Here is a 56,315-nt window from a genome sequence, read left to right as displayed (position 1 = left end):
TCTTCATTCGTCCGCGAACAATCGCGGTTGCGGCGACAGGAGTGCCAGCGACCAATGCCCACAGCGCTGGATCCTGGAAGTATGGCGTCATAGGACTCTCTTCGGACGACGGAGCCACCGGATGTCGTATGCCGGACTGCGGTGCACAGCATCACTCACCATCCCTGACATACGTGAACGGCCGCGCGCAGTCGCCTGCCAGAGAGCCATCAAAAGGCCGGCTAATGGCATCGTTCTCCCCGGGGGTGGCGATTTTCATAGGCCAATGCGCGGATTTCTTTTCTTGCCATAGCAGGTGACTACCCCGTTGGCAAGTGCGATGATCTTAGCATCACGTCAACGTCCGTCGTACAACGGTGATGTGAACTGTTATCCACCTGAAGGAGATTCAACAATGGCCCGCTTTGGGTCCATTGGGCGCCGTGGCCGGTCCCGCGGCAACCCGCTCGGCCACTTCCTGACGAACCGTTAGCAGGTCACCGGCTCCCGCGGCCGTAGCGATCGCAACGGGCGCGAGCGAAGAAGGAAGGGCCCAGGCGGGAAGCGGCAGGCATCGGAGGCAACGGAGGCGGCAGCGGACGTAAGGGCATCGCGGAACGGGGCATGCCGGCTGCCGGCGCAGCCCAACTCCCGGCCCGGCGCCCCCCGGTGACGTGGGCGGGAGGGACTGCACTCAGCGGTGCGGGGCGTCATGCACGTACGTGATCTCGCCGCCGCGCACCCGGACGACACGTACGGTCATGCCGCGGTCCGTCCCGCGCAGGTAATGGGCGGTGCAGTGGGTCCGGGCGCCCTCGACCGCCTGCAGGTCCTGCGCGCAGTCGACCGAGCGCGGCCCCTTGAGGATCACCGGCAGCGACAGATGACCCGAGATGGAGCGGGCCACCTCGTCACGCGGTACGGCATCGGTCACGCCGTGCACCTCGCTGGTCGCGTCCCGTTCCCCCAGCCACCGCTCACCGGCCGCGAAGCTGCCCGCCAGCAGAGCCGAACCGGCCAGCAGCAGCCCGGCCGCTCGCACATACCGCACGACTCTCCTTCCAGCGGGCATACGGACACCCGGCCGCACCCACGGCCGGGACACGCACCATTCTCACCACCCGGCCGAGCGCGGCAACACCGGGGCCCCACCGTGCGGCCACCCAGGCGGCGGTGCGTCAGGCCGACGGTACGGGCCCCTGCAGCTGCTCGCTGATCCAGTGCAGCGATTCGGGCATCCGCTGGAGGTAGGTGTGCGCGCTGTGCACACCGTCCGGTATTTCGAACAACGTCGAGTGGATCGACCCACCGGTGTAGTCCCTGATGAAGCGCTTCACATCGGGAACCGCGGCCTCCCTGCTGCCGAGTTCGAAGGCCAGATAGACCTCCGGCTCCCGGCGCGCCGCCAGCACGCGCGCCAGATGACGGGGGTCGTTGGCGCGCATCTCCGCCGGATACCCCTTCCACATCGGCGAATCAGGGGCGGTGTCCGGCCCGTTGACGATCGCCGCCTTGAACGTCCGCGGCTGCTTCAGCACGGCCTTCAGCGCCGCGAACCCCCCGGACGACGACCCCATGAAGGCCCAGCCGTCACGGCTTCCGTACGTACGGAAGTTGGCCCGCGCGAAGTCCGGCACGTCCTCGGTCAACCAGGTGCCCATCTTCGGCTGCCCCGGGATGTCGCTGCCGTCGTAGTACTTCCGCTCCGGGTTGAGCACCGGCATCACGACGATGAACGGGAGCGTCTTGCCCTCCCGCGACCACTCCGCGATCCGCTCCTCCAGTGCGAACGGCGCCCCCGCCCAGTAGTTGAAGGGATAGCCGTACGCACCCGGTAGGGCGATCAGCACCGGAAAGCCGCTCTTGGCGTACCGGGGCTGCTGGTACTGCGGTGGCACCCACGCCCAGATGTCACCGGTGAACCCGGACTTGCGGCCGTGCCACGTCGTCCTGACGACCTGGGTTCCGTCGTCCCCGGTCGTACGGAAGGGCGTGAAGACCGAGCGCGGCCCGCGCGGCGGCACCACCCGGGGCGCGCCGTTGATCGCGTCCGCGGCACGGGCCGGTAACCGTGGGACCCCCGACGCATCGACGGTGTCCACCCCACCGCCACAACCGGCCAGGATCGCCATGGCCACCACACTTGTCGCAGCGCTGAGGAACACGCGCTTCATCGGGACGATCTCCTCGGTCCTGGGCGCCGGCCGGGGACGGTCACATCGCCACCACGGCCCACGGCACCCGTCGAAAGACACCATTTTACGTTCGCCCCGCGAACCCCCGGCGCTTGCCCTGCCCCCAGATGACCTGCAGGTTCCCTTTCCCGCCTCCAGGGGACGGCCCGCCACGTCAAAGCCACCGCCCTGGTTTCCCCCGTTCGGTAAGGCCGCTCCGTGTTTACCGGACGGTCGGTTCTGGCATCGTGGAGAGCTGGATCGCACGGCCGCGACCGCCGTGCCGTACCGAGCAAGGGCGCGCCGCCGCGCCGTAGTTGGGATGACCGATGACCGCCTGGCCCGATCGCCCGCCCCTTCCCGGCGTAGTGGGACGGGCCGTTGAGCACCAGCAGCTGTCCGGACTGCTGGACACCGCTCCGCTGGTGACCCTCACCGGGCCCGCCGGGGTGGGCAAGAGCGTGCTGGCCCGCGCCGTCCTGGAGGAGCACACCGCCCGGCACGACGGCACCGTGGTACGGGTGGCCTGCTGGGACGGACCGGCCGACAGGGGCGTCACCGACGCCCTGTTGCGCGCGGCGGGCCTCCCTGACCCCGCCACCGCCCGCGAGGCCGCCCGCGCCCTCGCCCTCCGCACGGCACACCCCTGCGTCAGCAACAGGGGACGCGGACGGACCGATCGGCGGGCGGGGCGAGGGGAGCGGTCGCGGCGAACGGAGCAGGGCGAGCAGGCGGCGCAGGGGGAGCAAGGGGAACGGCCGGGGCGGACGGAGCAGGGCGAACAGGGGGAGCGGGAGGAGCGGCCAGGGCGGACGGATCGGGGGGAGCAGCCTGAACGGCCAGAGCGGTCGACGGCCCCAACTCCCGCTTCCCCGCCGGGAGATGCAACCCTCAAGGCGCTCACCGCACACTTCCGGCGGCACCGCTTGACCCTGCTGCTGGACGACTGCGACCCGGTGCTCGACGAGTGCGCACAACTCGTCCGCCGGCTGCTGCAGGCCGACCCAGGGCTGCGGATCATGGCGACCGCGCGCCGTCCGCTGGGGCTCCCCGAGGAGCGGGTCGCGGCGATCGCACCGCTGCCGGTGACGCTCGGCGAGGGCATCGCCGGGCCGGCCGTCGAGCTCCTGGCCACCCGTACCGGCCCCGCGGCGCCCGAGCTGCTGGTGACGGTATGCCAGGCGCTGGAGGGCTCACCCCTGGCGATCGCCCTGGCCGCGCACCAACTCGACCGGATGTCACTGCCACAACTCGCCGTCCAGGTAGGCGCCGACGGTGCGCTGTTCTACTCGGGGCCGGCGGCGACCGTACGGCACACCTCGCTCTACGCCGCGCACGCCGCCGGCTACGCCCTCTGCCCGCCCACCGACCGCCGGGTCTGGGCCCGGCTCTCGGTCCTCCCCGGTGATTTCGACCCGTGGCTCGCCGGCTGCGTCTGTACCAGCAGTGACGTTCCTGCAGCGGCCGTCGACGGCGCGCTGGAGCGGCTGCGCAGGGCCTCGGTGGTCGAATGCGTACGGGAGGCGGGCGGTGCGCATCCGGACACCGGGGTCGCACTGCCACCCCGTTACCGACTCCCGCGTGCCGCCCGCGACTTCGGGCGGGCACAGCTGCGCGAGGCGGGTGAGGAGGCCGCGGCCCGGCGCCGGTTCCGGCAGGCGTGCGCGGCCCTGGCAGCCGAGGCCCAGATCACCTGGCAGGGACCGAACCAGCAGGTCGCGGTACGTCTCGTCGAGGACGAACAGCACAACCTCGACGCGGCGCTGACCCGTCCCCCACAGGACGCCGAGGATGCGCTCGGCGCCTTGGAGATCGCGGTCTCCCTGTGGTTCCACTGGGCGGCCTGCGGCTACCGGCAAGAGGGGCGCGCCCATCTGGAACGGCTGCTGCTGCTCTCCCGCGACGATACCGCGCTACGGGCCCGGGCGCTGTGGCTGGCCGGCTATCTGGCGGCGCAGGAACATGCCACCGCCACTGCGGAGAGCCTGCTCGACCAGGCGTGGCGGTCGGCCGTGATGCACGCCGACTCCGACGGCCTGGCCCGGATCGCACACGCCCACGCCGTACTGGCCCTGTACCGCCAGGACACCGCGACGGCCGTGGCGTGTCTGGAGGAGGCCGCCCGGCACCACTCCCGGGACCCGTGGTTCGGCCCGGGCCCGGCACACAGCTGGGCACTGCTCGCGATCACCCTGGCACCGCACGACGCGGCGCGCGCCAAGACGGCGGCGTACCGTGCCTGGGAGGCCCGGCACTCCGACGGCGACTTCTGGCTCCACTCGACGATCCTCTACGCCCAGGCCCTGGCCGAACGGACCCACGGCGATCCAGCGGCAGCACTACGGGCCTGCCGCAAGGCCCTGATGGCCAAGAAACTCGTCGGCGACCCCCTGTTCATCACCGGCGCCCACCACATGCTCACCGGTCTGCGCCGCGCGGTACGCAGCGGCAGCGCACCACCCGACCCCACGACGGGCGAACAGTGGTGGCAACACCATCACCCCACGGGACGGGACGGAAACGCGGCCACGAACCGGGACCGCCGGGCCGGGGATTACGCGGGGTGAACCTGGTAAAGCGGTGGCGAAGCGTCCGTTACGAGGGGCCACGATGGTCACGATGAGTGAAACAGCGGTCGCTTTCGGGATGCGAGGGGGTGTGCCCGATCGCATCCTGAGGACATGAAGCGCGCCCCCGTGATCGTTCATCCCCCGTCTTCCGGCGGCCGCCGTGTGACGCTCTACGGTCAGGATCTGGGACGGGCGCTGCGCCCCGGTGACGTGGCCGCGATACTGCGCCGCGCGGGTTTCTGCACCACCAAGTTCGTCTGGGACGACACCGGAGTTTTTGAATGGCGTGACGGCGGCCCTGACGTCTGGCTGATGTCGTGAGGCCAGGACGAGCCTGACTGTTGACCCAGTGGCGGAGCCGCTCAGTCACTCAGTCACCAGTGACCCAGCGACTCAGTGACTCAGTGACTCAGTCGACCGTAGCGGCAACCCGCGTCTCCTCTGCCTCGCGGGCCGCAGCCGCCTTCTTCGCCCGAACCTTCATGAGCAGGAAGGAGCCGATGCCGAACAGCACGGCGGCCACCAGCCCCCATGTCGAGAACCGCTTGAGCCACGGCTCGGCGACCATGCCCACGGTGTAGATCAGCGCCGTCGTACCACCGGCCCAGATGATGCCGCCGAGCACATTGGCGATCAGGAACTTCCAGTACGGCATCTTCAGCACGCCGGCGAGCGGACCGGCGAAGATACGCAGCAGCGCGATGAAGCGACCGAAGAAGACCGCCCACATGCCCCACTTGTCGAACTTCGACTCCGCCATCGCGACATGGTCCGGGCCGAAGTGCTTGGGGAACTTACGGCCGGCCCACTGCAACAGGGGCTGGCCGCCCTTGCGGCCGATCAGATAGCCGATGGAGTCGCCGACGATCGCGCCGACAGAGGCGCAGGCGCCGAGCACGAACGGATTGATGTGGTCCTGGGTCGCGGCGAGGATCGCGGCACTGACCAGGACGATCTCGCCGGGCAGCGGAATTCCCAGGCTCTCCAGCCCGATGACCACCCCCACCAGGAGATAGACGCTCACGGCCGGTACGGTCTCGAGCCACTCCTGGATGTGCACCGCCGAATCCTCCGCTGTTTGAGGGCCCCCGTGGGCCGTGGCTCCGTGTCCCTGACACCGGTGCCGGTCGTTCCCCTGACGCGCCGCAGGGCGCCCGGGCAGCGTACTCGATCGCACCGTCCGAGGGCCGAATCCGCGTACGGTCAGCAACATCCGGCTCCCGGCGCACCGAGCTGCCCACGAAAGCAAGCCGGAGGAGGGCAAATCCCGCGAGGAAAGGAGAGGAAAGAAACGGAGGAAACAGGCACCCGCGAAGAACCAGGTACCCGCCAAGGACGCCAATGCGCCGGAGCGGGTACCCGTAAAGCGCGGAGCCGAATCAGCCATGCAGGCCGAATCAGCTGTGCGGTGCCGAATCAGCTACGCCGAGTCAGCTGTTCGGCCGCAAGGTCCACACGATGCTCATCTCGCCCGTGACCGCGCCGTCCTCGCGCGATATGACCACGTTGACGGGGAACTCCGGGCGCCCACCGGCGTCGAGCTCGGCGATCACCTCGGCCACCGGGCGGCCCAGCTCCGCGGTCGCGGTCACCGGCCCCATGGCGAGCTTCTTGTAGCCGATCTCCGCACGCACGGCCAGCGGCACCGCCCTGCCGAGCTGACTGCCGAACGCCGTCATCACGATGGCCCCGCTCGCGGACTCGGCGAGGGTGAACATCGCTCCGGCGTGCGGCCCGCCCACGTGGTTGTGGAAGTCGGACTGGTCGGGCATGCGGACCACGGCGCGCTCGGGGCTGGTCTCGGTGAACTCAAGGTTCAGCGTACGCACCATCGGCACGGAGGCCGCCATCATTTCGCCGATCGACGGCAGGGTCTCGGAGGACATACCAACGATGTTACCTATCGGTAGCTTAGTTGTGAAGGCCCCCGATCAAGCCCGCCCCCGCGCACCACCAAGAGCCCTCATCCACCGTTATTCCGCCCCCCTCCCACCCCTTCCCCCCCATATCGTTGACACCCATGCGGCCAGGACAACTGCACAACGCGAGGACGCGCCCCAGCTGGGCGGGACGTAACTATCTGCTCCTTACCGGAGCCACAGTGATCGCGAACCTCGGCAGCTCGGGCGCGCTGATCGCCACCGCCTTCGCGGTCCTCGCCGCCGGCGGCTCCGCCACCGACGTGGGACTGGTCGCCGCCGCCCGCACGATCCCCCTCGTCCTCTTCCTGCTGATCGGCGGCGCGGTCGCCGACCGACTCCCCCGTCACCACGTCATGGTCGCCGCGAACACCCTCAGCTGTATCTCGCAGGGCCTGTTCGCGTTGCTCGTCCTGACCGGACAGCCCCGCCTGTGGCAGATGGCCGTATTGGCCGCGCTCGGCGGCACCGGGCAGGCCTTCTTCGCCCCGGCCTCCGAGGGCATGCTGCTCGCCAGCGTCTCCGGGGAGCAGGCGGGCCGCGCGTTCGCGGTGTTCCGCATGGGCATGAGCGGCGCGAACATCGGCGGCGCGGCACTCGGAGGCGCGCTGGTCGCCGCGGTGGGCCCCGGCTGGGTGCTGGCCGTCGACTCCACCGCGTTCGCCCTGGCCGGGGCGCTACGCGCCTTCCTCGACGTCCGCGGCATCCCCGAACGGGCCGCGGGCGGCGGAATCCTCCACGATCTGCGGGACGGCTGGCGCGAGGTGGCCTCGCGCCCGTGGTTGTGGGCGGTGGTGGTGCAGTTCTCCATCGTCAACGCGGTGGTGTCGGCAGCCGAGGCGGTCTACGGACCACTGGTCGCCGAAGAACATCTGGGCGGCCCGGGCCCGTGGGGCCTGGCACTGGCCGCCTTCGGTGCGGGCACCGCGATCGGCGCCCTCCTCATGACCCGCATCAAACCGCGCCGCCTCCTACTGACCGGCGCACTGTGCGTCTTCCCACTCGCCCTCCCGTCCGCCGCACTCGCCATCCCGCTGCCGGCCCCCGGCCTCACCGCCCTCATGTTCGGCACCGGCATCGCGATCGAGGTCTTCTCGGTGACGTGGATGATGGCCCTGCACCAGGAGATCCCCGAGGAGAAATTCTCCCGGGTCTCTTCCTACGACTGGCTGGGTTCGGTCTCCATGATCCCTCTCGCCACCGCCCTCGCCGGTCCTGTCCAGAACCTCATGGGCCGCACCGCCGCCCTCTGGTCCTGCTCAGCCCTGATCGCCCTCCTCACCGCCGCCGTCCTCTGCGTCCCCGACATCCGCCACCTCACCCGCCGCAACACCCCACCCCTGACGCCCGCCCCATCCACCCCCTCCCCTCCCCCTCCCACGCCCGTCACTGAAAGTGATAAAATCACGGGAACTAACCACGCTCAGTAATCGTTGCCGGAGACAGAGGAGGCGCACACGGCCCAGCCCCAAGGCGAAAGGCACCGACGCAGAACCCACCCAACCCAGCCCAAGCCCCAGCCAGCCCCACCGAACAACCACCGAAGGCGAGGTGCAATCGAGGCACCAACCGAACCAGCTCAATGACGCCACGCAACAAGGCCACAGCGGCCCGAGGCCACAGCGGCCCCACTCACACCGAAGCCATGCCCCGCTCCCCCGCGGTAAGCGGACGCCGAAGGGCCGGCGGTAAGCGGACGCCGAAGGACCGCGGTTAGCCGACGCTGAAGGCGCCAGCCGGCGGGACCGGAGACGCCACCGCCTCGGCATCCCGTACGGGTAGCGCATCCCCGATCAGACGCCGAAGCGCTGCACCGTGCTCGACCCGCGCCGGGAAGGCGTCCGCGGCCGCGCGCCGGGCCAGCGGCGCAATCGGGAGCTCCGCATGCGAGGCGACCAGGACGACGTTGCCGAACCGGCGGCCCCGGAGCACTGAGGGCTCAGCGATGAGCGCCAGGTGCTCGAAGACCGTGGCGAAGTTGGCGAGTTGACCGCGGAGGAAGTCGAAGGGTGCACTGTCGGCGAGATTCGCGATGTAGCGGCCGTCTGTCCGCAGTACCTGGTCGGCGGCCCGTGCGTACTCGACCGAGGTGAGATGCGCCGGCACCCGCGAGCCGCCGAAGACATCGGCCACGATCACATCGGCGCTCGCTTCGGGAGCCTCCTCCAGCGCCGTACGAGCGTCCTGCGCTCGCACGGTGATACCGCCACCGACACTGCTGTCGTCGGGGAGCGGTAGGGCTTCGGTCACCAGGGCGAGCAGGCCTCGGTCGGCTTCGATCACGTTTTGGCGGGAGTGCGGACGGGTGGCGGCCAGGTAGCGGGGCAAGGTCATGGCCCCGCCTCCGAGGTGCAGCACATCGAGCGGCTCCCCGGGGGCGGCGAGCTCGTCCAGGACGTGGGCGAGGCGACGCACGTACTCGAATTCCAGGTGCGTGGGCGCGTCCAGGTCGACGTACGACTGCGGGGCGCCGTCCACGGTCAGCAGCCAGGCGCGCGGCCGGTCCACGTCCGGCAGCAACTTGGCGGTTCCGTGATCCACGGACCGTGTGACGGGTATCGGCTCGGGTGCTTCGTCCACCGTCCTATTGTGCCGGGCCGGCGGCTGGTGTTCGGCTGGTGCCTGGCGGGTGTGCCGCGGCAGTGGTTTGTGCCGGGCGGGAAGGTGGCTGGGCCGGCGGGCCGGTGGTTTGTTACGGGCCGCTCGTTCGTGACGGGCCGCTTGGTCCTGGTGCGATCCTCATGCTCGCTCTTGATCGCTTTGAGCTGGCCGTTGAGATGCCACAGTCTGACCTGGTTTGACTTGGATGACCGCTCCGGGCTCGGTGGTCGTGGCCGGGCTGGGTGGCCGAGGCCGGGCTCAGTGGCCGAGGCCGGGCTGGGTGGTCGTGGCTGGGCTGGGTGGTCGTGGCTGGGCTGAGGATTGGGCTCCGTGTTCGTGAGGGTGCCGCGCCCCGTACTCGTGGGGTTGTCGGGAGTACGGGGCGCGGCTTGGGGGTGGCGGGGGTCAGGGGGTGAGGGTGCGGACCGTGCCGGCGCCGATGGTGCGGCCGCCCTCGCGGATGGCGAAGCCGAGGCCGGGCTCCAAGGGGACGTCGCGGCCGAGTTCGACCGTGACCGTCACCGTCTCACCCGGGCGCGCGATGCCGCGCTCGCCGAGGTCGAGGTTGCCGACCACGTCCGCCGTGCGGATGTAGAACTGCGGGCGGTAGCCGGTGGAGATCGGCGTACGGCGGCCGCCTTCCTCGGTGGAGAGCACGTATACCTCGGCGCTGAAACGGCGCCGCGGTGTGACGCTGCCGGGGGCGGCGACCACGTGGCCGCGGCGTACCTGGTCGCGGTGCATCCCGCGGAGCAGCAGCGCGACGTTGTCCCCGGCCTCGGCGGATTCCATCGGCTTGCCGAAGGTCTCCAGGCCGGTGACCGTGGTCTCGGTGTCCGCGCCGAGCACGGCGACCCGGTCGCCGATTCGTACGCTGCCGCGCTCGATGGCTCCCGTGACGACCGTGCCGCGCCCGGTGATGGTGAGGACGTTCTCCACCGGCAGCAGGAACGGCGCGTCGACATAGCGTTCGGGCGTCGGCACGTAGGTGTCGACTGCGTCGAGCAGCGCCTCGATGGCCTGCGTCCAGCGTGGGTCGCCTTCGAGGGCGCGCAGGCCGGAGACGCGTACGACGGGTACGTGCTCGCCGTCGTAGCCGTGCGCGCTCAGCAGCTCGCGGGCCTCCAGCTCCACCAGGTCGGTGAGTTCCGGGTCGCCGGCGTCGGCCTTGTTGAGGGCGACGACGATGTGGCGCACACCGACCTGTTTGGCGAGGAGTACGTGCTCGGCGGTTTGCGGCATGATGCCGTCGACGGCGGAGACGACGAGGATGGCGCCGTCGAGTTGGGCCGCGCCGGTGACCATGTTTTTGATGAAGTCGGCGTGGCCGGGCATGTCGACGTGGGCGTAGTGGCGGGTGCCGGTCTCGTACTCGACGTGCGAGATGTTGATGGTGATGCCGCGGGCGGCCTCTTCCGGGGCGCGGTCGATCCGGTCGAACGGCACGAAGGTGCCGGTGCCGCGGTCGCTGAGGACCTTGGTGATGGCCGCGGTGAGGGTGGTCTTGCCGTGGTCGACGTGGCCCATGGTGCCGATGTTCAGGTGCGGCTTGGTGCGCACGTATGCCGTCTTCGGCATGGTTTTCTTCCTCGCAAGGATGCGGTGAGAACGGCGACTTGGCGCCGTGGGGACCCCTGGGCCGGGCCGACCCTCCCCCTGCGGGGTCCGCCGGACGATCCGGAGAGGGTCAGCTTCGTGCGCCGTCGAAGGCGGCAGCGGTGGCCAGGGCGGTTGCTGCGGCGATGGCCTTGGTGGGCATCGGTGCAGCGGCCCGGGTGGGTGCTGCGGCGAGGAAGTGGGCGGCAGCCTTCAGCGCGTCCGCGACTGCGGACGTGCGCGACAGGAAGGCGTACCGGGACATGCGTCATATGGTGCCGGGCGGTTGCCGTGACGTCGAACGATTTATCAGCTGTCGGTCGGTTACGCTCCCGGGATGTTCGCCCCTGCCGCCTCTGGCCATGGTTTTGCCGCTTGCTGTGCACGGGTGGTGTGTTCTCCGTGGTTGCGGCTGGCGTTGTTGTTCGTCCTGTTGGCCGGTGGTGCGGTGGCGATGCTGCGCTGGGAGCCGCAGCACCTTTTGTCGGGTGGCTGGCCGGCGCAGTTGTCCGGGGCGACCGCGATGGTGGTGTTCGTGGTGGCGTACGGCCTGTGCACCACGGTTTTTGTTCCGCGTCCGGTCCTGAATCTTGCTGCGGGAGCACTGTTCGGCAGTGTGGCGGGGCTGGCTGCGGCGCTCGCCGGTACGGTGCTGGGGGCCGGGCTGGCGTTCGGACTGGGCCGACTGCTGGGCCAGAGGGCCTTGCGGCCGTTGCTGCGGGCGCGCTGGCTGACGGCGGCCGACCGGCAGTTGAGTGAGCACGGCTTCCGCTCGATGCTGGCGGTCCGGCTGTTCCCCGGGCTGCCGTTCTCTGCGGCCAACTACTGTGCTGCGGTTTCTCGTATGGGCTGGTGCCCTTTTCTTCTCGCCACGGCACTCGGCAGCCTTCCGAATACGGCGGCCTACGCCGTGGCCGGTGCCCGGGCGGCGACCCCGTCGTCGCCTGTGTTCCTGTTGGCGACGGCTTTTCTCGCACTCAGTGCATTGGGGGCGCTGATGGTGGCATGGCGCAAGCGGGAGGCGTTGCGCGGGCGCTGAGGGGAGTGGGGTGAGCACCGTTTGCCTGTTCGCGAGTACCCGGTCGCGAGTGCCCGGTCGCGAGTGGCGGTCAGCGGTGGTCTGTTGAGGGGCTGGTGAGGGGCTGGTGAGGGCGGGGGCGGGGAGTTATGGGGGGTGGTGGGAGTGGCGTGGGGGTGCTGTGGGGGGTGGAGTGGTGGTGGGACAAGTGCCGGCCCGGGCGGGCGGCGGGGGCCGGCGGTATCGCGGGGTTGGGGTCGTCGTACGGGAAACAACGTCGGAGGGCGGGGAACCAGTCGGTCCGGTCGTGGCCGGTGGTGGCGCCTGTACCTGTAGGGGAAATGGGCCGGTGACGATAACTGGTCGTAACGGGTCGTAACAGGTCAGGAACTCAGGTGGTATTGGGTCCAGGGCTGTGGCGCTTGCGCGGGGTCCTCGTGGGTGGGGGCGAGGGAGCCCCAAGGGGCGAGGGCGTTGTCCCATTCGGTGGAGAGGGCGGCGGTGACGTCGGGGACGGATTCCGCCGATGGCATCGTGCCGGTTTGCCAGGCCGTGGCCATGGGGTGCGCGTGGGGTGTGGCGTTCCAGGCGGCCGTTTGCTGGGCGGGGATGGTGTATTCGCCTTCGTGGACGTCACCGGGGCCGCGTCGGTGGCGGCCCGCGTGGGTTTCCGTCGGGCCCGGATAGAACCGCCCCTGGGCGGACAGCTGTTGGGCACGGGTAACCAGGCGGGTGAGGTCGAGGCCGAATTCGGCGGCGAGTTCGCGGAGGTCGACGCCGGTCTGCCAGCTGCCGATGAGGACCGCGTCCATGGCCGGGGACCAATTCTGGTCGGATGGCCCCGACGCGCTGCCGGTACCGGTGCCCGCTTCGCGAATGGGGCCGGTGGTGCGGGGCGTGGCGGTGGGGTTGTGGTGGGAGTATTCGGCAGAGTTGTCTGGGGCCGGTGGGTTCTCTTCCGGTTCGCGGGGTGGCGCGGTGGGGACGGCCGCGGCGAGCAGTTCCTCGGCGACGGCCCGGGCGTCGTCCTTGCCCACCGTTCGCCGGGCGATGCGCACTTCCCGCTCGTTCAGTCCGAAAAGTCCGGCCACAGCGCCGGTGCTGCCCACTGTGACCGCGAATGCCGCCAGAACTCGTGACCGGTCGGCCTGGGCCTCGTCAAGTCGGGCCTGTGCCTCCCGCACGCGTTCGTCGCCCAGGCAAAACGCCTCTGCCAGCACGGCGTTGCGGTCCCACAACTCTCTAGGATCCATACCCGTTCAACGCATCTTGGGCAGAGGTGTCCCGACCTGCCGTAGCAAAGCACCCCAAAGCACCCATCGAACCACCAGATGAAAATCACCCCGCAGCGGTCGGGGCGGGGAGCTCGCGAAAGCACCGGATGGCGTAATGCCTGGCCACGCGGTTGAGTTCGCGGGCAGCGTGGATTGTCAGTGGTTTGGTCTAGTGTCGTGATCAGTGAGATTTTCATCGCGGGCGGCGCGACCGAATGGTGCGTTGTTCCCCGCAAGGCGTTGCTCTGTGCAGTGCGTTGCTCTTTGCAGGGCGTTGCTCTGTGTAGTGCGTTGCTCGCGGTGATCATATTCAGGGGGAGACATGAGGAGTCGTTGTTCGCTGAGGTCCTCGAAGAGGCGCTCGAAGGCTGTGCGAGCCGTTGATGCGCGGCCGGGTGCGCTGACCGTCGAGATGCGGCCGGGTGCGCTGAAAGGCGATCGTCGCTGGAAGGTGGTTGAGCGGTTTCGGCAGCTGGGGGCGCGCATTCTGCATCTCGACGCGTGGACCGGGGCTGTTGATCGCGTGGTGAAGCTCCGTGAGCGTGGCCAGGCGGACCGGGGGTCGCTGGACGTGGCCATACGCTTCTTCGGGTTCAACTAGTCGGTCGCCGTTCAGGCGACGTCTTCCTCCGACGCGGACGGTAAGGAGCAGACGCTTCGGGGGCTCAGGGAGCCGGAGGGGCGGCGGCTGGGCCAGTGGGGCGTTCCGCGGCGTGTGGCAGAGGTTCGTCGAGGTGGGGCAGCCCGATCGGGTTGGGGAAGGGCAGCACGTCCGCGGCGAGGACGCGGCGGGCGACGGCGTCCAGGGCGTGCAGCAGCGCTTCGGTCTCCGCTTCGGGCAACGCGTGCAGCATGCGGCCGGCCAGCCGATCGGTGGCATTCTCGATGCGTTCGCGTTCTTGCAGGCCGTGTTCGGTGGCGTGGCCGTCTGTGTCGACGAGGCCTCGGGAGCGAAGGCGGTCCGAGGCGGCCGCCCATTCCTCCTCGCTCCAGCCTCGGTCCTCCTGGATGGTGTCCTTGGGGACGCGGCCGGAGGCAGCGGCCAGGACGAGGGCTTCGCAGCCGTCGAGTTCCTCGTCGGCGAGTACGGCGAGGTGGGCGTCGCCGCGGAACTCGCGCAGGGTGGTGACCAGTTGCCAGAGCCGCTCGACGGGGTCGGCGTGGTCGCAGAGTGCGCGGTTGGCGGCGAAGAGGGGGCGCGCGGTGGCCGGTGCCTCGTCGACGAGTGTCTGGAGCGGGGGCAGGAGGTCTGTGGTGCGATGTTCCAGCTCGGGGTCGATCCTGCGCAGGGCCTGGGCGGCGCGGCTGCCGCGTTCGTCGAGGATGTGCGCCGGACCGGCCACGCTCCAGGCGGCGGGCAGCGCCCGGGCCACCATTCCGGGCGCGAAGACACCCAGTACGGCCGTGGCGGCAGCGGGTTCCACGGCACCCAGTGGAGCGGTACGGGAGGCGAAATAGCCCATCCAGAAGCCCTTGAGGCCGAGGTCCTTGCCCAGGGCGCGGCAGTTCTCGTCGAAATAGCAGACCGCGTGCAGGGGCTCGGTCACCAGCCAAAGCGATCGCGCATGCAGCTCCATGCCCCGCACGGTACCGCCGCGGAGGATCCGGCGCAGCGTGTGGGCGCGCATTGTGGGGCATGCGCTGTGGGGGCGTGCATAAAGGGGCGGCGTGCCAGGTGGGGGCGTGTCATGTGCGGCGTTGGGTGCCCCCGGGCGGGTCGGGGCATGTCGCCGCAGATCTCGGCTGCCCGTCGCCACGCGTTGGCCGCCCGACGGGTCCTCTCCAGGTCCGTAGGACGTCGGGGAGGGCAGCGGGGATTCTCGGTGCAGGAGGTGTGCCCTGCCGAATGTCTGCGGCTGCTCGGGGAGGACGAGCCCTGGTCCCTGGAGCCGGGACGACAATGCGGGGCGGGGCTGCGCTTCTCGCGCTGATGCGGGCCGAGAAGCAGGGCGTCCGTCGATTTGAGCTGGAGCCCCGAAGAGCTGGGAGCTGGAGGAGGTATGCGGAGAGGAGGTACGTGGAGGAGGGGGTGCGCGGAGGAGGGGTGGAGTGGGGCCCGGCGGGCGATGTGGGGCCCGGCGGGCGATCCGGCTCGTGGGGGGCTTTGGAGGGAACGTTGAACTGTGGTCGGCGGTGGTGGGCCTGGTGTCAGGGGGTGGGGTGGCCGGTTGCGCCGAAGCCGGATTGCCAGGTCCATAGGTGGGTGCAGTTGGGGCATTGCAGGTGGAGCACGCTGCCCTTGTTGGAGAGGAGGTAGCGCCAGTGGGTCGTGCAGGTGCGGCCGTCGAGGCAGGTTCCGCAGTCCTGGTGGTCCTCGCAGCGGGGGCACGGGATCCAGGCGCGGCGGCCGATGTCGGCGGTGGGGTCGAGCGGCAGCATGCTCAGCCCTGCTCGGAGGGCGGCAGCACGTTGGCGGCGACCAGCATGGCGTAGGTGGCCTGCTGGTCGGCGTCCAGGTCCGAGTAGAGGAGCCGGTGGGCGGCCGCCTCGTCCTCCATCACCGTGAGGGGGTCCCAGGTGTCGCCCAGCGCCGCGACGACTTCGGCCCTCCGCCGGGCTTCGTGGGCGGTGAGGTCGAACTCGAAGATCTCGGGCGGCTCGGCTATGTGGTCGTCCGGGGTGTTGCGGTCGTTCATGGTGCGCGTCCATACCACTTGCGGATGATTTGGACGTGTCTATCAAGTGGGGCGGCGCTGAGGAAGCGTCAGGGGGAGGGGTGGGGGCTTATGGGGTGGTTTGGGGGGCTTATTTTGGCCATGCGCGCGGGTGGTCGGTGGGTGTGGGGAGGAGTTCCGGTTGGGTGGGTAGGCGGGCGTGGGGGTCCCGTTTGGGGCGTCGATGAGATGGCACGGGAGTTACGTGGCGTCCGGGACGGGGGCTGTTCGGGGCTGATGGGTGCCGTTCGGCCGTCGATGGGGGCGGGTGTGGGGCGGTCTCATGGGGCGGCTGGCAGGGGTGCGGGGCGGCGTCGTACGGCGACGGCTGCGGCGTCGTCGCCCAGCTTGCCGCGGGTGTGCGCCAGTAGATCCGCTCGCAGGTGCCGTAGAAGCTGGTGCGGGCTGCAGCCGCTCCAGGCACCGGCGCGCTCGACGAGGGGGTAGAAGGCGCCCTGGGCGTCCCGGGCCTCTGTCACGCCGTCCGTGTAGAGGAGCAGGAGATCGCCCGGCTCGAACGGGAACGTCTCGACCTCGTAGGCGGGGGCGCCCGGCAAGCCGCCCAGGCCGATGGGCAGCGCCGGCCGCTCGGGGTGGAGGGTGAGGGCCGCCCCGTCGCGTAGAAGCAAGGCGGGGGGATGGCCGCAGGTGATGGTGTGGAGTACGGGCGCGCGGTCGGGGATGTCCAGCAGTGCGACGGTGGCGAACGTCTCTTCGGGCTCGGGGAGGTCCCGGCCCAGGTCGGGACCGGGAGCGTCGGCGGGCGCGAAGTCGGGGATGGGGCTGGCGGAGAGCTCCGGCGTCGGCGTGGAGGCGGACGGCGTGGCAGAGGCGGGATGAGGGGCAGCGGTGGGGGTCTGGGGCGGGGCGGCGACGGGACTCGGGGCAGGGGCCGGGGCGGGGGTGGAGGTCGGCGCGGGGGTGGAGGTCGGGGTAGGTGTCGGATCAGGGGTCGGGGTCGGGCCAGAGGCGGGGCCCGGGGCAGGGGTCGGAGTCGGGCCAAGGGCGTGGACGGGGCTCGGGGCAGGGGCGGGGCTCGAGGCAGGGGTCGGTGTCGGAGCGGGGGCAGGGGTGGTGCCTGGTGTTGGAGCGGGGGCAGGGGTGGCGCCTGGTGTGGGGGCCTGCCGGGGGCGGGGTGAGTCGGCCGTCTGCGCCGGCCCTTGCGGGCCAGCCGCACGTCCCACCCCTCGGAGGCTGGCCGTCATCCGTTCCGCCCCGCGGGGATCTGCCGCGCGTTGTGGTCCCTTGGGATCGGCTAGCCGTTCCGACCCTTGGGGACCAGCCGCGCGTTGCGGCCCCTCGGTTTCGGCTACCCGTTCCGCCCCTTCGGGGCCAGCCGCCCGTTGTGCCTCCTCGCGATCGGCTCCCCGTTCCGCCCCTTGGGGACCAGCCGCACGTTGCGCCCCCTCGGGATCGGCTCCCCGTTCCGCTCCCTGGGGACCAGCCGCCCGTTGCGCCTCCTCGGGATCGGCTGCCCGTTCCGCCCCTTCGGGACCGGCCGCCCGTTGTGTGCCTGCCGGATCGGATGCCGGTTCCGTTCCTTGGGGGCTGGCCGTTCGTTGGGTCCGTTCGGGATCGGCTACCTGTTTCGCCCCTCGCGGGGCGGCGGCCGGTCGTTCTGCTCCCTGGGGGCCGGCTGTGGGGGTCGTGGACCACTGGCTGCTGTCCCAGCGGACGGCTCCGTCCAGGTGGCGGGCGAGGTTGGGCAGGGTGGCCTGGCGGTGGGCGGCTGCGCGGAAGGCGCCGAGCAGGAGGGCGGCGTGGCCGTATGCGGGCAGGCCCTTGCCGCGGACGTCGCCGATGATCAGCCGGGTGCTGGAGAGGGTGCGGGCCGCGGCGAAGAGGTCGCCGCCCATTTCCGCCTCCTCCTCGGCCGGCAGGTACAGCGACGCGATCTCCAGAGGGCCACTGCGTCCGGGCAGCGGGCGCAGCAGCACCTGCTGGGCCACCGCGGCGACCGAACGGCTCTTGATCAGGCGGCGCTCATTGCGGTCCCGGATGACGGCGAAGAGGACGACCAGCGCGGAGACCACCACCAGCGCGGCGATCTGCGCCTCGAGGTTCTCCGTGGAGAGGACGTGGCGCGCCACGCCGATGAACACCTGGGCGGCGACCGCGAGCGCCCCGATCGCAGCCGTCAGCCAGGGGCCGGCGAATGCCGCGGTGATTGCGGGGGCCGCGACCAGGAGGGGCCCGAGGTGGATGTGCGGGGGCGAGAGAAGGTCGATCGTGCAGACGGCCGCGATGAGGCCGATCGGGAGCAGCACCAGCAGATGACGCAGTTCCCGTCGTCCCCGGAGGAGCGTCAGCCGTCTAGAGGGCATGCCTCATGTTTGCACTGATGCGAGAGGAATGTTCGGGTCTATCCCATATGCGTGATGACGTTCCTCTGAGGGTTCCCCTGGGGGTTCCTCGGGGGGCCTCAGGGGGCCCTCGGGAGCCTCTGGGAGCCTCTGGGGTGGATCGGATCGCCTGGACGGAAACCGGAGAGCTAAGAGCCAAGAGCCAAGGTCGGAGGTCGGAGGTTGTAGGTCGGAGATCGGAGTTGCAGAGGGGGGCGGAGGCGGCTCAGGAAGCGCTGTTGGGCGCTTCGTGGCGGAGGGCCTTGAGGAGGAGGTCGAGGGCGGGTTCGACGGCGGAGCCGGCCATGAGGGGGAGGTGGTCGCGTACGCGGTGCAGGCTGGGAACCTCGTCGGCGGGCAGGGTGCCGTATGCGGCGTGCCAGGCCCGTTCGTCCGCCGCACGCTGGGCGGGGGCCAGCAGCAGTACGCCGGCGTCCAGCGCGGCGTGGCCGAGGACGGTGTCGACGAGGGCGTGGTAGTGCCGGACCGCGCTCGCCTCGTCGAAGCCGGCCTGGAGCAGCAGGCCGATGCCGGTGTCGACGGCCCTTTGCTCATGTGGCCGGCCGGTGACGCGGAGGGTGCTGAAGACGGCGATCTGCGGATGGCGCAGTGCGGAGCGGTAGGCACGCAGGCCGAAGTCGCGCAGGTCGGCGGCCCAGTCGCCGCTGGGCGTGAAGCCCGTCATGGATTCGCCGATGAGCCGGTCGGCCAGGGCGAGCAGCAGGTCCTCGGTGTTGCGGAAGTAGCGGTAGACGGCGGAGGGATCGGCGCCGAGTGCGGCGCCCAGTTTGCGTACCGTGAACGCCTGCGCACCGTGGGCGTCGATCAGCCGGCATGCGGTGTCGACGATGAGGTCGGCCGACAGCACCACGCCTGAGCTGGTCGGCCGGCGCCGTTTGCGCTCGGTCGGGACCCGGTCGGTGGGGGCCCGGTCGGCCGAGACCCGGTCGGTCGAGACCCGGTCGGTCGGCGCGCGGTCGGTCGGCGCGCGGTCGGTCTGCCCTCGATCGCGGACGCGGTCACTGTCTGGCACGCCGAACCTCTTTCTGTGCTCCGCCGGGACGCGCTGTTTCCCTCGGGATCTGCCGCCGGGGCTCGGCCCGGCCCGCCACCCTCCGCCACCCCCGCGACCCCCACCATCGCCCGATGCCTGCCCTATCGGCACATTCTCAACCCCTATGCCGGCGAGCGCCTTTTCTGATCCAGCCCCGCAGTTGGGGCCGCAGCACGGGGCCCAATGCGGGGCCGCCCTGCCTCGCCCTGGCCGGCCAGGGCCCAGTTGATCACCAGCTCTCGAACAGGTTACGTCAACACCGTTGACACAAGCTGGCGGGGGCTGTTTCATCGGCGGACATCAGCGCCCTCGCGGCCCGCTACCGGCGACCCGTACCGGCAGAGCCGCCTCCTTGCCACCCCGAGTCGCCCCATACCTCCTTGGGGTGCAGCCCCTCCCCTCCCCGGACGCGCCCCGCCTCCCCCAACCCCTCGCCCCCACGCCCCGCCTCTCTCCCCCGCCTCGTCCCTCCCCCTCCAAGGAGTCGATGCCATGTCCTCCGCACTGCCACAGGAACCCGAGAGCCGCGTGGGTATGCGCCGCGCGCTGGGGGTGAAGGACGGGGTGGCGATCGCCGCGTCCAGTACCGCGGCCACCACCAGCATCGGCATCGGGATGGGCTCGTTGGCCGCGTACGCGGGGCGGCAGACGCCCGCGCTGTTGCTGCTGGCGTGTCTGCCCATCCTCGGCATCGCGCTCTCGTACGCCCGGCTCAACCGCACCGAGCCGAACTGCGGCAGCGGCTACACCTGGGTCGGCCGGACGATCGGGCCCTGGCCCGGGTTCATCACCGGGTGGGTGGTGCTGGTCGGCAATGTGGTCTTCATGGCGTACACGGGCGCGGTGACCGGGTCGGTGGTGCTGCAGTTCCTCAACAAGGCGGGCCTGCACAGCGTGTGGGGACTGCGGCTGGATCCCGGCTCGACCGGCATCAGCACCGCCGTGGGACTCGTCGCGCTGGTCGCCGTCACGGTGACCGCCATCACGGGCGTACGTGCCGCGACCCGGCTGCAGTGGTGGCTGCTGGTCTTCGAGTACGCGGTGCTGCTGGTCTTCTGCGGCTACGCCCTGGTCGTCGGGGACCAGCCGTTCTCGCTGTCCTGGCTGAACCCGTTCGACATCGGCTCACCCCAGGCACTGGCGCAGGGGATGGTGCTCGCGGTGTTCATCTACTGGGGCTGGGACGCGGCGTTCAGCGTCAACGAGGAGACCCGTAACGCGTCCGACGCGGCCCGTGGCGGGCTGATCGCCCTGGTGGTGATGGCGGGCCTGTTCCTCGTCGGCGCGGTCGCCTTCCAACGGGTGATGAGCACCGGCGAACTCGTCCACAACGGACCACAGGCGCTCACCTTCCTCGGCGGCAAACTGGCCCCGGAGCCCTGGGCCTCACTGCCGTTGGCGGCGCTGATGTGTTCCGCCTTCGCCTCGCTGCAGTCGAGCGTGATCCCCACCGCCCGCGGTGCGCTGGCGATGGCGCGCGACCGGACGCTCGGCCCGGTGTGGCAGCGGTTGCACCCGCGCTACGGCTCCCCGGCCGTCGGCACGCTGGTCATCATGGCGATCGCCGCGCTGATCGCCGTCCTCGCCGTCGGCATTCCCCAGCTCAACGACATGATCCTCACCGCGGTGAACTCGATCGGTCTCACGGTGGCCCTCTACTACGGGCTCACCGCGCTCGCCTGTGCGGTGCGCTTCCGCGACAGCCTGCGCCAGGGTGCGGTCCGCGCGCTGCGGGACGTGGTCGTGCCCGCGGCGAGCGCGCTGGTGCTGTTCGGGCTCGGCGGCTACCTCGTCTGGGACTACGCCACGATGAGCGACCACTTCGCGATGAGCCCGGACAACGGCTGGTTCATGCTGGCCCTGCCGGCCGTCTTCATCCTGCTGGGGCTGGCGGCCGCGGCCTGGGCCAAGTGGGTACGGCATGCACCGTACTTCCTTACCGGGCAGGGGACGGACGCGGATGCGCTCACCTTGCCGATGGACGGGGACGGAGGCGGGACCATCACCATGGCCTCGTCGCCTCCCCCCTTGCCCGCACCTTCGGACGGCTGACGACCGAAGCGACAACAACGATCAGCAACCAGCACAACCCACACCACCACCAACACCCTTGGAGCACCCGCAAGATGGCCCCCCGCACTCCTGCCCCCTCCCCTGCCACCAGCGCATCCCCCTCCCCCGCCTCCTCCACCACCAGTGCTTCCCCCTCCCCCGCCGATCTCGTCTTCCTCTCCGGCCCCGTGCACACCGTTGACGCCGCGCGCAGTCGGGCCGGGGCGGTGGCCGTGCGCGGGGAGCGGATCGTCGCCGTCGGGCACGACGCGGACGTACGGGAGTTGATCGGGCCGGGCACGGAGGTCGTCGACCTCCGCGGCAAGCTGCTGATCCCCGGGTTCCAGGACGCGCACGTGCATCCGGTGGGCGGCGGAATGGAGTTGGCGCAGTGCGATCTGAGCGCCGCGGAGACCGCGGACGCGTACCGGGAGCTGATCGGGTCGTACGCGGCCGCGCATCCTCAGGCGCCGTGGATCACCGGCGGTGGCTGGTCCCTGGAGGCTTTCCCGGGCGGGATGCCCACCCGCCAGTTCCTGGACGCCCTCGTACCGGACCGGCCGGTGTTCCTCGTCAACCGCGATCACCACGGTGGCTGGGCCAACTCCCGTGCCCTGGAACGCGCCGGGGTCACCGCCGGTACGCCGGACCCGTCCGACGGGCGGATCGAGCGGGAGGCCGACGGCCATCCGTCCGGCATGCTGCAGGAGGGGGCGATGCGGCTGGTGGCCGACCTGGTCCCGGAGCCGACGGTCGCCGAGCGGACCGCCGGACTGCTGAGGGCGCAGCGTCTGCTGCACAGTTACGGCGTGACCGCCTGGCAGGACGCGATGCTGGGCCGCGCCCCGGGCATCGCCGACGCCGTCCCCGCGTATGTGGCCGCCCGGAGCGAGGGCCGGCTGACCGCGCGGGTGACCGGGGCGCTGTGGTGGGACCGGGCCCGGGGCGCGGAGCAGATTCCGGAACTCATCGCCAAGCGGGATGAGTTGACGGGCGGGCGGTTGCGGGCGACGAGCGTGAAGATCATGCAGGACGGGATCGCGGAGAACCACACCGCGGCCCTGCTCGGCCCCTACCTCACCGCGTGCGGCTGTGCCTCCGACAACAGCGGGATCTCGTTCATCGACCCGGAGGAGCTGCGGACGTACGTCACGCTGCTGGATGCCGAAGGGTTCCAGGTGCACTTCCATGCCCTGGGCGACCGGGCCGTGCGGGAGGCGCTCGACGCGGTCGAGGCGGCCCGGCGGACGAACGGGTGGCGCGACACCCGGCCGCATCTCGCGCATCTCCAGGTCGTCCACCCCGATGACGTGCCACGTTTCCGCCGGCTCGGGGCGACGGCGAACATCCAGGCACTGTGGGCGGCGCACGAGCCGCAGATGGACGAGCTGACGATTCCGTTCCTGGGGACCCAACGGGCTTCCTGGCAGTACCCGTTCGGTGATCTGCTGCGGTCGGGGGCCACGCTCGCGGCGGGCAGCGACTGGCCGGTCAGCTCGCCCGATCCGCTGGCCGCGCTGCATGTCGCGGTCAACCGCCGCGTCCCGGAGGCGTCGCCCTCGGTGCCGGTCTTCCTGCCGGAGCAGCGGCTCGACCTGGGGTCGGCGCTGGCGGCCTACACGGCCGGCAGTGCCTACGCCAACCACCTCGACGGGACCGGCAGCATCCAGCCGGGCAAGCTGGCCGACCTGGTCGTTCTGGACCGGGACCCGTTCGACGGACCGCCGGAGGAGATCGCCGCGACCCGGGTGCTGCAGACGTTCGTCGGGGGGCAGCGGGTGTACGCGGCCGACGACGCCTGAGGCAACGGGGGTCTCCTCTCCTCCTCAGCCTCCGACGACGCCGAGGCAACGGGCGTCTCCTCTCCTCCCCCGCCTCGCACTTGGGTGTTCCTCCACACCCGCGCCGCTTTCCCGGTCGTGGTTTCGGAGGACGTGCGGATAGGTCCGGACGGTCGGCCTCCGGTCTACTGAGGGAGGTCTGCGGACGGGGGAGAGATGGGCAGGGGTGCGGGGCCGGCACGGTCCGGCGTGGCGCGGGCGGGGACGGCGTGAAGGCCCCGCGGGCCGGGTCGGCGTGGGCCGGGGTGCGGGCGGTGGTGGGGATCGCCGGGGTGGGCCTGCCGGTGCTCTCGTTCCTGGCGCGGTTGCCTGCCGCGCTGTGTCCGATCGGGACGCTGTTGCTGCTCACCGAGGTGGCCGGGATCGGCCGGGCCGGAGTCGTGGCGGGGATGCTGTGGCTCGGGCAGGCGGTGGGCGGGGCGCCGGTCGGGCGGCTGGCCGACCGGCGGGGGCACCGGCCGGTGATCCTGGTGGCCTCGCTCGTCAACGCGGGCGTGATCGTGGCGCTGGTGGGGGCCGTGCTCGCCGGGCTGCCGGCGGCGGTGCAGGCCGCGCTGGCGGGGCTGACCGGGGCGACGATGCCGCAGGTGGGGCCGCTGTCCCGGACGCGGTGGAGCGTGCTGACCGCGTCCCGTGCGGCGGGTCCCGGACGGCGGGAGCCCTCCTTGACCCCTCAGGAGCTCGCCTCGGCTCCGGCCGAGGGCCTTGATGGCCATGAGCTCGCCTCCGTCCGTCCGGCAGGCCCTGACGGGAAGGAGTTGACCGGGCGTGCGCTGTCCCTGGATACGACGATCGACGAGATCAGCTTCATGGTGGGGCCGGCGCTGGCGGCCACCGTTGTGGTCCTGTGCCACCCCGCGGCCGGCCTCCTGTTGGCAGCCGTGCTCGGTGCCGTGTGCGGGGTGCTGTTCGCGGTGCATCCGACGGCGCCGGGACCGGTGCGGACCGGACGGGTGGCGGCCGCCGGGGCCCCGCTGGTGTCGCCGGGGCTGATCGTGCTGTGGGTGATGGCGTTGGGGCAGGGGGTGATCTGGGGTGGCGCGAACGCCGGTGTCAGCGCGCTGAGCAAGGAGCTGGGCGATGCGGGGATGGCCGGGTTCGTGTGGGGCGGGATGGCGGTGACCAGTGCGCTGGCCGGGTTGGTGACGACGGCGTTGCCGGTGAAGCGGGATCTGACGGTCCGGCTGCGGTGGGCGATCGTGGCGCAGACGCTGCTGGTGTTGCCGCTGCCGGCGGTGGACGGGTTCGTCGGGGCGTCGCTGGTGATCGCGGGGATCGGGGTGGCGGTGGCGCCGCATCTGATCGCGGTGTTCGGGCTCGGGGAGCGCATCGCGCCGGCCGCGCGGATGGGCGAGGCGATGGGCCTGTTGGGGGCCGGGCTGATCATCGGGCAGTGCGTGGCGGCGGTGGTGGCCGGTCCGCTGGCCGAGGCGTACGGGTACCGGGCCGCGTTCGGGCTGAGCTGCGGGGTGGGGCCGGTGGCGTGTGTGGTGGCCCTGCTGTTCGTACGGGGGCGGCGGTTCGGTCCGTTGCCCGACGGGGCCGTGGGCGTTCCGCGGGCCCCGGTGGAGGCGGAGCGGGAGTCGCGCGGCCGGTCCTGGTAGTGACTGCCGCGCGGCGGCCGCCCTCAACTCACCGCCGATGGAAGCAGATTGACAGCAGCCGGCCCACCCGCCCCCGCCGTGCGTTCCCTTGACGCCTCCGCCTCTCAGGCTTTAACTCACACCGGAAGTTAAGCCTTGAGGCCGTTCAGGACCTGAACATGGTCGGCCCTCGGACTCCTCAGAGAGAGGCGTATCCGTCATGCGCATACTCCGCGTCGCGACCGTCTCCGCCCTCGTCGCCGCGCTCGCCGCGGCGGCCTCGGGCTGCGGTGGCGGGACGAGCCCGGTCGGCGGGGGCAGTAACGATTCCCCCAGGACGTTGACGTACTGGGCGTCCAATCAGGGGCCGAACGTCGAGGCGGACAAGAAGATCCTGGGCCCTGAGTTGAAGAAGTTCGAGCAGCGGACGGGGATCAAGGTGAAGCTGGAGGTCATTCCCTGGCCCGATCTGCTGAACCGGGTGCTGGCGGCCACCACCTCGGGCCAGGGCCCGGACGTGCTCAACATCGGCAACACCTGGTCGGCTTCGTTGCAGGCCACCGGCGCGCTGTTGCCGTGGGACAAGGGGAACTTCGCGGCGATCGGCGGGCGGGACCGGTTCGCGGCGCCGGCGTTGGCCGCGACGGGGGCGGCGGGCAAGGACCCGGCCGCGGTGCCGCTGTATTCGCTGACGTACGCGCTCTACTACAACAAGCGGATGTTCAAGGAGGCCGGGATCGGCAAACCGCCGGCGACCTGGGGCGAGTTGGTCGCGGCGGGCAAGAAGGTGTCGAAGGGCGGCAGGTGGGGGCTGGGGGCCGAGGGCGGGCAGCTGGCCAACAACGTCCATCAGGCGTTCGTGCTCGGCAAGCAGCGCGGTGCCAACTTCTTCGACGCGGCCGGCAAGCCGGCGTTCACCTCGGACGGGGTGGTCGCGGCGGTCGAGCAGTACGTCGATTTCATGGCCAAGGACAAGATCATCGCGCCGGGGAACGCCGAGTACGGCCAGAACCAGTCGTTGCGGGACTTCGCGGCCGGCCGGACCGCGATGGTGCTGTGGCAGGCCGCGGCGACGACGTTCGCGGCGGACGGGATGAAGCCGTCGGACTGGGGCGTCGCGCCGGTGCCGGTGCCGTCCGGCCGCCCGGGAGCCGGCCGGCGGACCAACTCGATGCTCGCCGGCATCAACGTCGCGGTCTTCAAGAACACCCACAACCTCGACGGCGCCCGGAAGTTCGTGAAGTTCCTGACGGGCGACGCCGAGCAGCGGCTGCTGAACAGGACGTACGGTTCGATACCGCCGGTCAAGGCCGCCCAGCGGGATCCGGCGTTCGGCCGGAAGGACACCAGGGTGCTGCGGGAGACGCTCACCAGGAGTGCCGCGCCGCTGCCGCAGATCCCCGATGAGGCGCAGTTCGAGACGTCGGTGGGCACCGCGATCAAGGACCTGTTCGCCGATGCGGCGGCCGGGCATCCGGTGACCAGGGCGTCGGTGCGGGCCCGGCTGGCCGAGGCCGAGCAGCAGATGGCGAAGTGAGCGGGTCCGTCGTGGTGCGTTTCGCCCGGCTGCGCCGTGCCGGCCTGCCGTATGTGCTGTTGCTGCCGGCGCTGGTCGTGGAGGTGCTGGTGCATCTCGTGCCGATGGTGATCGGCGTCGTGATGAGTTTCCGGGAGCTGACCCAGTTCTTCCTCGGCAACTGGGCTGCGGCGCCCTGGAAGGGGCTGGGCAACTACCGGGTGGTCGTGGACGTGGACGCTCCGGTGGGTGCCGCGTTGCTGCACTCGTTCTGGGTGACGTGTGTGTTCAGTGTGCTGGTGGTCGGGCTGTGCTGGCTGCTCGGTACCGCGGCGGCGGTCTTCCTGCAGGAGGGTTTCCGCGGCCGGGGTCTGCTGCGGGCGGTGTTCCTCGTCCCGTACGCGCTGCCGGTCTATGCCGCGGTGATCACCTGGGCGTTCATGTTCCAGCGGGACGGCGGGCTGGTCGATCATGTGCTGCACGACCAGTTGCACCTCACCGGCGGCCGGCCGTTCTGGCTGCTGGGCGACCACAGCTTCGTGGCGCTGCTGGTGGTGGCTGTGTGGAAGACCTGGCCGTTCGCGTTCCTGGTGGTGATGGCCGCGTTGCAGAGCATCCCGAAGGAGCTGTACGAGGCGGCGGCGCTGGACGGGGCGGGGATGCTGCGGCAGCTGTGGCGGATCACGCTGCCGTCGCTGCGGCCGGTCAACCAGGTGCTGGTGCTGGTGCTGTTCCTGTGGACGTTCAACGACTTCAACACGCCGTACGTGCTGTTCGGGAAGGCCGCGCCGAAGGCCGCCGATCTGCTGTCGGTCCACATCTACCAGTCGTCGTTCGCCACCTGGAACTTCGGCACCGGTGCGGCGATGTCCGTGCTGTTGCTGCTGTTCCTGCTGGTGGTGACGGCCGGCTACCTGCTGGTGACGTCCCGCGGAAGGAGGCACGCCGATGGCTGACACCGCTGCCCGGGCATCCCGCCCGGCCGTCCGTGCGCCGCGCCCGCCGGTCGGCAAACGCCCCCGGGCCCGGCGCCGGGCCTCGCCCACCGCGCCGCCCCGGTCGTTCCGCTGGGCGCGCCGGATCTTCCTGACCGCGCTGACCGGCTTCGCGCTGCTGCCGGTGTACGTCATGCTGAGCAGTTCGCTGAAGCCGCTGCGGGACGTCTCGGGCGGGTTCCGGTGGCTGCCGGGCGAGCTGACCGTCCGGCCGTACCTCGACATCTGGCGGACCGTGCCGCTGGCGCACTACTTCGTGAATTCGCTGATCGTGGCGGGATCGGCGACGGTCTGTTCGGTGCTGATCGCGGTGTTCGCGGCGTACGCGGTCAGCCGGTACCGGTTCCGCGGCCGGCGGGTGTTCACGGTGACGGTACTGTCCACGCAGATGTTTCCGGGCGTCCTCTTCCTGCTGCCGTTGTTCCTGCTCTACGTCAACATCGGGAACGCCACCGGTGTGGCGCTCTACGGTTCCCGGGGCGGTCTGGTCCTGACGTATCTGACGTTCTCGCTGCCATTCTCGATCTGGATGCTGACCGGGTACTTCGCGTCGGTGCCGCGGGAGCTGGACGAGGCGGCGTACGTGGACGGCTGCGGGGCACTGGGGGCGCTGCTCCGGGTGGTGGTGCCGGCCGCGCTGCCGGGGATCGTGGCGGTCGCGGTGTACGCGTTCATGACGGCGTGGGGCGAGGTGCTGTTCGCCTCGGTGATGACGAATGACACCACCCGCACGCTGTCCGTCGGGCTGCAGGGTTACGCCTCGCAGAACGACGTGTACTGGAACCAGGTCATGGCCGCGTCGCTGGTGGTCAGCGTGCCGGTGGTGGCCGGTTTCCTGCTGTTGCAGCGCTTTCTGGTCGCCGGGCTGACCGCCGGGGCCGTCAAATGACGCGTGCCGGGAGGTGATCGAGGGCGGTCGACGGCCGGCGCCGGGCGGCCCGGCGGGGTGCGCCGCTCGCCGGGTACTTCGCCTGGTCCCTGAGGGCCACCTTCGAGTGGGACCACGGCTACGGCGAGCGGTTCGGCCTGTTCCACGTCGGCCACGCGATCAGGCCCGCACCCTGGAGGACGGCGGACGGCACTACGGGGGGCTGATCCGCCGGCACCGTCCTACTCGATGACCAGCTCGACCGGGATGTTGCCGCGGGTGGCCTTGGAGTAGGGGCAGAACTCGTGGGTGGCCTCGACCAGCCGGCGGCCGGTCTCGCCCGCCAGGGTGTCCGGCAGCTCCACCCGCATGACGACGCCGAGGCCGAAGCCCTCGCCGTCCTTGCCGAGGGAGACCTCGGCGGTGACCGACACGTCCTTGGTGTCGAGCTTCATGCGGCGGGCGACGTTGCTCATCGCGCTGGCGAAGCAGGCCGCGTAGCCGGCGGCGAAGAGCTGCTCCGGGTTGGTGCCGGCGCCGTTGCCGCCGAGCTCGGGCGGCAGGGCCAGGGCGAGGTCGATCGTGCCGTCGGAGCTGACGGCCCGGCCCTCGCGGCCGTTGGCGGTGGCGGCGGCGGTGTACAGCGCGTCCATGAGGTGTCCCTTCACCTGCGGGGCGGCCGCTTCCCGGCCGCCCGACGGGTCCCACTGTCGCAGAGATTTACATTGCACGCAACTAGATTGTGCACAACTTAAACGCCTGCCCGGCTAACCTGGAGCCATGACCACGCTTCCGCCGGACGCCGAACTGCTCCGCCTCGACCACCAGGTCTGCTTCTCCCTGCACGCCGCCTCCCGGGCGTTCGGCGGCGTCTACCGGGACGCCCTGAAGGACCTGGGCCTCACCTACCCCCAGTACCTGGTCATGCTGGTCCTGTGGGAGCACGGCGCACAGCCGGTCAAGGCCATCGGCGAGCGGCTCCGGCTGGACTCCGGCACCCTCTCCCCGCTGCTCAAGCGCCTGGAGACGGCCGGTCTGGTGCACCGCGAGCGCAGCACCGAGGACGAGCGGTCGGTCACCGTCCACCTGACCCCGGCGGGCGACGGGCTGCGCGAGGCGGCCCTGCCGGTCCCCCGCCGGATCCTGGCCGCCACCGGCCTGACCCTCGAGGAACTGCGCACGCTGCGGGGCCTGTTGGGGCGGGTGACCGGCGCCCTCGACGCGTCCTGAGACCTCCGCGCGCCCCGGCCGGCCGGACGGCGCGGCCGGCCTTCCGACGCCCCCATCACCCCATTGAGTTACCAGGGTTGGGGGCTCAACAGGACGAAGGCGTATAAAGAGTGGCCAAACCGCCGGGCCACCGGCGAGACCCGTCCATGACGCGGTGGGCGGCACGCCAACAAGCGGAGGAACGCCTCGTGAATGCGGCAGAAGTTGTCCACGCCCCGCCGGTCCAGGAATGCCCCGCCCAGCGATTTCCGGTCACGGCGTGACGGCCCGCCGGCAGCCGTTCTCCGCGGCGGTGACGGGGCTGGGCATGGTGACCGCGGCGGGCGCCACCGCGAAGGCCACCTGGCACGCGATCACCCAGGACACCCGGCCCGGTGGGGTGCATCCGCACCCCGAACTCGCCGATCTGCCCTGTGACTTCATGTACACCTCCGACCTGGACACCACCGAGCAGCTCGGCGTGGCGGCCCAGCGGCTGATGGACCGCTTCTCGCAGCTCGCGGTGATCGCGGCCCGCGAGGCGATCGCGGACGCCCGCCTGGACCCGGAGACCTGGGACGGCTCCCGGGTCGCGGTGGTCATCGGCTCCGCACACGGCGGGCTGCCCTTCTACGACCAGCAGAGCGCGGCGATGGCCGAGCGCGGCGCCCGCCGGGTCTCCCCCAAGCTCGCCCCGCTGACCGTCGTCAACGGCGCCGCCAGCAGCGTCTGCATGGACCTCGGGGTGCGCGGCCCCAGCCTGGGCGTGGCGACGGCCTGCTCCTCCGGGACCGTCGCCCTGGGCACCGCCCACCAGCTGCTGCGCACCGGGGCCTGCGACATCGCCATCGCCGGCGGCGCCGAGTCGCCGATCTCCCGGCTGCTGATCGCCAGCGCCTGCCGGATGAAGGCGGTCTCCACCCGGCGGGAGGACCCGGCCGCGGCCTGCCGGCCGTTCGACGCCACCCGGGACGGTTTCGTGGTCGGTGAGGGCGCCGGTCTGCTCGTACTGGAGCGGCCCGAGCACGCGGCGGCCCGCCGGGCGCCGGTCCGGGCGCACGTCAGCGGTTACGGGGCCTCCAGCGACGCCTATGCCGCGGTCGCCCCGGACCCCGAGGGCAACGGCATCGAGCAGGCGCTGCGCACCGCGATGGCGGACGCCGGGGTGCGGCCCGGCGACGTCGGACACGTCAATGCGCACGGCACGTCGACGGTGGTCAACGACCTGATCGAGGCCACCATGCTGCGGCGGGTGATCGGGGACCATCCGCTGGTCACGTCCACGAAGGCGATGACCGGCCACACGCTGGGCGCGGCCGGCGGCATCGAGACCGCACTCACCGTGCTCGCGCTGGAGGAGCAGCTGGTGCCGCCGACCGCAAACCTCGACGTGCCCGATCCGCAGCTGCCGCTGGAGATCGTTCGGCAGCAGCCGCGGCGGGCGTCCTTCGACTGTGCGGTCAAGACGTCGCTCGGCTTCGGCGGGCACAACGCCGCCCTCGTGCTGACCCGCTAGGCGGCGGCGTGCACGAGGAGACGGTCCGGTCACTGTCGGTGCACGGGGTCGGCTTCGCCTACCGGCGGCTGCGCGCCGCGGCGCCGGTCACCGAGCCGGTCGTGGTGCTGGGCGGTGCGCTGCAGGGCATGTTCGGCTGGCCGCAGATGGAGGACCGGCTGGGCCCGGTGGCGGACGTGGTGACCGCCGATCTGCCCGGGATGGGGGCCGCCGATCCGCTGCCGCCGGGGCCGGCCCACGGTCTGCTGTGCGCCGCCCTGGAGCGGATCATCGACGACCTGGACGTGCCGCGGATCAACCTCTTCGGCTTCTCCTACGGCGCGGGCCTCGCGCACGGGTGCGCCCGGCGGGTGCCCGGGCGGATCGCGCGGCTGGCCCTCGGCGGTGTGCCCGCGCACCTGACCGGCGGGCAGCTGGCGCTGTGGCGGCGGGCCGCCGACCACCTCGCGCGCGGTGACGCCGGCACCTTCGCAACGATGGTCACCGAGGCCCTGATGTGCCTCGACGAGGACCGGTACGTCACCCGGCGGGCGCCGGCGCGGCGGTACGTCCGGCGGACGCTGCTGCACGCGGCGCGGCACTCGCCCCATGCGGCGGAGGCGCTGGGTCGGGCGCTCACCGACCGCCCGGACTTCTCCGGTGTGCCGGCCGGGGTGCGCACACTGGTCTTCAGCGGTGAGCACGACACGGTGACGTCGGCGGAGCGGCAGCGGGCCTTCGCCGCGCGGATTCCCGGCAGCCGCTTCCTGACCGTCCCCGACACGGATCACTGGGTGGTGCTCGAACGGGCCGAGGACGTCGCGGAGTTGGTGGCCCGGTTCGTAACCGACAAACCGCTGGAGTACGCCCCCGCGCTGGCCCCGGTGCCCCGCCCGGTGCCGCCACCGGCCCGTGGCGCCGCTTTCCAGGAGCTTCCTTCCGTTGCGGTGGGATAGGCCCGGCTGACCGAGACGCCGGGATTCCATCCGAGATTCACCCCGGGTTTGTCCCCGGCGACAGGGGAAAGCGCCCCCCGCGGACTTCGCAGGGGGCGCTTTTCCTTTCCGCGCGGGGTCTGCGGGCCGGACCGCGGGGTGTGAGCGGGGTAACTCCGGCGGGGGTCCCGAGCGGGGCGCGGGGGCGGTTCCGGGTGATGCCGGGCACGCGACGTACGTCACGTACGGCCATTCCTAGTCGAGGGCCGCGGGGAAGTGACGCCTGCGATTCGGGGGAAATCAGGAATTTATATCGGACATCTCTCCTCAAGTCACGAAGAGAGGTAGTACAACACCTCTTTGCCACCCTCCAGGGCGGGCGCTAACCATGTTCCGGGTAGCACCGAGAACGTCTGCGAACTCTGCCGGAGCGGCGAGCGCGGAAACGACCCTCGGTCCTCACGCGCCAACCGAAGGCCGCCTCCCCCGCCACCAAGCCCTGGAAGAGGTCACATCCGCATGTCCCGCTTCGCCCTGCCCCGCGCCGCCCGCAACGTCCGCATCACCCGCGCCCACAAGGCTTCCGCGGCGCTGGTGGCCACCGCGAGCTGCGCCGCCGCGCTGGCGTTCACCGCCGCGCCGAGCGATGCCGCGACGCCGTCCGCGCACGCACCGGCCGCGGTCAAGCCGGTCAGCGCCGACGGCATGCCGCTGACCGCCAAGGACCGTGCCGACGACGGCAAGAAGGACCGGGTCGTGGCGTCGTCCGTCGCCGACGGGCTGAAGGTCACCGCCGTCGAGAAGCAGGGCCGCACGGCCAAGGCCGCCGCCGGCCGTTCCGTCGAGCGCAAGGCGCTGACCCAGGCGCCGAAGGCCGCCCCCAAGGCCAAGCCGAAGGCCGCTCCCAAGCGCTACGCGAACAACCTCGACGGCTGGATCCGCCAGTCGCTCGACATCATGCACGCCAAGGGCATACCGGGCTCCTACGAGGGCCTGCACCGCAACATCATGCGCGAGTCCAGCGGCAACCCCAACGCCGTCAACGACTGGGACATCAACGCCATCAACGGCATCCCGTCCAAGGGCCTGCTCCAGGTGATCCAGCCCACCTTCGACCGCTACCACGTCTCCGGCACGGCCAACAACCTGGTCGACCCGGTGGCCAACATCACCGCCGCCGCCAACTACGCGGCACACCGCTACGGCTCGATCGACAACGTCAACTCGGCCTACTGAGCCGCCAGTAGCACCTCCACGTCCAGTGGCCCTGCCCGCATCGCGCGGGTGGGGCCACTGCCGTTTTCCGGCCTGCGGGCGGGCCGTCAGTAGCGGCCGTGCCGGGCCGGGCCACCGCCGAAGAGCGCGTCGAGCACGTCGCCGGCGAAGCGAAGTCCCGCCTCTTCCCTGGGAGAGAGGTGGTGGTGGTCGTCGACGGGCGCCGCGGCCGCGGACCCCGCGGCAAGGACGCCGGTCACGAGAAGACCGGTGACAACAACGGCAATACGACGGAGCATGAGCACTTCCCTACGGTGAGTGACGACTGTGTGGGTGTCACTGTCAGGGAGCCGGGACCGCGCCGTCATGCGACAGTCCGGGGCGCTGCTGCGAACGGACCAGCAGCACCGCCGTATTGCCGTAGCGGCGGCGTCCCCAACGGCCGAGCCCGCGCCGTACCGCGGGGCGCCCCGGCCGGAAATGCACAGCGGTCTGCCGCACGTGAATTGGCGCACAAATGCCGCCCTTTTGGGCTCAGCAACAGTGCCCCGCACCACATTTATCGAATCCCGCTGGCCCACAACGGGCAGCCGGGCGGATGAATCGGCCGCGGCCGGTGCATGAAACGGTGCGGCCGGGCGGTAATTGCGGTGTGAGCCAGGCAACTTAAGCACCCCGATAACGCGGGCTTTCCGGCCGCTTCCAGGTGACCCGCGGCACGCGATGTACGTCACTTACGACCATGCCTAGTCGATGGGAACCGCCGCTTTTCCAGGTCAACGCGGTGGGAAACGCTCATTACTTCAGGGAGCGGGGTTTTCTCACGAAGATGGGTAGTACAGAGCACCATTGCCTCGATTCCGGACCGTCGCTAAACATGGATTCCGACGCGCCGAGAGCGAGTCGCGGTGAACGCCCCGAGGGCGAACGCGGCAAAGACCTCCGGTCCGCAACGCGCCGCCAAAGGCCGCTCCCCGATCCCGTACCTGGAAGAGGTCCCTCTGCATGCCCAGCTTCACCCTGCCCCGCGCTGTCCGTATGACCCGCATCACCCGCACCCACAAGGTCGCCGTGGCCGTTCTGGCCGCCGCGGGTGCCACCTCGGGTCTGGCGCTCACCTCCGCCCCGGACACCGCACAGGCTGCGTCTGAGCACGCTCCGGCCGCGGTCAAGCCCGTCAGCGCCAACGGCCTGCCGGCCAAGAAGGCCGACGACGCCAGGACCGGCCGCCCGGTGACCGCCTCGGTCGCCGACCACATCAAGGTGACCGCGGTCGCCAAGCAGCACACCGCCCAGCAGGCCGCCAACCGCTCCGCCGAGCGCAAGGCCGTGAAGAACTACCCGAACAACCTCGACGGCTGGATCCGCGAGGCGCTCGACATCATGCACGCCAAGGGCATCCCGGGCAGCTACGAGGGCCTGCACCGCAACATCATGCGCGAGTCCAGCGGCAACCCCAACGCCGTCAACGACTGGGACATCAACGCCATCAACGGCATCCCGTCCAAGGGCCTCCTGCAGGTGATCCAGCCCACCTTCGACCGCTACCACGTCTCCGGCACGGCCAACAAGCTGACCGACCCGGTGGCCAACATCACCGCCGCCGCCAACTACGCGGCCGACCGCTACGGCTCGATCGACAACGTCAACTCGGCCTACTGAGCCGACGGCGCGGAGCCGTCGCCGGCGATGCTGCCGGCTTCACCGGACCACCAGGTCACGGGAGAGACGGATCACAAACGCGGGCCCGACCGGCCCGCCATGAGGAGCAGCTTGCGAAGCGGCGGAATGGCGCGTTCGCCGCTGCGCGCGGAGCGGGCCCCGGCACAGCCGGGGCCCGCTCTGTCGGTTGGCGGGGACCGGCCCGGACGACCGGGGGTGACCGTCCCTGCCCGCCGGACGGGTGAGATGCGGGGCCGGTCGGCGGACCGACGGCCTGTTGGGTCATAGAGTCAGGCAGCTCTGCGTATAAGTCTCTTATCGGCAGAATTCTGCTCAAATCCTGCCGTACCTGACTCAACCGAAGGCCTCGGAGGCATGCGATGCCCTTGCGCAGATCCGGTCCGGCCCGCCGTAAAGTCGCCACGGCCGGAACGCTCGTTTCTCTCCTCTCCGTGCTCGCTCTGCCCCTCGCACTGCCCGGATCGGCCACGGCGACCGACGCGGCGAAGAGACCCGCCCACCCCGATGCGGACTGGATGGGATCCACCATCGCGCTCCACGAGGGCGTCGACCGGGCCGGCGGCATCGAGCCGCGGGCGTCGTACGGCAGGAGGGGGGTGGCCGGGGTCGACGTCTCCAGCCACAACCACAAGGTCGGCTGGTGGTCACTGCGCAGGTCGGGGGTGCGCTTCGCGTACGTCAAGGCCACCGAGGGGACCAACTACACCAACCCGTACTTCACCCAGCAGTACCGGGGCTCGTACCACGCCGGAATGATCCACGGCGCCTACCACTTCGCGCTGCCCGACCACTCCAGCGGTGCCACCCAGGCGCGCTTCTTCGCCAACCACGGCGGCGACTGGTCCCGGGACGGCAGGACGCTGCCCGGCGCGCTCGACATGGAGTACAACCCCTACGGCGCGACCTGCTACGGCAAGAGCGCCAAGGGGATGATCAGCTGGATCCACGACTTCGTGCGCACCTACCGGGAGGAGGCCGGGCGCGACCCGGTCATCTACACGTCCACGAACTGGTGGAAGCGGTGCACCGGAAACTCCGGGAAGTTCGGCCGGAGCAATCCGCTGTGGATCCCGCGCTACGGCTCGTCCGTCGGCGCGCTGCCGGGCGGCTGGCGGTACCACAGCATCTGGCAGCACACCTCCCACGGGCACCCGGTCGGCGACCGCAACCGCTTCAACGGCAGCTACAGCCGGCTGAAGGTCCTCGCGTACGGCGAGGACGACGACGACTGACCGGCGGCCCCTCCCCCGCTCTGCTTCCGGCCGGTCCCCGGCGCCCCGTGATCGGGCGCCGGGGACCGGCCGTTCGCCGTCCGGCGCCCTGCCGGGCACACACACAGCACACCGCCGCACCGGCACCGGGTGTCGACCACTCAATTCGAACAACGGGCAATTCCCGCGGCACTACAACCTTTCCGTGCCGCTCCGGGTCCAACACTGCGAAATGACCACGCGACGCACCCACCCGACGGGGGTATTCCCATGAAGCGTTCACGTGCCATCGCAGGATCCGCCGTACTCGCCGTGGCAGGACTCGCCACGATGGCCACGGCGACCACCGCAACCGCCGCACCGACCGCCGCCGCGTACAACGGGGCCTGTGGCAGCGGCTACCGTGTGGTGAATTCCGTACCGGTCACCGGAAAGGGGACCGTGTACCTGACGTACAGCGCGAAGACCGGAAAGAACTGTGTCGTGACCGTGCGGAACAGCCCCGGAAAGCCGGTGTACGTCTACACGTATCTCACGGCCACCGACGGCAGTTCCGAGTGGGTTTACGACAGCGGGCAATACACCACCTACGCCGGTCCGGTGTACCTCCCGGCAAAGGGCCGGTGCGTGGACTGGGGCGGCGCGATCGAGACGGTGAGCGTCAGCGTTTCGGGCTCCAACTGCGGCCGGATGGCGCCCGGCGTGGTCACCCACCGCTGACCGCGCGGCGGCCGACGGCGGTCCCGGCAGCCCATCCGGGGACCGCCGTCAGCCCATGCCCAGCGCCCGCAGCGCCGAGCGCGCCGCGTTGTGGCCGCACATCCCGTGGGCGCCGGCGCCCGGCGGGGTCGACGCCGAGCAGAGGTACACCCCCGGCACACCCGTCGCGTACGGGTCCAGCGCGATCCGCGGACGCATCGTCAAGGTCAGCGGGGTGTTGGCGCCGCCGATGATGTCGCCGCCCACGAAGTTGGCGTTGCCGCGCTCCAGATCGGCGGTCGAGGTGGCGGTGAGGCCGACGATCCGCTCGCGGGTACCGGGGGCGAACCGCTCGAACTGCGCCAGCATCGCGGCGGTGGCGTCACCGCGGTAGCCGTGCGGCACATGGGCGTACGCGGAGACCGGGTGGACGTCGCCGGCGGAGCGGCCGGGGTCGGCGAGGTACTGCTGGGAGACCAGGAGGAACGGGTGCTCGGGCATCCGCCCGCGGTGGACCTGCCGCTCGGCGTCCGCGATCTGCGCGAAGCTGCCGCCGAGGTGGACGGTGCCGGCCCGGCGGCAGGCGTCGGCGCGCCAGGGCACCCCGCCCTCGACCGCCAGGTCGAGCTTGAAGGCGCCGGGGCCGTGCCGGTAGCGGGTGTAGGCGCGGCGGACCCGGGGCGGCAGCCGGTCGCCGATCACGGAGGCCGCGGCGGCCGGTGCCAGGTCGAGCAACACCGTTGCGGCAGGCGGGAGTTGGTCGAGCGAGCGGATGGTCACGCCGGTCTCGATCCGGCCGCCGGCGGCGGTGAGGAGTCCGGCCAGCGCGCGGGCGATGGCGGCGGAGCCGCCCTTCGCGACCGGCCAGCCGAACCGGTGACCGGCCGCGATGATCATGAGTCCGACGGATGCGGCGGCGGGCCCGTTCAGCGGTCCGAAGAGATGCGCCGCCACCCCGCCGTAGAGGCCGCGCGCCTCCTCCGTACGGAAACGGCCGGCGAGCGCGGTGGCGGGCTGCAGGGCCCGCAGCCCGAAGCGGGCGAGCCGGACCGGATGCCGGGGCACCCGCAGGAGGGGCTTCATGACGGCGTCGGTGAGCACCTCGGCGTCGGCGGCCGGCTGGCCGAACAGCCGCCGCCACGCCGGCCCGTCGGCGCCGAGCCCGTCCGCCGTCCGCGCCAGGGACCGGTACAGCGCGCCCGCGCCGCCGGAGTCGACCGGATGGGCAAGGTCGATCTCCGGCCGGCACCACTCCAGCCCGTGCGCAGCGACGTCCAGCGTGCGCAGGTAGGGCGACCCGGCCCCCATCACATGCGTCGAGGAGCAGTGGTCGAACAGCAGGCCGGGGGCGAACAGCTCACCGCTGCGGACGCCGCCGCCGATCTCGTCGGCGGCCTCGAAGACCGTCACCTTCAGGCCGGCCCGGGCCAGCGTGACCGCCGCGGCCAGCCCGTTCGGTCCGGCGCCCACCACGACCGCCGTGTCTCGTTCCCGTCCCACCCGTTTCGTCATGCCGTCAGCATGCCAAGGCGTACGCGGAACCGGCGTGCGGGGGTGCGGAGTTCACGCCGGTCGGGTGGCGGCCGCGGCCTCGGCGGCGGCCGCGATGTTGCGGGCCATGCCGCCGAACACCACGGCGTGGAAGGGCGCGACGCACCACCAGTACGCATGGCCGGTCAGCCCGTGCGGATGGAACAGCGCCCGCTGGGCGTAGCGGGTGCGGCCCTCGGCGTCGCGGGCGACCGTCATCTCCAGCCAGGCGAGGCCGGGCAGCCGCATCTCGGCGCGCAGCCGCAGCAGCCGCCCCGGCTCGGCCGCCTCGACGCGCCAGAAGTCGAGCGAGTCGCCGACCCGGAGGCGGCCGGCGTCCCGTCTGCCGCGGCGCAGCCCCACTCCGCCGGCCAGCCGGTCCAGCCAGCCGCGCACCGCCCAGGCGAGCGGGAAGGAGTACCAGCCGTGTTCCCCGCCGATACCCTCCACGACCTGCCAGAGCGTCTCCGGCGGGGCGTTGACGGTGATCTCCCGCCGGTCGGTGTAGAGGCTGCCGCCGGCCCAGTCGGGGTCGGTGGGCAGCGGGTCGCTGGGCGCGCCCGGTACGGCGGCGCCGGACCAGCGGGTGGCGACCTGGGCGTCCCGCACCCGGCGCAGCGCCAGGTCCACCGCGTCGTCGAAGGGCAGCGGGTGGCCCGGCGGGTCCGGGTCGGGGACGTAGCGGGCGATGTCGTGTTCGTGGCAGACGACCTCGTGGCGCAGCGACTCGGCCAGGGGCCGGGCGATGCCCGGCGGGACGGGGGTGACCAGGCCGATCCAGAGGCTCGACAGGCCGGGGGTGAGCACGGGGACGGGCAGGATGAGCCGTTCCGGCAGCCCGGCGGCCCGCGCGTAGCGCTGCATCATGTCGCGGTAGGTGAGGACGTCCGGGCCACCGATGTCGAAGGTGCGGCTGACGTCGGCGGGGAGCCGGGCACAACCGACCAGGTACCGCAGCACGTCACGGACGGCGATGGGCTGGATGCGGGTCCGCACCCAGCTCGGCGTGATCATGAGCGGCAGCCGTTCGGTGAGGTAGCGCAGCATCTCGAAGGAGGCGGAACCCGAGCCGATGATGACCGCGGCGCGCAGCACGGCGGTGGGCACGCCGGAGGCCAGCAGGATGTCGGCGACCTCGGCCCGGGAGCGCAGGTGGGGTGAGAGGTCCCGCTCGGGGATGCCGCGCGGGGTGAGCCCGCCGAGGTAGACGATGCGGTGCACACCGGCGGCGCGGGCCTCCTCGGCGAAGATCCGCGCGGCCCGCCGGTCGGTCTCCTCGAACCGCCGGCCGCTGCCGAGGGCGTGCACGAGGTAGTACGCGACGTCGACGCCGGCCAGCGCGCGGCGCATCGAGCCGGCGTCGGTGACGTCGCCGCGGACGATCTCCACCGCCCCGGCCCAGGGGTGGTCGCGCAGCTTCTCGGGTGTCCTGGCCAGCGCCCGGACGGCGTATCCGGCGGCGAGCAGCTCGGGCACCAGGCGGCCACCGAGATAGCCGGTGGCGCCGGTGACCAGGGCATCGCCCATGGCTGGCCTCCCCACGTACTCGGCTGTCCCGCCGCGGGTCGTCTCGCCGTTGCGCGCTTTGCGGCGCCCCGTACGTACCAGTCTTTTCCGCCGCGGGGCTTGCTCTCGGTTGCGCTTTGCGGCGCCCCCGCACGTACCTGTCCTTCCCGCCACGAGGCTTGCTCGCCGTTGCGCTGTGCGGCGGCCCCGCACGTACCTGTCCTTCCCGCCGCGCGGCTTGCTCGCCGTTGCGCTTTGCGGCGCCCCGCACGTACCAGTCTGTCCCACCGCGGGGCATCCCGCCGTTTCGCGCTTTGCGGCGCCCCCGTATGTGGCTGTCTGCGGCGCCGTGGGGCGTCTCGCCGTTGCGCTTTGCGGCGCCGCGCACGTACCTGGCTTTCCCGCCGCGGGGCTCGCTCGCCGTTGCGCCTGCGGCGGGCTGGGTTGTGGTGGGTGCGGTGACGGACCTCCGGAGCCTTGTTCATGGACTGCTGTCGCTTTACGTCCATGAACAAGGCCCCTCCGGCCCGTCCCCTCCCGCGTGTGGGAGGGAATACGGTCGGTGGGGGCGGGCGTTGGGGATGCAAGGGGTCCTGGGGACCCGTAGGGGACGCTCGAACAGATCCCGTAAGGGTCGCGAGCGCCCCCTACGGGTCCTCAACTCGGCGCGCGGGGAGGGGTATTCCCACGCGTTCCCACGACACGAAGCAACGAAGCAACAAGACGCGCCTGTACGACGACGCACGCCCCCACCCAGCTTCCTCCCCCCACTCACGGGAGGGGCTGGACCGGAGGACGAAGTCTGGAGGGCCGGCACCGCACCCGAAACACAAACGCCCGCCGCCAGGCGTAACGGCGAGCGAGCCCCGCGGCGGGAAAGTCAGGTACGTGCGGGGGCGCCGCAAAGCGCAACGGCGAGCGACAACCACGGCGCCGCAGACAGCTACGTGCGGGGCGCCGCAAAGCGCGCAACGACGAGACGCCCCGCGGCGGGACAGCCAGCTACGTACGGGGGCGCCGCAAAGCGCAACGGCGAGCGACAACCACGGCGCCGCAGCCGAGTACGTGGGCGGCCACCCTCACCCGCAGGGGCCGGTGCTCTCCCGGGCCTCAAGGTGGGGTAGTTCGCCCTGGACGGTGCGCGGTGGGCCGCCGTCGAGGACCGTGAGGAGTTCGTGGGCGGCGAGCCGGCCGAAGCCGGGGGTGTCGCGGACCAGTGCGGTCAGGCGGGGGTGGGTGACCCGGCAGAGCGCCGAGTCGTCCCAGGCCACGATCGACAGCGCGGCGGGGACGGGGATGCCGCGCTCGGCGGCCACCGAGGCGCCGGCCACCGCCATCACGTCGTTGTCGTAGATGATCGCCGTGGGCGGCCGGGCGTCGTCGAGGATGCGGCGGGTGGCCTCGGCCCCTTCCGCGTCGGAGTAGTCGGTGGTCACCGAGCGGACCTGCCGCTCGGTGAGGCCGCGGAGCGCCGCCTCGGTGCGCAGCGAGCGGATCCGGCGGGCGGTGTGGGCGAGGTCGGGCAGGCCCGCGACGTGCACGATCCGGCGGTGGCCGAGGCCGTGGAGGTGGTCCAGGACGCGGGCCATGGCCCTGGCGTCGTCGGCCCAGACGGTGGGGAGCGGCGGTGGCGGCGCGGCGTCCGGCTCCTGATCCGTCGGTGCGGGGCCGGGCGGGCCGCCGATGGCGACGGCGGGCAGGCCGAGCGTGGCGAGGAGTTCCGGGCGGGGGTCGTCGGTGCGGGGGTCGACGACGAGGACGCCGTCCACCCGGCGTTCGGCCCACCAGCGGCGGTAGAGGGCGCACTCGGTGTCGAGGTCCTCGACGACCTGGAAGAGCAGGGCGATCTTCCGGGCCGAGAGCACTTCCTGGATGCCGGAGACGAGCTGCAGGAAGAAGGATTCGACGCCCAGGGTGCGGGCAGGGCGGGCGAGGACGAGTCCGAGGGCGCCGGCGCGTTCGCCGGAGAGGGCGCGGGCGGCGCTGTTGGCCTGCCAGCCGAGTTCCTCGGCGACCCGGCGGACCCGGGCGCGGGTGTCGTCGGAGACGCCGGGGCGGTCGTTGAGCGCGAAGGAGACGGCGCTCTCCGAGACCCCGGCCCGGCGGGCGATGTCCTTGATCGTGGGCCGGCGCGCCGGCCTGCGGCGGGCGGCCTCACCGGGCGCTGTCATGGCGGGCTCTCCTCGTGCTGAACCGCATTAGTGCGGCTCAGTCTGATCAGCGGGGGACGGTGTGTCAAACGTGTGCCGAACCCCTCGGCGGACCTTTCGAAGTCCGGTCTTCAGCACGGGTGTTGACACTCACTAAAGCGCATTAGTAGCGTCTGCCGCGTTGTCGCCCGAGGTCCTGCGGAATACCCGCCGAAACGGCCTGGAATGCTCTCTCCCGGGGCCGGTGCGCGGCTTTTCCCGCGGCCTGGTCCGAGCAGAGGAGCCGCCAGCGATGCGCAGAGTTACCGTTCCCCGCCGAGCCGGTGCCGCGGTCGTGGCACTGGCCGTATCGGCGCTCACCCTGACCGCCTGCAGTACCGGCGGCGGGACCGGGGAGGACGCCTCGGAGAAGGTCGAGGGCCAGGTCACCTTCCAGACCTGGAACCTCAAGGCGAATTTCAAGGATTACTTCGAGGGGCTCGTCAAGGACTTCGAGCGGAAGTACCCGGATACCCGGGTGAAGTGGATCGACCAGCCGGCCGAGGGATATCCGGAAAAGCTCAGTGCGGACGCGGCCGGCGGCACCCTGCCCGACGTGGTGAACGTATCGCCGGATCTCGCCTACCCGCTGGCGAAGGCCGGGCTCGCCCTCGATCTGGAAAAGGCCGCCGGGAAATACCGCGGAGAATATCTGGACGGGGCCTGGAAGAGCCACCGGATGCCGGGCCTGCCGGGCGTCTACGCCTTTCCCTGGTATCTGAACACCGGGCCGATGTTCTACAACAAGGAGCTGTTCCGGAAGGCCGGGCTGGACCCGGACAAACCGCCGACCAGTTATGACCAGCTCTTCACGGACGCGGTGGCGATGGCGAAGAAGAGCGGCCGGAAGACAGCGATGCTCGCCGGCACGCCGTCGATCGAGGACTTCGGCCGGTACGGCGTACGGCTGATGAACGCCCGGGGCAGCGAGTTCACCTTCAACGAGCCCAAGGGCGTCGAACTGCTCCGGCACTACAAGGAGTTGTACGCGGCCGGGGCGCTGGACTCCCAGGCGCTGACCGCACAGGCCGAGTCGGCGGGGCGGAAGTTCGAGCAGCAGTCCGTCGCCATGAACCCGGGCAGTGCGCTCGATCTGCAGAACTTCAAGAAGGACGCGCCGAGCCTGTACCGGCACATCGGTATCACCGACGCGGTCAACAACACCGGTAAGGCCAATATGTACGTCCAGGGCCTGATGGTGAACGCGCAGAGCAAGGTGAAGCCGGCGGCGGTGGCCTTCGCGCACTTCGTCACCGACAAGAAGAACCAGATGGCGTTCGCCAGGAAGGTCACGATCTTCCCGAGCACCAAGGGCTCGCTGGACGATCCGTACTTCACCAAGGAGGACGGCACCGATGCGACCCGGGTGCGGGTGGCCGCGGCCAAGTCGCTGAAGACCGCGGTGAATTACACCCCGGTGCTGCTGAGCGACCAGATGAAGACCGTGCTGCGCAATGCGGTCGCCCGGGCCGTGCAGGGCAAGCAGTCGCCCCGGGCGGCGCTGGACGGTGCGGTCGCCGAGTGCAATCGCCTGCTGAAGACCGGCTGAGCCGAGGCCGCCGTGAAAAGACACCATGCCGCGAGTCCCTGGCTGTTCCTCGCCCCCGGGCTGCTGATCGCCCTCTCCTTCGGTCTGTATCCGTTCCTCAGCACGGTGGCGCATTCCTTCACCGATGCCCGCACGCTCACCGCGGGGCAGTTCGTCGGGGGCGCGAATTACCGCGAATTGATCCACGACGCGATGTTCTGGACCGGGCTGCGCAACAGCGTGCTCTACGTCCTCGGGGTCGTACCGCTGCTGGTGGTCCTGCCACTGCTGCTGGCGATGCTGGTGCAGCGGCAGATTCCCGGGATCGCCTTCTTCCGGGCGGCGTTCTACACCCCGGTGGTCGCCTCGGTCGTGGTGGTGTCGCTGATCTGGGTGTGGCTGCTGGACGACCGGGGGCTGGTCAACGCGCTGCTGGAGGGGCTGGGCCTCGGGACGGCCGGGTTCCTCAGTGATCCGTGGCTGCTGCTGCTCAGCGCCATGGCGGTCACCGTCTGGAAGGGCCTCGGCTACTACATGATCATTTATCTGGCGGCGCTGGCCAACGTCCCCGGGGAGCTGCACGAGGCCTGTGCGGTCGACGGGGCCGGTGCGGTGCGCCGCTTCCTGACCGTGACGGTGCCCGCACTGCGTTCCACGATGGTGCTGGTGGCCGCGCTGTCGTCGGTCAATGCGTTCAAGGTGTTCTCCGAGATCTATCTGATGGCCGGCCCGACCGGCGGGCCCGGTGGTGAGGACACCACGCTGGTGATGCTCGTCCAGCAGGCCGGTACCGGCCTGTCCGGCCGGGTCGGCTATGCCTCGGCGCTGTCCGTCGTGGTCTTCGTGATCACCCTGGGGCTGATGCTGCTGGTGCTGCGCGCGAACCGCAAGGAGGAGGCATGAGCGCGACCGTGCCGCGGTATGTCCGCGCCGGGCGGCGGCTGCCGCGGTGGCAGCTGGCGCTGCGCTACGCGCTGCTGCTCGCCGTACTGGCGCTGACCGTCGGGCCGTTCCTCTGGCAGCTGTCCACCTCCCTCAAGGGCCCCGGTGAGGACATCTACCGCTATCCGCCGAGCCTGGTGCCGCATCAGGTGACGCTGGCGAACTACGCGGGCGTCGCCCGGATCATCCCGGTCTGGGACTTCGCCCTGAACTCCCTGAAGGTCGCCACCGCCAATGTGCTCACCAACTGCGCGGGCGCGGCGCTCGCCGGCTATGCGCTGGCCCGGCTGCGTTTCCGGGGCCGCCGGGCCGCGCTGGTGGTCTTCCTCATGGCGATGCTGGTCCCGGTCGAGAGCATCATGATCGCCCAGTTCGTGACGATGCGGACGCTGCAGCTCAACAACACCCTGCTCGGGGTGGTGCTGCCGGGCTGCATCGGCGCGATGAACGTGCTGCTGATGCGCAACGCTTTCGCGGCGCTGCCGTACGAGGTGGAGGAGGCGGCTTTCGTCGACGGCGCCAACGCCTGGCAGCGGTTCGTGCGGATCGCGCTGCCGTCGGTGCGGGGCACCCTCGCGGTGGTGGCGATCTTCGCCTTCATGGGGGCCTGGGACGACTTCCTGTGGCCGCTGATCGTGCTGAGCGACCAGTCGAAGTTCACCCTGACCGTCGGCCTGAACTTCCTGCACGGCACCTTCGCCGACAACCAGCGGCTGGTGGCGGCCGGCACCGTCATCGCCGTGCTCCCGCTGATCGTGCTCTTCGCCTGCCTCCAGCGCTCCTTCTTCCGCGGTGTCGGCGAGGGCGCCGTCAAGGGCTGAGCCCGGGCCGTCCCGCCGTAGCCCACCGCCTTCGACCCCACAGGAGTCCCATGCGATTCGGCGTCAACTACACGCCCACCCAAGGCTGGTTCCACCACTGGCTGGACTTCGACCTCGACGCGGTGCGCGCGGACCTCGACTCCGTCGCCGCGCTCGGCCTGGACCACATCCGGGTCTTCCCGCTCTGGCCGCTGTTCCAGCCGAACCGCACGCTGATCCGGCCGCGCGCCGTGGAGCAGCTGGTGGGGCTCGCGGACGCGGCGGCCGAGCGCGGGCTCGACGTCGCCGTCGACGGGCTGCAGGGCCATCTGTCCAGCTTCGACTTCCTGCCCGCCTGGACGCGGACCTGGCACCGCCGCAACCTCTTCACCGACCCGGAGGTACTGGCCGGCCAGGAGGAGTACCTGCGCACGCTGGCGGCCGCGCTCGCGGACCGCCCGCACTTCCTCGGGATGACGCTCGGCAACGAGATCAACCAGTTCTCCGACGGCCCGCATCCGGACCCGGACCACCTCACCGGCACGGAGGCCGCGGCCTGGCTGGAGCGGATGCTGGCGGCCTGCGAGCGCGGCGCACCGGGCCGGATGCATCTGCACGCCGCGTACGACGCCGCCTGGTACCGCGACGGTCATCCGTTCACGCCGGCGCAGGCGGCCCGGCTGGGTGCCGTGACGGCCGTGCATTCCTGGGTGTTCAACGGCACCGCGCAGCGCCACGGGCCGGCGGGCACCGCCACCGAGCAGCACGCCGCCTATCTCGTCGAGCTGTCCAAGGCGTGGGCGAGGGACCCGCACCGCCCGGTGTGGCTCCAGGAGGTCGGCGCGCCGGCACCGCACATCCCCGCGGAGCGGGCGGCGCACTTCACCGCGGCGACCGTCGCGGCCGTCCTGGACTGTCCGGACCTGTGGGGCGTCACCTGGTGGTGTTCGCACGACGTGTCCCGGTCGCTGGCGGACTTCCCGGAGCTGGAGTACGGGCTCGGGCTGCTCGGCACCGACCGTACGGTCAAGCCGGCCGGGCGGGCGCTGGCGGCGCTGGCCGCCGGGTGGCGCGGACGGGAGCACCGGCCGCCGGTGCGGAGCTGCGCGCTGGTCGTGGACGTGGGCGGGGCCGACACGGCGCCGCACCGGTCGGTGTGTGCGCCCGGCGGGCCGGTCTTCGAGGCATGGGCGGAGCTGGCCGCCCAGGGCGCCCGCCCGGCCCTCGTACTGGCCGAACTCGCCGAGGACCGGGAGCATTTGGCGTCCCGTGGCATCACCGAGGTCGTGTCACCCGACGAGGTGCGCGCAGCCGGCGGCCCGGCCCGCGCCGCGCGTCGTCGGCCGCCGTCCGTTCCCCATCGGAGGAGCACCTCATGACCCACCGCCCGCTGCCCGTCCCCCGCCGTCGTGTGCTGCTGGCCGGGGCGGGCGCCGCGGCCGCCCTGTTCGGCCCGCCGGTCACGGGCGGTGCGGTGGCCGCCGGCCGGCACCGCACCTCGGACCCGCTTCAGCCGTACGCGTCGTACTGGTTCCCCGATTCGCTGCCGGAGGGCACGCCGGACGACGGCGTGGTGTGGCGCAGCCTCGCGGCGTGGACGCCCGGGGCCGACCGGGACCTGCCGTTCAACACGGCGACGGTGCCGCTCGCCGAGCGGTTCACGCCGGTGCCGGCGAACACCTCGGCCCGTGCCGGGCAGGCCCGGATCAGCGCACTGGTGGCCTTCGACCACACCGCGGGCAACCCTTCGCAGGGCTCGGCGACCGCGGACACCTACGCGCCGACGCACTGGGCGTACCTCGACGAGCTGGTCTTCTGGGGCGGTTCGTCCGGCGAGGGCCTGATCCTCGCGCCGAACGCCCCGGTCGTGGACGCCGCGCACCGCAACGGCGTGCCCGTGCTGGGCACCGTCTTCCTGCCGCCGGCCGCCTACGGCGGGCAGCTGCGCTGGACCCGCGACCTGGTGCGGAAGGACGCCGCCGGCCGCTTCCCGCTCGCCGCGAAGCTGGCGCAGGTGGCCGCGGCGTACGGCTTCGACGGCTGGTTCGTCAACGCGGAGACCGGTGGCGGGGACGCCGCGCTCGCCGCCGACATGCAGGGCTTCCTGCGGGCGCTGCGCGCGGCGGGCGCCCGGCACGGGCTGCGCATCACGTGGTACGACGCGATGAACCGGACCGGGCAGGTCGGCTGGCAGGGTGCGCTGAACGACCTCAACCGGCCGTTCTTCCAGGACGCCGCCGGGCCGGTCGCCGACTCGATGTTCGTCGACTTCCGCTGGACCGCCCGGTCGCTGGCGGACTCGGGCCGTCTCGCCGGTCAACTGGGCCGCGGCCGTTACGAGTTGTGGGCCGGGGTCGATGTCGAATCGGCCGGCTGGGACACCCGCACGGACTGGGAGGCGATCGTCCCGGCCGGGCGCGACCACGTCGTCTCGTACGGCTTCTACCGGCCGGAGTGGACGCTGACGCATCTGCCGGAGGGGCGTACGCCGGGTGACTTCCATGCCGCGGACGACCGGTTCTGGTCGGGCGAGGCCCTGGATCCGACGGTGCCGGGCGGTGCGGGGGACGGCTGGCGGGCGCCCGCCGCGGTGGTCGCGGACCGGTCGGTGCTGACCGCGCTGCCGTTCGCCACCAGCTTCAACACCGGGCACGGGCTGCGCTGGTACGAGGACGGGCGCGCGGTCTCGGACGCGCCCTGGAGCCATCTCGGGTTGCAGGACGTGCTGCCGCCGCGGCGCTGGGCGGTGCGCACCGCGGGTGCCCGCCCGGAGGTCTCGCTGGACTTCGCCGCGGCCTGGCGCGGCGGCAGCAGTCTGCTGGTGCGTGGCGCGGCGGGCGCCCCGGCGACACTGGAGCTGTTCCCGGCGCGGCTGCCGGCCGGTGCGGAGACGGTGGTCGGCCTCACCCACCGCCTCGATCCGTCGTCGGGGCCGGTGACCGTCGAGGTGGCGGTGGCGCTACGGGACGCGCCGGCGCCGGGCGAGCCCGCTCCGTACGCCTTCCTGCCGGCGGGCACGCTGGAGCCGGGCGGCGGCTGGCGCACCGACACCGTACGGCTCGGTCCGCTGGTGCCGGGGACGGTCCGGGCGCTGGGGGTGCGGCTGACCGGCCGTGGCGGCGGTGCGGTGGCCTGGCGGCTGGGGGCGCTGGCGATCCAGGACCGTGCCGGGGCGCCGGCCGCGCCCGCCGGGCTGCGGGTCACCGGCCGCGCCACCGCCGACGGGGCGCTCGCCCTGCGGCTGCGCTGGAAGCGGGCCGCCGGGCCGGTGCGCCACTACGAGCTCCATCGCCAACTCCCGTCCGGGGCACGGCAGTTCCTCGGCGGGACCTGCGGCACGGCGTACTACGTCCGCGGGCTGCGGCGGGCCGCGGACGAGGTGGCCGCCCGGCTGGAGGTGCGCGCGGTGCACGAACTGTTCACCGTCTCGGCGCCCGCCCGCACCGACGTCCCCTGGTGACCGTCCGCCCTTCCCGGCCGCCCTTCCCGGCCGGCCTTCCTGCCCGAACTTCCTCGACGTCTCGACGCTACGGAGCCCCTCCATGCATGACGATCGCGCACTGGTCGAAGCCCGGCTCAAGCGGGTCCTGGACGAGCGCATCCGGCCGGCGCTCTACCCGGAGTCGGTCCCCCTGGAGGTCGCGGCCTGGGTCGCGCCCGGTGAGCCGGTGCCCGTGGCGGAGGGGCTGGCCGCCGCGCACACGCCGGTGAAGGTGGGTGATGCGTGGGGCGCTCCGTGGGGGACGACCTGGTTCCGGGTCCGCGGGCAGGTGCCGGCCGAGTGGGCCGGGCGGACCGTGGAGGCGGTGCTGGACCTGGGCTTCGACGAGCGGATGCCGGGGTTCCAGTGCGAGGCACTGGTCCACCGGCCGGACGGCAGCCCGGTCAAGGCGCTCAACCCGCGGAACCAGTGGGTGCGGGTGGGGGCGCCGGTACGCGGCGGGGAGCGTGTCGAATGGCATCTGGAGGCCGCGTCCAACCCGGTGATCCTGGACGTCCATCCGTTCCTGCCCACGCCGCTGGGCGACCGGGAGACCGCGGGCAGTGCGCCGCAGTACCGGCTGGCGCGGATGGACCTGGCGGTGTTCGACACCGAGGTGTGGGAGCTCGTCCAGGACCTGGAGGTGCTGGGCGAGCTGATGGCGGAGCTCCCGGTGGACGGTCCGCGGCGCTGGGAGGTGCTGCGGGCGGTCGGCCGGGCGCTGGACGCGGTGGATCTGCAGCGCGTCAACGCGACGGCCGGGGCGGCCCGTTCGGAGCTGCGGGAGGTGCTGGCGGCGCCCGCGGGGGCCTCGGCGCACCGGATCAGCGCGGTGGGGCACGCCCACATCGACTCGGCGTGGCTGTGGCCGCTGCGTGAGACGGTCCGGAAGGTGGCGCGGACCACGTCGAACATGACGGCGCTGCTGGCGGACGAGCCGGAGTTCGTCTACGCCATGTCGCAGGCGCAGCAGTACGCGTGGCTCAAGGAGCACCGGCCGGAGGTCTACGCCCGGGTCAAGGAGGCGGTGGCAAAGGGCCGGTTCGTGCCGGCGGGCGGGATGTGGGTGGAGTCGGACACCAATATGCCGGGGTCCGAGGCGATGGCCCGGCAGTTCGTGCACGGCAAGCGGTTCTTCCTGGAGGAGTTCGGCGTCGAGAACGAGGAGGCGTGGCTGCCGGACACCTTCGGGTTCGCCGCCGGGCTGCCGCAGATCATCCGGGCGGCGGGCGCGAAGTGGCTGCTGACCCAGAAGATCTCCTGGAGCCAGGTCAATTCCTTCCCGCACCACACCTTCCGCTGGGAGGGCATCGACGGCACCCGGATCTTCACCCACTTCCCACCCGTGGACACCTACAACTGTCAGCTGTCGGGCGGTGAACTCGCCCACGCGGTACGGAACTTCAAGGACAAGGGGGTGGCCCGGCACTCGTTGGCGCCGACCGGCTGGGGCGACGGAGGCGGCGGCACCACCCGCGAGATGGTCGCCAAGGCCCGGCGGCTGCGCGATCTGGACGGTTCGCCGACGGTGGTGTGGGAGAAGCCCGCGGACTTCTTCGCGCGGGCGGAGGCGGAGTACCCGCAGGCGCCGGTATGGGTGGGCGAGCTGTATCTGGAGCTGCACCGCGGGACCCTGACCAGCCAGGCGAGGACCAAACGCGGCAACCGGCGCAGCGAGCAGCTGCTGCGTGAGGCGGAGCTCTGGTCGGCGACCGCCGCCGTCAAGTGCGGGCACCGGTATCCGTACGAGGAGCTGGACCGCCTCTGGAAGACGGTGCTGCTCCACCAGTTCCACGACATCCTGCCCGGTTCGTCGATCGCCTGGGTGCACCGGGAGGCGGCGGCGACGTACGCGGCGGTCGCCGCCGAGCTGGAGGGGCTGATCGCGGGCGCGCTGACGGCGCTGGCCGGCGGCGGGGACAGCGGGCTGGTGGCCAACTCCGCGCCGCACGCCCGGGGCGGGGTGGCGGCCGGTGCGCTGGCACCACCGGTGGCCGAGGGCCCGGAGGTGTCCGTCGCACCCCGCGACGACGGCGGTTTCACGCTCACCAACGGTCTGCTGCGGATCGGGATCGACGGCCGCGGGCTGGTGGTCTCCGCGTACGACCTGGCGGCCGGCCGCGAGACGGTGGCTCCCGGGGCGGCGGCGAACCTGCTGCAGATCCACCCCGACTTCCCGAACATGTGGGACGCCTGGGACGTGGATGCGTTCTACCGCGATGTGGTCACCGATCTGACGGACGCGGACGAGGTGGTCCTCGGTGCGGTGGGCCCGGACGCCGCCACGGTGCGGGTGTCCCGTACGTTCGGGGACTCGCGGGTGGCGCAGTCGCTGACGCTGGCGCGCGGGCAGCGGCGGCTGGACATCGACACCGAGGTCGACTGGCACGAGACGGAGAAGTTCCTCAAGGCCGCGTTCCCGCTGGACGTGCACGCCGAGCGGTACGCCGCGGAGACCCAGTTCGGGCATCTGTACCGGCCCACGCACACCAACACCAGCTGGGAGGCGGCCAAGTTCGAGGCGTGCGCGCACCGGTTCGTGCACGTCGGGGAGCCGGGCTGGGGCGTGGCACTGGTCAATGACGCGCTCTACGGCCATGACGTGACCCGTACCGTCCGGGACGACGGCGACCGCGGCACCACCACGACCGTGCGGCTGTCGCTGCTGCGCGCCCCGCGCTTCCCGGACCCGGAGACCGACCAGGGCCGGCACCGTTTCCGCTACGCGCTGGTGCCCGGCGCCGGGATCGCCGACGCGGTGCGCGAGGGCCACCGGATCAATCTGCCGGAACGCCGGATCACCGGTGCGGCCGCGGTGCCGCCGCTGGTCGCGGTCGACAACGACGCGACGGTGGTGACCGCGGTGAAGCTCGCCGACGACGGGAGCGGCGATGTGGTCGTCCGTCTCCACGAGGCCCACGGCGGGCGTGCGACCGCCGTCCTCAGCACCGGGTTCGAGCTGACCGGCGCGGTCGCCACCGATCTGCTGGAGCGCCCGTGGGAGGACGGTCCGGCGCTCGACCGGGAGGGGAACTCCGTGCGGATGCGGCTGCGCCCGTTCCAGATCGTCACGTTGCGGCTGCGCCGGGCGGGCGGCGCCCGGTAGCCGGTCGGCGCGGCGGGGAACGGATCAGGGCGTGTCTCCCCGATCCGGCCGCAGCAGGGAACGGGCGCGGCCGGTCCGGGCCCCGCGTCCGGGGCTGCGGCCGTGGTCCGCCGCCGGCGGGTGCGCGGCGCCCCGGCCCGGGTCCCCGGCCGGATCCAGGCCCAGCATGTCCATCAGCAACGACAGGTCCGCCGCGTCCCGCGCCCGGCCGGCCAGCGCCTTGCGGGCGAGCCGGCGTTCCTCGTCACCCGGTGCGGCACGGGCAGGGTCCTCGGCACTGCGGTGTTCTTCGCTCACCGCTGCATTCTCGGCCGGACCGCGGTGCCGTGCCCGTCGAGCGCTCCCGGGGCGCCTGCTACGGAACCGGCCGGGGCGCACAGGGCCGTTCGGGTGAACCGGTCCGCGCCGGGGCCCCCGCACCGCATCGTCCCGCCGACCGGGCGCGAGGGAACCCACACCACCCCTTTTCCCTCTATATGAGCACGTGCAAGGGCACGTGCCGTTGATCCACCGCCCCGGAGTCCCCGTTGAAACACCCCTACGCCGTCGCGCTCGCGGCCGCCCTCGTCGCTTCCTGCGCACTGCTCACCGGCTGCTCGGAGAGCGGCCAGCCGGTCGACTTCAACGCCGGCGGCAAACCCGACGGGGCCGCGCCCGTCAAGCCCGTGGACGCGGACACCCGTATGCCGACGGGCCCGAAGAGCGACTTCCGGGTCACCCGGACGCTCGACGACGGCACGCACATCGCCCGGACCACGCTCAAGGGCCGCAAGTCCGGGGTCACCGGCAGCGTCTGGGTCTGGGCGCCGAAGGAGTACCAGGACCCGAAGTACGCCAAGAGCGGATTCCCGGTGCTGATCGCGCTGCCGGGCGGGCTGGGCAGCCCGCAGGACGCCGACGGGGTCACCAATTACTGGGTCGGCGGCGACATCAAGCTCCAGGAGAACCTCACCCGGTGGACCGCGGAGGGCAAGAGCCTGCCGTTCATCGTGGTGATGCCGATGCTCAACCCGGACACCCGGTACCACGACGCCAGCGACATACCCGGACAGCAGAAGATGGGCACCTGGCTGACGGAGGACGTGGTGGACCTGGCGAAGGCCAACTTCCGCACCTACCGGTCCCGCGACGGCTGGGCGTTCATGGGCTCGTCCTCGGGCGGCTTCGCCGGGCTGAAGTCCGTCCTTGCGCACCCGGACAAGTTCAAGGCGGCGATCGCCAGCGGACCGGACATCGTGCCCGACTCCCCGCTGTGGGCCGGGCACCAGGCGGAGAAGGACGCCAACGACCCGGAAAAGCTTGCCCGACGGCTGCTCCGGAAGGGCGGCCCGGACGTGTACCTCGCCTTTCAGGTGGGCACCCGGGAGTCCCGGGCCGTCACCCTGCCCGTCCAGAAGTTCCGCACCACTTACGGCAAGGGCCCGATACACACCGCGCTGCAGCTGATACCCGACGGCCGGCACAACGCCTGGGACTACCAGAAGGGCATGGCCGACGGTTCCCTGAAGTTCATCAGCGACCACCTGAAGGCCCCGGTTCCGAGCCGTTCCTGACTCCGGGCGCGCGGATGCAGATCACCTGAGTGGGGGAGATCCTGGAGGGGCGGGGGCCGTCCCGAGGAGGTCACACCATGTCCGTGATGGACAAGCTCAAGCAGATGCTGAAGGGGCACGAGGAGCAGGCCGGCAAGGGCGTCGACAAGGGCGGCGACATGCTCGACGAGAAGACCCGGGGCAAGTACTCCGGGCAGGTCGACACGGCCCAGGACAAGCTCAAGGAACAGCTCGGCCGGGACCAGGACCAGCCGCCGCAGACCTGACCGAACGGGTTTTCCCAAGGGCGGTGCCGGACCGCCGCCCCGCCCGTACGCTGTGCGGATGATCTCCGTGTCGTCCGCCCGGCTGACCCCTGACGTCCTGCTGCGCCCCGCCACGGCAAGGGACGCCGCCGGCCTCGCCCGGTCCTACCGGCGCAGCCGGGACCATCTCCGCCGCTGGGAGCCGGACCGGGACGACGCGTTCTTCACCACCGACGGCCAGGCGGCCCGGCTGCGCGGCCTGCTCGCCGAACGGAGCGCCGGGCAGACCATGCCGTGGGTGCTGGAGCGGCGGCCGGACGACGGTGCCGGGGAGCCCGAGGTCGTCGGCGCGATCACGCTGACCGGGATCGTGCTGGGACCGTTCCGCAGCGCCAACCTGGGCTACTGGATCGACGCGGGCCAGCTGCGCCGCGGCCTGGCCTCGGCCGCGGTGACCGCGGTCTGTGCCGCCGCCGATGCCGAGCTGGGCCTGCACCGCGTCCAGGCGGGCACCCTGGTCGACAACCTCGCGTCCCAGCGCACGCTGCTGAAGTGCGGTTTCACCGCGTTCGGCACGGCCGAGAACTATCTGCACATCAACGGCGCCTGGCGCGACCACCGGCTGTTCCAGAAGATCCTCAACGACCGCCGCCCGTAAGGCCGCGGCCACATCCGGACACGGCGGGGCGCCCGCCCCCGGACGGGAACGGGCGCCCCTTGCCGCGTGCCGCGGACGGGTCAGGCCAGCCGGATCTTCTCCGCCTGCGGGCCCTTGTGGCCCTGGGTGACCTCGAACGTCACCTTCTGGCCCTCCTGGAGCTCGCGGTAGCCGGTGGCGTCGATGTTGGAGTAGTGCGCGAAGACGTCGGCGCCGCCGCCGTCCTGGGCGATGAAGCCGAAGCCTTTCTCCGAGTTGAACCACTTCACGGTGCCGGAAGCCATATCTGTCTCCTTCGTTCAAGGGGCTCGGATCGGGTTCCGCGACTTGCGGCACCCGGAGGTGATCGCCTTGGGTCCGGAGACGCACCGCACACGCACACGCACAGCAAGAACGCCCGTGAATGCGACACGGGCGCCCGGTACTTCGGAACCACGACAGCTGTTCAGGACGCTACACCGAGCAACGCCCGGCGGGCGGCAGGTCCGTGACGGACGCGTCGCCCTTCACCGGGCCAGGGCCACCGGATGTCCTCCGTATACCTGACCTATCGGATGTTTGTGCGGGGCCGGCGGGTTGGCCCGTCCACCTGACTGCCTGACTGACCGTCAGGCCCGCTCCCGGTCCGCAGCCGTTTCCGAAACCGCCTCCGCACCCGCTTCCGGAACCGCCTCCGGGGCCTTCCCGGCCGCGGCCTCCGGGGCCTTCCCCGCCGCCGTTTCCGGGCCCTTTCCGGCCGCCGTTTCCGTGGCCGCGCACGGCTTGCGGCGCCGCCACCACAGCCCGGTGCCGAGCCCGGCGGCCGCGATCACCCCGACCGCCGCGGCCGACGTCAGCAGCCACCGCCGGCGCCCCGCGCCGTCGGCGTCCCCCGGGGCACCGGCCACGTGCAGGGGCTGCAGCGATGCCGGCCGGTGGGCGACGTGCCCGGCCCCGGCGTCCCGCCAGCCCGGGGCGACACCCGGCAGCATGGCCACCGCGGCGGCCCGGGGAGCCACCTCGAAGCCCCAGTCCAGCAGCGCCCGGGTCTCCTCGTAGACCGCGTTCGAGGCGCCGGACTGCGGGTTCATCACGGTGACCAGCAGCGTCCGGCCGTCCCGCCGGGCCGCCGCGACCAGGGTGTTGCCGGCATGCGTCGTGTAGCCGTTCTTCACCCCGATCAGTCCCTCGTACGGGCGTACGCCGTGCGAGCCGACCAGCAGCCGGTTGGTGTTCTGGATGCCGAACGCGTCCGGGCCGCCGCCCTGCGGGAGTTGGGCCCGTTTCGTCGCGGCGAACTCCGCGAAGTCGGGGTTGGTCAGCCCGGCCTGCCCGAAGAGCGACAGGTCGTAGGCGGAGGAGACCTGCCCCGGGGTGTCGAAGCCGTCCGCGGACTCCACCCGGGTGTCGCGGGCACCGAGGCGGCGCGCGGTCTCCTGCATGTCGTCGATGGTCTTGTTCCAGCCACCGTTCATGGCGGCCAGGGTGTGCACCGCGTCGCTCCCGGAGCTGAGGAAGACGCCGTGCCACAGGTCGGCGACGTGGTACGGCACCTCCTCCTGGAGCCCGGCCATCGAGCTGCCCGCCTCGATGCCGGCCAGGTCCTCCATGGAGACGGTGTGCACCGTCCCCTGGGAGAACTTCGGCAGCACGGTCAGCGCGAACAGCGTCTTGAGCGTACTGGCGGGCGGCAGCGGCCGATGGGCGTCCTTGGCGGCCAGCACCTTGCGGCTCCCCAGGTCCGTCACCATCCACGACAACGCGGAGACCATCGGCGGCTCCGGTACGTCCCGCCGGGCCACGAACTGCACTCCGCGCCGGTCCAGCCGGCTCCCGGCATCGGCCGCGGGGCGGGCCCCGGCCCGCGGATCGTCGACGCCGTACGGGCCATCGGCCCGTACGCTCCGGCACGCGCCGATGGCCGGTGCCGGAGCGGGCACGGCCAGCAGTCCGGCGGCACAAAACGCCACGACGGTCACGGCTCTGACGGGGGCCCATCTCGCGCTCGACATGAGCCCACGCTAAGAACGACGGGGGCGGGGCGCTGGTTGGCCTACGCCATCCGGTGACTTCCCACGTACTTGGCTGTCCCGCCGCGGGGCTTGCCGTTGTGCGCTTGGCGGCGCCCCGCACGTACTCGTCTGTCCCGCCGCGGGGCTTGGTCGCCGTTGCGCCTGCGGCGGGCTGGGTTTGTGGTGGGTGCGGTGACGGGCCTGCGGGGCCGGTGTTTGGGACTGCTGTCGCTTTACGTCCCAAACACCGGCCCCTCCGGCCCGTCCCCTCCCGTTGGGGGAGTGTGCGGGTGGGTGGGGGCG

49 protein-coding genes and 1 pseudogene (1 of these 50 running past the window's edge) are annotated in these 56,315 nt (G+C 71.7%); 28 read left to right on the top strand and 22 right to left on the bottom strand.

Annotation, left to right across the window (positions count from 1 at the left end):
- From ACGF4C_RS28805 to ACGF4C_RS28795, 3 genes are all read right to left on the bottom strand, one after another.
- On the bottom strand, positions 1-91 hold the 5' portion of the coding sequence (locus ACGF4C_RS28805; RefSeq protein WP_393569890.1) for an ATP-binding protein. Its footprint begins 1,124 nt before the window's first position; the window shows 91 of its 1,215 coding nt (coding positions 1-91); the start codon lies at positions 89-91; its stop codon lies beyond the left edge, outside the window.
- A gap of 582 nt (positions 92-673) precedes the next feature.
- Positions 674-1,030, bottom strand: a complete 357-nt coding sequence (locus tag ACGF4C_RS28800; RefSeq protein WP_393569888.1) for a DUF4333 domain-containing protein — start codon at positions 1,028-1,030, stop codon at positions 674-676.
- 127 nt (positions 1,031-1,157) lie between these two features.
- Positions 1,158-2,153, bottom strand: a complete 996-nt coding sequence (locus ACGF4C_RS28795) for an alpha/beta hydrolase (RefSeq protein WP_393569886.1) — start codon at positions 2,151-2,153, stop codon at positions 1,158-1,160.
- A gap of 329 nt (positions 2,154-2,482) precedes the next feature.
- Here ACGF4C_RS28795 and ACGF4C_RS28790 point away from each other — a divergent pair, with 329 nt between their 5' ends.
- Both ACGF4C_RS28790 and ACGF4C_RS28785 read left to right on the top strand, forming a co-directional pair.
- A complete protein-coding gene (locus ACGF4C_RS28790) occupies positions 2,483-4,720 on the top strand; it encodes an AAA family ATPase (protein WP_393569884.1) in 2,238 nt (745 codons plus the stop codon).
- 114 nt (positions 4,721-4,834) lie between these two features.
- The gene (locus ACGF4C_RS28785; RefSeq protein ID WP_393569882.1) at positions 4,835-5,044 is read left to right on the top strand and encodes a hypothetical protein; all 210 of its coding nucleotides are present in this window, start codon (positions 4,835-4,837) and stop codon (positions 5,042-5,044) included.
- Between the two features lie 88 nt (positions 5,045-5,132).
- On the opposite strand, the gene ACGF4C_RS28780 is transcribed toward ACGF4C_RS28785, so the two are convergent.
- Together ACGF4C_RS28780 and ACGF4C_RS28775 are read right to left on the bottom strand one after the other, a co-directional pair.
- On the bottom strand, positions 5,133-5,783 hold the full coding sequence (locus ACGF4C_RS28780; protein ID WP_030413577.1) for a DedA family protein: 651 nt from the start codon (positions 5,781-5,783) through the stop codon (positions 5,133-5,135).
- Between the two features lie 370 nt (positions 5,784-6,153).
- Positions 6,154-6,609, bottom strand: a complete 456-nt coding sequence (locus ACGF4C_RS28775) for a DUF4442 domain-containing protein (RefSeq protein ID WP_393569879.1) — start codon at positions 6,607-6,609, stop codon at positions 6,154-6,156.
- Positions 6,610-6,743: 134 nt separating this feature from the next.
- Here ACGF4C_RS28775 and ACGF4C_RS28770 point away from each other — a divergent pair, with 134 nt between their 5' ends.
- On the top strand, positions 6,744-8,072 hold the full coding sequence (locus ACGF4C_RS28770; RefSeq protein ID WP_393569877.1) for an MFS transporter: 1,329 nt from the start codon (positions 6,744-6,746) through the stop codon (positions 8,070-8,072).
- A 283-nt stretch (positions 8,073-8,355) separates the two neighbouring features.
- On the opposite strand, the gene ACGF4C_RS28765 is transcribed toward ACGF4C_RS28770, so the two are convergent.
- From ACGF4C_RS28765 to ACGF4C_RS28755, 3 genes are all read right to left on the bottom strand, one after another.
- Entirely contained in the window at positions 8,356-9,222 is an 867-nt protein-coding gene (locus ACGF4C_RS28765) for a spermidine synthase (RefSeq protein WP_393569875.1), read from the bottom strand.
- A 426-nt stretch (positions 9,223-9,648) separates the two neighbouring features.
- Positions 9,649-10,821: an elongation factor Tu gene (gene tuf / locus ACGF4C_RS28760; protein ID WP_393569873.1), complete on the bottom strand. Its 1,173-nt coding sequence runs from the start codon at positions 10,819-10,821 to the stop codon at positions 9,649-9,651.
- 109 nt (positions 10,822-10,930) lie between these two features.
- The gene (locus ACGF4C_RS28755; protein WP_393569870.1) at positions 10,931-11,104 is read right to left on the bottom strand and encodes a hypothetical protein; all 174 of its coding nucleotides are present in this window, start codon (positions 11,102-11,104) and stop codon (positions 10,931-10,933) included.
- Between the two features lie 72 nt (positions 11,105-11,176).
- Here ACGF4C_RS28755 and ACGF4C_RS28750 point away from each other — a divergent pair, with 72 nt between their 5' ends.
- On the top strand, positions 11,177-11,878 hold the full coding sequence (locus ACGF4C_RS28750) for a TVP38/TMEM64 family protein (RefSeq protein WP_393569868.1): 702 nt from the start codon (positions 11,177-11,179) through the stop codon (positions 11,876-11,878).
- Between the two features lie 362 nt (positions 11,879-12,240).
- Here the strand turns inward: ACGF4C_RS28750 and ACGF4C_RS28745 are convergent, their stop codons facing one another.
- The gene (locus tag ACGF4C_RS28745) at positions 12,241-13,110 is read right to left on the bottom strand and encodes a hypothetical protein (RefSeq protein WP_393569866.1); all 870 of its coding nucleotides are present in this window, start codon (positions 13,108-13,110) and stop codon (positions 12,241-12,243) included.
- 391 nt (positions 13,111-13,501) lie between these two features.
- Between ACGF4C_RS28745 and ACGF4C_RS28740 the strand changes: the two genes are divergently transcribed.
- Positions 13,502-13,732, top strand: coding sequence for a hypothetical protein (locus ACGF4C_RS28740; RefSeq protein ID WP_393569864.1), 231 nt, complete (start codon positions 13,502-13,504; stop codon positions 13,730-13,732).
- A 64-nt stretch (positions 13,733-13,796) separates the two neighbouring features.
- Here the strand turns inward: ACGF4C_RS28740 and ACGF4C_RS28735 are convergent, their stop codons facing one another.
- The 5 genes from ACGF4C_RS28735 to ACGF4C_RS28715 form a co-directional block, all read right to left on the bottom strand.
- The gene (locus ACGF4C_RS28735) at positions 13,797-14,708 is read right to left on the bottom strand and encodes a hypothetical protein (RefSeq protein ID WP_393569862.1); all 912 of its coding nucleotides are present in this window, start codon (positions 14,706-14,708) and stop codon (positions 13,797-13,799) included.
- Positions 14,709-15,279: 571 nt separating this feature from the next.
- A complete protein-coding gene (locus ACGF4C_RS28730) occupies positions 15,280-15,510 on the bottom strand; it encodes a hypothetical protein (protein ID WP_393569860.1) in 231 nt (76 codons plus the stop codon).
- Between the two features lie 2 nt (positions 15,511-15,512).
- Entirely contained in the window at positions 15,513-15,767 is a 255-nt protein-coding gene (locus tag ACGF4C_RS28725; protein WP_393569858.1) for a DUF6400 family protein, read from the bottom strand.
- A gap of 299 nt (positions 15,768-16,066) precedes the next feature.
- Positions 16,067-18,109 (bottom strand): SpoIIE family protein phosphatase, encoded by a 2,043-nt coding sequence (locus ACGF4C_RS28720; protein ID WP_393569856.1) that lies wholly within the window; start codon positions 18,107-18,109, stop codon positions 16,067-16,069.
- Positions 18,110-18,353: 244 nt separating this feature from the next.
- Entirely contained in the window at positions 18,354-18,998 is a 645-nt protein-coding gene (locus tag ACGF4C_RS28715) for a helix-turn-helix domain-containing protein (RefSeq protein ID WP_393569960.1), read from the bottom strand.
- A gap of 675 nt (positions 18,999-19,673) precedes the next feature.
- Between ACGF4C_RS28715 and ACGF4C_RS28710 the strand changes: the two genes are divergently transcribed.
- The 7 genes and pseudogenes from ACGF4C_RS28710 to ACGF4C_RS28680 form a co-directional block, all read left to right on the top strand.
- Positions 19,674-21,233, top strand: coding sequence for an APC family permease (locus ACGF4C_RS28710; RefSeq protein WP_393569854.1), 1,560 nt, complete (start codon positions 19,674-19,676; stop codon positions 21,231-21,233).
- A gap of 74 nt (positions 21,234-21,307) precedes the next feature.
- Positions 21,308-23,035 (top strand): amidohydrolase, encoded by a 1,728-nt coding sequence (locus ACGF4C_RS28705; RefSeq protein ID WP_393569852.1) that lies wholly within the window; start codon positions 21,308-21,310, stop codon positions 23,033-23,035.
- Between the two features lie 248 nt (positions 23,036-23,283).
- Complete coding sequence (locus ACGF4C_RS28700; RefSeq protein ID WP_393569850.1) at positions 23,284-24,678, top strand: MFS transporter; 1,395 nt, start codon at positions 23,284-23,286, stop codon at positions 24,676-24,678.
- Between the two features lie 199 nt (positions 24,679-24,877).
- Complete coding sequence (locus tag ACGF4C_RS28695) at positions 24,878-26,194, top strand: ABC transporter substrate-binding protein (RefSeq protein ID WP_393569848.1); 1,317 nt, start codon at positions 24,878-24,880, stop codon at positions 26,192-26,194.
- Positions 26,191-27,129: a carbohydrate ABC transporter permease gene (locus tag ACGF4C_RS28690; protein WP_393569846.1), complete on the top strand. Its 939-nt coding sequence runs from the start codon at positions 26,191-26,193 to the stop codon at positions 27,127-27,129. Before ACGF4C_RS28695 ends, ACGF4C_RS28690 begins: the two co-directional genes overlap by 4 nt.
- Complete coding sequence (locus tag ACGF4C_RS28685; RefSeq protein ID WP_393569844.1) at positions 27,122-28,057, top strand: carbohydrate ABC transporter permease; 936 nt, start codon at positions 27,122-27,124, stop codon at positions 28,055-28,057. Before ACGF4C_RS28690 ends, ACGF4C_RS28685 begins: the two co-directional genes overlap by 8 nt.
- A gap of 41 nt (positions 28,058-28,098) precedes the next feature.
- Positions 28,099-28,289 (top strand): annotated as a pseudogene (locus ACGF4C_RS28680) (family 1 glycosylhydrolase); the annotation flags it as partial.
- Here ACGF4C_RS28680 and ACGF4C_RS28675 read toward each other — a convergent pair.
- Positions 28,279-28,689, bottom strand: coding sequence for an organic hydroperoxide resistance protein (locus tag ACGF4C_RS28675; protein WP_030416450.1), 411 nt, complete (start codon positions 28,687-28,689; stop codon positions 28,279-28,281). The pseudogene ACGF4C_RS28680 and the gene ACGF4C_RS28675 overlap by 11 nt on opposite strands.
- Positions 28,690-28,816: 127 nt before the next feature.
- Between ACGF4C_RS28675 and ACGF4C_RS28670 the strand changes: the two genes are divergently transcribed.
- The 4 genes from ACGF4C_RS28670 to ACGF4C_RS28655 all read left to right on the top strand — a co-directional run bounded on the left by ACGF4C_RS28670 (position 28,817) and on the right by ACGF4C_RS28655 (position 32,911).
- Positions 28,817-29,266, top strand: coding sequence for a MarR family winged helix-turn-helix transcriptional regulator (locus ACGF4C_RS28670; RefSeq protein ID WP_201810913.1), 450 nt, complete (start codon positions 28,817-28,819; stop codon positions 29,264-29,266).
- 229 nt (positions 29,267-29,495) lie between these two features.
- A complete protein-coding gene (locus ACGF4C_RS28665) occupies positions 29,496-30,761 on the top strand; it encodes a beta-ketoacyl-[acyl-carrier-protein] synthase family protein (protein ID WP_393569841.1) in 1,266 nt (421 codons plus the stop codon).
- Between the two features lie 8 nt (positions 30,762-30,769).
- The gene (locus tag ACGF4C_RS28660; RefSeq protein WP_393569839.1) at positions 30,770-31,696 is read left to right on the top strand and encodes an alpha/beta fold hydrolase; all 927 of its coding nucleotides are present in this window, start codon (positions 30,770-30,772) and stop codon (positions 31,694-31,696) included.
- Between the two features lie 498 nt (positions 31,697-32,194).
- Complete coding sequence (locus ACGF4C_RS28655; RefSeq protein ID WP_393569837.1) at positions 32,195-32,911, top strand: transglycosylase SLT domain-containing protein; 717 nt, start codon at positions 32,195-32,197, stop codon at positions 32,909-32,911.
- 86 nt (positions 32,912-32,997) lie between these two features.
- Here the strand turns inward: ACGF4C_RS28655 and ACGF4C_RS28650 are convergent, their stop codons facing one another.
- Positions 32,998-33,189, bottom strand: a complete 192-nt coding sequence (locus ACGF4C_RS28650) for a hypothetical protein (RefSeq protein WP_388965868.1) — start codon at positions 33,187-33,189, stop codon at positions 32,998-33,000.
- A gap of 706 nt (positions 33,190-33,895) precedes the next feature.
- On the opposite strand from ACGF4C_RS28650, the gene ACGF4C_RS28645 reads away from it, so the two are divergent.
- The 3 genes from ACGF4C_RS28645 (at position 33,896) to ACGF4C_RS28635 (ending at position 36,504) form a co-directional block, all read left to right on the top strand.
- Positions 33,896-34,552: a transglycosylase SLT domain-containing protein gene (locus ACGF4C_RS28645; RefSeq protein ID WP_393569834.1), complete on the top strand. Its 657-nt coding sequence runs from the start codon at positions 33,896-33,898 to the stop codon at positions 34,550-34,552.
- 380 nt (positions 34,553-34,932) lie between these two features.
- Positions 34,933-35,805: a lysozyme gene (locus ACGF4C_RS28640; protein ID WP_393569832.1), complete on the top strand. Its 873-nt coding sequence runs from the start codon at positions 34,933-34,935 to the stop codon at positions 35,803-35,805.
- Positions 35,806-36,054: 249 nt separating this feature from the next.
- On the top strand, positions 36,055-36,504 hold the full coding sequence (locus ACGF4C_RS28635; protein ID WP_362144208.1) for a spore-associated protein A: 450 nt from the start codon (positions 36,055-36,057) through the stop codon (positions 36,502-36,504).
- Between the two features lie 48 nt (positions 36,505-36,552).
- Here the strand turns inward: ACGF4C_RS28635 and ACGF4C_RS28630 are convergent, their stop codons facing one another.
- From ACGF4C_RS28630 to ACGF4C_RS28620, 3 genes are all read right to left on the bottom strand, one after another.
- The gene (locus ACGF4C_RS28630) at positions 36,553-37,995 is read right to left on the bottom strand and encodes a phytoene desaturase family protein (protein ID WP_393569829.1); all 1,443 of its coding nucleotides are present in this window, start codon (positions 37,993-37,995) and stop codon (positions 36,553-36,555) included.
- 51 nt (positions 37,996-38,046) lie between these two features.
- The gene (locus ACGF4C_RS28625) at positions 38,047-39,540 is read right to left on the bottom strand and encodes an SDR family oxidoreductase (RefSeq protein ID WP_393569826.1); all 1,494 of its coding nucleotides are present in this window, start codon (positions 39,538-39,540) and stop codon (positions 38,047-38,049) included.
- Positions 39,541-40,598: 1,058 nt separating this feature from the next.
- Positions 40,599-41,690, bottom strand: a complete 1,092-nt coding sequence (locus ACGF4C_RS28620; protein ID WP_393569824.1) for a LacI family DNA-binding transcriptional regulator — start codon at positions 41,688-41,690, stop codon at positions 40,599-40,601.
- 271 nt (positions 41,691-41,961) lie between these two features.
- Here ACGF4C_RS28620 and ACGF4C_RS28615 point away from each other — a divergent pair, with 271 nt between their 5' ends.
- The 6 genes from ACGF4C_RS28615 (at position 41,962) to ACGF4C_RS28590 (ending at position 51,565) form a co-directional block, all read left to right on the top strand.
- Positions 41,962-43,257: an ABC transporter substrate-binding protein gene (locus ACGF4C_RS28615; RefSeq protein WP_393569822.1), complete on the top strand. Its 1,296-nt coding sequence runs from the start codon at positions 41,962-41,964 to the stop codon at positions 43,255-43,257.
- A 12-nt stretch (positions 43,258-43,269) separates the two neighbouring features.
- Positions 43,270-44,139: a carbohydrate ABC transporter permease gene (locus ACGF4C_RS28610; protein ID WP_393569820.1), complete on the top strand. Its 870-nt coding sequence runs from the start codon at positions 43,270-43,272 to the stop codon at positions 44,137-44,139.
- Positions 44,136-44,999 carry a carbohydrate ABC transporter permease gene (locus ACGF4C_RS28605; protein ID WP_393569818.1) on the top strand — a complete coding sequence of 288 codons (864 nt, stop codon included), beginning with the start codon at positions 44,136-44,138 and terminating at the stop codon, positions 44,997-44,999. Before ACGF4C_RS28610 ends, ACGF4C_RS28605 begins: the two co-directional genes overlap by 4 nt.
- Before the next feature lie 50 nt (positions 45,000-45,049).
- On the top strand, positions 45,050-46,357 hold the full coding sequence (locus tag ACGF4C_RS28600) for a glycosyl hydrolase (RefSeq protein WP_393569816.1): 1,308 nt from the start codon (positions 45,050-45,052) through the stop codon (positions 46,355-46,357).
- Positions 46,354-48,438 carry an endo-beta-N-acetylglucosaminidase gene (locus ACGF4C_RS28595; protein ID WP_393569814.1) on the top strand — a complete coding sequence of 695 codons (2,085 nt, stop codon included), beginning with the start codon at positions 46,354-46,356 and terminating at the stop codon, positions 48,436-48,438. The genes ACGF4C_RS28600 and ACGF4C_RS28595 overlap by 4 nt, the downstream gene beginning before the upstream one ends.
- Positions 48,439-48,520: 82 nt before the next feature.
- Positions 48,521-51,565 carry an alpha-mannosidase gene (locus ACGF4C_RS28590; protein ID WP_393569812.1) on the top strand — a complete coding sequence of 1,015 codons (3,045 nt, stop codon included), beginning with the start codon at positions 48,521-48,523 and terminating at the stop codon, positions 51,563-51,565.
- Between the two features lie 24 nt (positions 51,566-51,589).
- Here the strand turns inward: ACGF4C_RS28590 and ACGF4C_RS28585 are convergent, their stop codons facing one another.
- Positions 51,590-51,862: a hypothetical protein gene (locus ACGF4C_RS28585; protein ID WP_393569810.1), complete on the bottom strand. Its 273-nt coding sequence runs from the start codon at positions 51,860-51,862 to the stop codon at positions 51,590-51,592.
- 230 nt (positions 51,863-52,092) lie between these two features.
- Here ACGF4C_RS28585 and ACGF4C_RS28580 point away from each other — a divergent pair, with 230 nt between their 5' ends.
- From ACGF4C_RS28580 to ACGF4C_RS28570, 3 genes are all read left to right on the top strand, one after another.
- A complete protein-coding gene (locus tag ACGF4C_RS28580) occupies positions 52,093-53,118 on the top strand; it encodes an alpha/beta hydrolase (protein WP_393569808.1) in 1,026 nt (341 codons plus the stop codon).
- A 77-nt stretch (positions 53,119-53,195) separates the two neighbouring features.
- On the top strand, positions 53,196-53,384 hold the full coding sequence (locus ACGF4C_RS28575; RefSeq protein ID WP_393569806.1) for an antitoxin: 189 nt from the start codon (positions 53,196-53,198) through the stop codon (positions 53,382-53,384).
- 58 nt (positions 53,385-53,442) lie between these two features.
- Positions 53,443-54,021: a GNAT family N-acetyltransferase gene (locus ACGF4C_RS28570; protein ID WP_393569804.1), complete on the top strand. Its 579-nt coding sequence runs from the start codon at positions 53,443-53,445 to the stop codon at positions 54,019-54,021.
- Positions 54,022-54,101: 80 nt separating this feature from the next.
- Here the strand turns inward: ACGF4C_RS28570 and ACGF4C_RS28565 are convergent, their stop codons facing one another.
- Positions 54,102-54,305, bottom strand: a complete 204-nt coding sequence (locus ACGF4C_RS28565) for a cold-shock protein (RefSeq protein WP_030416471.1) — start codon at positions 54,303-54,305, stop codon at positions 54,102-54,104.
- A gap of 324 nt (positions 54,306-54,629) precedes the next feature.
- Positions 54,630-56,012, bottom strand: a complete 1,383-nt coding sequence (locus tag ACGF4C_RS28560; protein WP_393569801.1) for a D-alanyl-D-alanine carboxypeptidase family protein — start codon at positions 56,010-56,012, stop codon at positions 54,630-54,632.
- Positions 56,013-56,315: the final 303 nt, after the last annotated feature.

Origin of the sequence: Streptomyces sp. NPDC048197 (assembly GCF_043202395.1) — a bacterium.
In the GTDB taxonomy this organism is placed as follows: domain Bacteria; phylum Actinomycetota; class Actinomycetes; order Streptomycetales; family Streptomycetaceae; genus Streptomyces; species Streptomyces siderophoricus.
Note: the sequence above shows the minus strand (reverse complement) of the source record. Positions and strands in the feature narration are given on the sequence as shown.

What these genes read in the sequence shown, in the direction of transcription:
- ACGF4C_RS28590 (WP_393569812.1), top strand. Translation starts at nt 48,521, where the DNA reads ATGCATGACGATCGCGCACTGGTCGAAGCCCGGCTCAAGCGGGTCCTG.
- ACGF4C_RS28730 (WP_393569860.1), bottom strand. Translation starts at nt 15,510, where the DNA reads ATGCTGCCGCTCGACCCCACCGCCGACATCGGCCGCCGCGCCTGGATC.
- ACGF4C_RS28645 (WP_393569834.1), top strand. Translation starts at nt 33,896, where the DNA reads ATGCCCAGCTTCACCCTGCCCCGCGCTGTCCGTATGACCCGCATCACC.
- ACGF4C_RS28675 (WP_030416450.1), bottom strand. Translation starts at nt 28,689, where the DNA reads ATGGACGCGCTGTACACCGCCGCCGCCACCGCCAACGGCCGCGAGGGC.
- ACGF4C_RS28790 (WP_393569884.1), top strand. Translation starts at nt 2,483, where the DNA reads ATGACCGCCTGGCCCGATCGCCCGCCCCTTCCCGGCGTAGTGGGACGG.
- ACGF4C_RS28595 (WP_393569814.1), top strand. Translation starts at nt 46,354, where the DNA reads ATGACCCACCGCCCGCTGCCCGTCCCCCGCCGTCGTGTGCTGCTGGCC.
- ACGF4C_RS28655 (WP_393569837.1), top strand. Translation starts at nt 32,195, where the DNA reads ATGTCCCGCTTCGCCCTGCCCCGCGCCGCCCGCAACGTCCGCATCACC.
- ACGF4C_RS28565 (WP_030416471.1), bottom strand. Translation starts at nt 54,305, where the DNA reads ATGGCTTCCGGCACCGTGAAGTGGTTCAACTCGGAGAAAGGCTTCGGC.
- ACGF4C_RS28770 (WP_393569877.1), top strand. Translation starts at nt 6,744, where the DNA reads ATGCGGCCAGGACAACTGCACAACGCGAGGACGCGCCCCAGCTGGGCG.
- ACGF4C_RS28795 (WP_393569886.1), bottom strand. Translation starts at nt 2,153, where the DNA reads ATGAAGCGCGTGTTCCTCAGCGCTGCGACAAGTGTGGTGGCCATGGCG.
- ACGF4C_RS28605 (WP_393569818.1), top strand. Translation starts at nt 44,136, where the DNA reads ATGAGCGCGACCGTGCCGCGGTATGTCCGCGCCGGGCGGCGGCTGCCG.
- ACGF4C_RS28665 (WP_393569841.1), top strand. Translation starts at nt 29,496, where the DNA reads ATGCCCCGCCCAGCGATTTCCGGTCACGGCGTGACGGCCCGCCGGCAG.
- ACGF4C_RS28650 (WP_388965868.1), bottom strand. Translation starts at nt 33,189, where the DNA reads ATGCTCCGTCGTATTGCCGTTGTTGTCACCGGTCTTCTCGTGACCGGC.
- ACGF4C_RS28600 (WP_393569816.1), top strand. Translation starts at nt 45,050, where the DNA reads ATGCGATTCGGCGTCAACTACACGCCCACCCAAGGCTGGTTCCACCAC.
- ACGF4C_RS28720 (WP_393569856.1), bottom strand. Translation starts at nt 18,109, where the DNA reads ATGCCCTCTAGACGGCTGACGCTCCTCCGGGGACGACGGGAACTGCGT.
- ACGF4C_RS28630 (WP_393569829.1), bottom strand. Translation starts at nt 37,995, where the DNA reads ATGACGAAACGGGTGGGACGGGAACGAGACACGGCGGTCGTGGTGGGC.
- ACGF4C_RS28670 (WP_201810913.1), top strand. Translation starts at nt 28,817, where the DNA reads ATGACCACGCTTCCGCCGGACGCCGAACTGCTCCGCCTCGACCACCAG.
- ACGF4C_RS28620 (WP_393569824.1), bottom strand. Translation starts at nt 41,690, where the DNA reads ATGACAGCGCCCGGTGAGGCCGCCCGCCGCAGGCCGGCGCGCCGGCCC.
- ACGF4C_RS28750 (WP_393569868.1), top strand. Translation starts at nt 11,177, where the DNA reads ATGTTCGCCCCTGCCGCCTCTGGCCATGGTTTTGCCGCTTGCTGTGCA.
- ACGF4C_RS28570 (WP_393569804.1), top strand. Translation starts at nt 53,443, where the DNA reads ATGATCTCCGTGTCGTCCGCCCGGCTGACCCCTGACGTCCTGCTGCGC.
- ACGF4C_RS28735 (WP_393569862.1), bottom strand. Translation starts at nt 14,708, where the DNA reads ATGGAGCTGCATGCGCGATCGCTTTGGCTGGTGACCGAGCCCCTGCAC.
- ACGF4C_RS28745 (WP_393569866.1), bottom strand. Translation starts at nt 13,110, where the DNA reads ATGGATCCTAGAGAGTTGTGGGACCGCAACGCCGTGCTGGCAGAGGCG.
- ACGF4C_RS28755 (WP_393569870.1), bottom strand. Translation starts at nt 11,104, where the DNA reads ATGTCCCGGTACGCCTTCCTGTCGCGCACGTCCGCAGTCGCGGACGCG.
- ACGF4C_RS28625 (WP_393569826.1), bottom strand. Translation starts at nt 39,540, where the DNA reads ATGGGCGATGCCCTGGTCACCGGCGCCACCGGCTATCTCGGTGGCCGC.
- ACGF4C_RS28640 (WP_393569832.1), top strand. Translation starts at nt 34,933, where the DNA reads ATGCCCTTGCGCAGATCCGGTCCGGCCCGCCGTAAAGTCGCCACGGCC.
- ACGF4C_RS28615 (WP_393569822.1), top strand. Translation starts at nt 41,962, where the DNA reads ATGCGCAGAGTTACCGTTCCCCGCCGAGCCGGTGCCGCGGTCGTGGCA.
- ACGF4C_RS28705 (WP_393569852.1), top strand. Translation starts at nt 21,308, where the DNA reads ATGGCCCCCCGCACTCCTGCCCCCTCCCCTGCCACCAGCGCATCCCCC.
- ACGF4C_RS28635 (WP_362144208.1), top strand. Translation starts at nt 36,055, where the DNA reads ATGAAGCGTTCACGTGCCATCGCAGGATCCGCCGTACTCGCCGTGGCA.
- ACGF4C_RS28560 (WP_393569801.1), bottom strand. Translation starts at nt 56,012, where the DNA reads ATGTCGAGCGCGAGATGGGCCCCCGTCAGAGCCGTGACCGTCGTGGCG.
- tuf (WP_393569873.1), bottom strand. Translation starts at nt 10,821, where the DNA reads ATGCCGAAGACGGCATACGTGCGCACCAAGCCGCACCTGAACATCGGC.
- ACGF4C_RS28775 (WP_393569879.1), bottom strand. Translation starts at nt 6,609, where the DNA reads ATGTCCTCCGAGACCCTGCCGTCGATCGGCGAAATGATGGCGGCCTCC.
- ACGF4C_RS28685 (WP_393569844.1), top strand. Translation starts at nt 27,122, where the DNA reads ATGGCTGACACCGCTGCCCGGGCATCCCGCCCGGCCGTCCGTGCGCCG.
- ACGF4C_RS28710 (WP_393569854.1), top strand. Translation starts at nt 19,674, where the DNA reads ATGTCCTCCGCACTGCCACAGGAACCCGAGAGCCGCGTGGGTATGCGC.
- ACGF4C_RS28695 (WP_393569848.1), top strand. Translation starts at nt 24,878, where the DNA reads ATGCGCATACTCCGCGTCGCGACCGTCTCCGCCCTCGTCGCCGCGCTC.
- ACGF4C_RS28725 (WP_393569858.1), bottom strand. Translation starts at nt 15,767, where the DNA reads ATGAACGACCGCAACACCCCGGACGACCACATAGCCGAGCCGCCCGAG.
- ACGF4C_RS28785 (WP_393569882.1), top strand. Translation starts at nt 4,835, where the DNA reads ATGAAGCGCGCCCCCGTGATCGTTCATCCCCCGTCTTCCGGCGGCCGC.
- ACGF4C_RS28575 (WP_393569806.1), top strand. Translation starts at nt 53,196, where the DNA reads ATGTCCGTGATGGACAAGCTCAAGCAGATGCTGAAGGGGCACGAGGAG.